General features: G+C 67.8%; 51 protein-coding genes and 2 rRNA genes (1 of these 53 running past the window's edge). 42 read left to right on the top strand and 11 right to left on the bottom strand.

Annotation, left to right across the window (positions count from 1 at the left end):
- On the top strand, positions 1-15498 hold the end of the coding sequence (locus RHCRD62_RS06445; RefSeq protein ID WP_050063891.1) for a non-ribosomal peptide synthase/polyketide synthase. 28113 nt of this gene lie to the left of the window's left edge; the window shows 15498 of its 43611 coding nt (coding positions 28114-43611); its start codon lies beyond the left edge, outside the window; its stop codon occupies positions 15496-15498.
- Between the two features lie 96 nt (positions 15499-15594).
- On the opposite strand, the gene RHCRD62_RS06440 is transcribed toward RHCRD62_RS06445, so the two are convergent.
- The 4 genes from RHCRD62_RS06440 to RHCRD62_RS06425 form a co-directional block, all read right to left on the bottom strand.
- Complete coding sequence (locus RHCRD62_RS06440) at positions 15595-16458, bottom strand: ABC transporter permease (protein ID WP_050063890.1); 864 nt, start codon at positions 16456-16458, stop codon at positions 15595-15597.
- Entirely contained in the window at positions 16455-17306 is an 852-nt protein-coding gene (locus RHCRD62_RS06435) for an ABC transporter permease (protein ID WP_050063889.1), read from the bottom strand. The genes RHCRD62_RS06440 and RHCRD62_RS06435 overlap by 4 nt, the downstream gene beginning before the upstream one ends.
- Positions 17303-18271, bottom strand: coding sequence for a daunorubicin/doxorubicin resistance ABC transporter ATP-binding protein DrrA (locus RHCRD62_RS06430; RefSeq protein ID WP_050063888.1), 969 nt, complete (start codon positions 18269-18271; stop codon positions 17303-17305). Before RHCRD62_RS06430 ends, RHCRD62_RS06435 begins: the two co-directional genes overlap by 4 nt.
- Before the next feature lie 269 nt (positions 18272-18540).
- The gene (locus RHCRD62_RS06425) at positions 18541-19020 is read right to left on the bottom strand and encodes a hotdog fold domain-containing protein (RefSeq protein WP_050063887.1); all 480 of its coding nucleotides are present in this window, start codon (positions 19018-19020) and stop codon (positions 18541-18543) included.
- A 597-nt stretch (positions 19021-19617) separates the two neighbouring features.
- Here RHCRD62_RS06425 and rpsJ point away from each other — a divergent pair.
- From rpsJ to map, 24 genes are all read left to right on the top strand, one after another.
- A complete protein-coding gene (rpsJ, locus tag RHCRD62_RS06415; RefSeq protein WP_003938093.1) occupies positions 19618-19923 on the top strand; it encodes a 30S ribosomal protein S10 in 306 nt (101 codons plus the stop codon).
- A 20-nt stretch (positions 19924-19943) separates the two neighbouring features.
- Positions 19944-20600, top strand: a complete 657-nt coding sequence (rplC, locus tag RHCRD62_RS06410; RefSeq protein WP_007531903.1) for a 50S ribosomal protein L3 — start codon at positions 19944-19946, stop codon at positions 20598-20600.
- Positions 20597-21268, top strand: a complete 672-nt coding sequence (rplD, locus tag RHCRD62_RS06405; RefSeq protein ID WP_050063885.1) for a 50S ribosomal protein L4 — start codon at positions 20597-20599, stop codon at positions 21266-21268. Before rplC ends, rplD begins: the two co-directional genes overlap by 4 nt.
- Positions 21265-21570, top strand: a complete 306-nt coding sequence (gene rplW, locus RHCRD62_RS06400) for a 50S ribosomal protein L23 (protein WP_007531907.1) — start codon at positions 21265-21267, stop codon at positions 21568-21570. Before rplD ends, rplW begins: the two co-directional genes overlap by 4 nt.
- A gap of 40 nt (positions 21571-21610) precedes the next feature.
- The gene (gene rplB / locus RHCRD62_RS06395; RefSeq protein ID WP_050063884.1) at positions 21611-22447 is read left to right on the top strand and encodes a 50S ribosomal protein L2; all 837 of its coding nucleotides are present in this window, start codon (positions 21611-21613) and stop codon (positions 22445-22447) included.
- A 13-nt stretch (positions 22448-22460) separates the two neighbouring features.
- Positions 22461-22742: a 30S ribosomal protein S19 gene (gene rpsS / locus RHCRD62_RS06390; RefSeq protein WP_005518370.1), complete on the top strand. Its 282-nt coding sequence runs from the start codon at positions 22461-22463 to the stop codon at positions 22740-22742.
- Complete coding sequence (rplV, locus tag RHCRD62_RS06385; protein ID WP_050063883.1) at positions 22739-23140, top strand: 50S ribosomal protein L22; 402 nt, start codon at positions 22739-22741, stop codon at positions 23138-23140. The genes rpsS and rplV overlap by 4 nt, the downstream gene beginning before the upstream one ends.
- Positions 23140-23937 (top strand): 30S ribosomal protein S3, encoded by a 798-nt coding sequence (gene rpsC, locus RHCRD62_RS06380; protein WP_050063882.1) that lies wholly within the window; start codon positions 23140-23142, stop codon positions 23935-23937. The genes rplV and rpsC overlap by 1 nt, the downstream gene beginning before the upstream one ends.
- A gap of 3 nt (positions 23938-23940) precedes the next feature.
- The gene (gene rplP, locus RHCRD62_RS06375; protein WP_003938085.1) at positions 23941-24357 is read left to right on the top strand and encodes a 50S ribosomal protein L16; all 417 of its coding nucleotides are present in this window, start codon (positions 23941-23943) and stop codon (positions 24355-24357) included.
- Positions 24357-24593: a 50S ribosomal protein L29 gene (rpmC, locus tag RHCRD62_RS06370; RefSeq protein ID WP_050063881.1), complete on the top strand. Its 237-nt coding sequence runs from the start codon at positions 24357-24359 to the stop codon at positions 24591-24593. Before rplP ends, rpmC begins: the two co-directional genes overlap by 1 nt.
- On the top strand, positions 24590-24871 hold the full coding sequence (gene rpsQ, locus RHCRD62_RS06365) for a 30S ribosomal protein S17 (protein WP_050063880.1): 282 nt from the start codon (positions 24590-24592) through the stop codon (positions 24869-24871). Before rpmC ends, rpsQ begins: the two co-directional genes overlap by 4 nt.
- Positions 24872-25103: 232 nt before the next feature.
- Positions 25104-25472: a 50S ribosomal protein L14 gene (gene rplN, locus RHCRD62_RS06360; RefSeq protein ID WP_007531925.1), complete on the top strand. Its 369-nt coding sequence runs from the start codon at positions 25104-25106 to the stop codon at positions 25470-25472.
- Positions 25472-25786, top strand: a complete 315-nt coding sequence (rplX, locus tag RHCRD62_RS06355) for a 50S ribosomal protein L24 (RefSeq protein ID WP_050063879.1) — start codon at positions 25472-25474, stop codon at positions 25784-25786. The genes rplN and rplX overlap by 1 nt, the downstream gene beginning before the upstream one ends.
- A gap of 1 nt (position 25787) precedes the next feature.
- The gene (rplE, locus tag RHCRD62_RS06350; RefSeq protein ID WP_050063878.1) at positions 25788-26354 is read left to right on the top strand and encodes a 50S ribosomal protein L5; all 567 of its coding nucleotides are present in this window, start codon (positions 25788-25790) and stop codon (positions 26352-26354) included.
- Between the two features lie 2 nt (positions 26355-26356).
- Positions 26357-26542, top strand: a complete 186-nt coding sequence (locus RHCRD62_RS06345) for a type Z 30S ribosomal protein S14 (protein ID WP_050063877.1) — start codon at positions 26357-26359, stop codon at positions 26540-26542.
- A gap of 295 nt (positions 26543-26837) precedes the next feature.
- Positions 26838-27236 carry a 30S ribosomal protein S8 gene (rpsH, locus tag RHCRD62_RS06340; protein WP_050063876.1) on the top strand — a complete coding sequence of 133 codons (399 nt, stop codon included), beginning with the start codon at positions 26838-26840 and terminating at the stop codon, positions 27234-27236.
- 12 nt (positions 27237-27248) lie between these two features.
- On the top strand, positions 27249-27788 hold the full coding sequence (rplF, locus tag RHCRD62_RS06335; protein ID WP_050063875.1) for a 50S ribosomal protein L6: 540 nt from the start codon (positions 27249-27251) through the stop codon (positions 27786-27788).
- Between the two features lies 1 nt (position 27789).
- The gene (gene rplR / locus RHCRD62_RS06330; RefSeq protein WP_050063874.1) at positions 27790-28197 is read left to right on the top strand and encodes a 50S ribosomal protein L18; all 408 of its coding nucleotides are present in this window, start codon (positions 27790-27792) and stop codon (positions 28195-28197) included.
- Positions 28198-28228: 31 nt separating this feature from the next.
- On the top strand, positions 28229-28867 hold the full coding sequence (rpsE, locus tag RHCRD62_RS06325; protein ID WP_050063873.1) for a 30S ribosomal protein S5: 639 nt from the start codon (positions 28229-28231) through the stop codon (positions 28865-28867).
- Positions 28867-29046, top strand: coding sequence for a 50S ribosomal protein L30 (gene rpmD / locus RHCRD62_RS06320; RefSeq protein ID WP_050063872.1), 180 nt, complete (start codon positions 28867-28869; stop codon positions 29044-29046). Before rpsE ends, rpmD begins: the two co-directional genes overlap by 1 nt.
- A gap of 2 nt (positions 29047-29048) precedes the next feature.
- A complete protein-coding gene (gene rplO / locus RHCRD62_RS06315) occupies positions 29049-29489 on the top strand; it encodes a 50S ribosomal protein L15 (protein ID WP_050063871.1) in 441 nt (146 codons plus the stop codon).
- Between the two features lie 217 nt (positions 29490-29706).
- Positions 29707-31020, top strand: coding sequence for a preprotein translocase subunit SecY (gene secY / locus RHCRD62_RS06310; protein ID WP_050063870.1), 1314 nt, complete (start codon positions 29707-29709; stop codon positions 31018-31020).
- Positions 31017-31562, top strand: coding sequence for an adenylate kinase (locus RHCRD62_RS06305; protein ID WP_050063869.1), 546 nt, complete (start codon positions 31017-31019; stop codon positions 31560-31562). Before secY ends, RHCRD62_RS06305 begins: the two co-directional genes overlap by 4 nt.
- Before the next feature lie 10 nt (positions 31563-31572).
- Entirely contained in the window at positions 31573-32367 is a 795-nt protein-coding gene (gene map, locus RHCRD62_RS06300) for a type I methionyl aminopeptidase (protein ID WP_050063868.1), read from the top strand.
- 78 nt (positions 32368-32445) lie between these two features.
- Here the strand turns inward: map and dtd are convergent, their stop codons facing one another.
- Complete coding sequence (dtd, locus tag RHCRD62_RS06295) at positions 32446-32877, bottom strand: D-aminoacyl-tRNA deacylase (protein ID WP_050063867.1); 432 nt, start codon at positions 32875-32877, stop codon at positions 32446-32448.
- Between the two features lie 226 nt (positions 32878-33103).
- Between dtd and infA the strand changes: the two genes are divergently transcribed.
- The 8 genes from infA to truA all read left to right on the top strand — a co-directional run bounded on the left by infA (position 33104) and on the right by truA (position 37853).
- Entirely contained in the window at positions 33104-33325 is a 222-nt protein-coding gene (gene infA / locus RHCRD62_RS06290) for a translation initiation factor IF-1 (RefSeq protein ID WP_003418601.1), read from the top strand.
- 78 nt (positions 33326-33403) lie between these two features.
- Positions 33404-33517, top strand: coding sequence for a 50S ribosomal protein L36 (gene rpmJ, locus RHCRD62_RS06285; protein WP_003938068.1), 114 nt, complete (start codon positions 33404-33406; stop codon positions 33515-33517).
- 237 nt (positions 33518-33754) lie between these two features.
- Positions 33755-34126, top strand: coding sequence for a 30S ribosomal protein S13 (gene rpsM, locus RHCRD62_RS06280; protein WP_050063866.1), 372 nt, complete (start codon positions 33755-33757; stop codon positions 34124-34126).
- A complete protein-coding gene (gene rpsK / locus RHCRD62_RS06275) occupies positions 34126-34539 on the top strand; it encodes a 30S ribosomal protein S11 (protein ID WP_005239680.1) in 414 nt (137 codons plus the stop codon). Before rpsM ends, rpsK begins: the two co-directional genes overlap by 1 nt.
- A gap of 20 nt (positions 34540-34559) precedes the next feature.
- Positions 34560-35165, top strand: coding sequence for a 30S ribosomal protein S4 (gene rpsD, locus RHCRD62_RS06270; protein WP_050063865.1), 606 nt, complete (start codon positions 34560-34562; stop codon positions 35163-35165).
- A 118-nt stretch (positions 35166-35283) separates the two neighbouring features.
- Entirely contained in the window at positions 35284-36348 is a 1065-nt protein-coding gene (locus tag RHCRD62_RS06265) for a DNA-directed RNA polymerase subunit alpha (RefSeq protein WP_050063864.1), read from the top strand.
- A 33-nt stretch (positions 36349-36381) separates the two neighbouring features.
- A complete protein-coding gene (gene rplQ / locus RHCRD62_RS06260) occupies positions 36382-36930 on the top strand; it encodes a 50S ribosomal protein L17 (RefSeq protein ID WP_050063863.1) in 549 nt (182 codons plus the stop codon).
- A 71-nt stretch (positions 36931-37001) separates the two neighbouring features.
- On the top strand, positions 37002-37853 hold the full coding sequence (truA, locus tag RHCRD62_RS06255) for a tRNA pseudouridine(38-40) synthase TruA (RefSeq protein WP_157050832.1): 852 nt from the start codon (positions 37002-37004) through the stop codon (positions 37851-37853).
- Positions 37854-37880: 27 nt separating this feature from the next.
- Here the strand turns inward: truA and RHCRD62_RS06250 are convergent, their stop codons facing one another.
- Together RHCRD62_RS06250 and RHCRD62_RS06245 are read right to left on the bottom strand one after the other, a co-directional pair.
- Positions 37881-38267 carry a PAS domain S-box protein gene (locus RHCRD62_RS06250; RefSeq protein WP_050063861.1) on the bottom strand — a complete coding sequence of 129 codons (387 nt, stop codon included), beginning with the start codon at positions 38265-38267 and terminating at the stop codon, positions 37881-37883.
- Positions 38268-38389: 122 nt separating this feature from the next.
- The gene (locus RHCRD62_RS06245) at positions 38390-39532 is read right to left on the bottom strand and encodes an acyl-CoA dehydrogenase family protein (RefSeq protein WP_050063860.1); all 1143 of its coding nucleotides are present in this window, start codon (positions 39530-39532) and stop codon (positions 38390-38392) included.
- 58 nt (positions 39533-39590) lie between these two features.
- Here RHCRD62_RS06245 and RHCRD62_RS06240 point away from each other — a divergent pair, with 58 nt between their 5' ends.
- Both RHCRD62_RS06240 and RHCRD62_RS06235 read left to right on the top strand, forming a co-directional pair.
- Positions 39591-40166: a TetR/AcrR family transcriptional regulator gene (locus RHCRD62_RS06240; RefSeq protein ID WP_050063859.1), complete on the top strand. Its 576-nt coding sequence runs from the start codon at positions 39591-39593 to the stop codon at positions 40164-40166.
- Positions 40167-40203: 37 nt separating this feature from the next.
- Positions 40204-40776: an NADPH-dependent FMN reductase gene (locus tag RHCRD62_RS06235; protein ID WP_253277222.1), complete on the top strand. Its 573-nt coding sequence runs from the start codon at positions 40204-40206 to the stop codon at positions 40774-40776.
- Positions 40777-40800: 24 nt separating this feature from the next.
- Here the strand turns inward: RHCRD62_RS06235 and eccE are convergent, their stop codons facing one another.
- Entirely contained in the window at positions 40801-42411 is a 1611-nt protein-coding gene (gene eccE, locus RHCRD62_RS06230) for a type VII secretion protein EccE (RefSeq protein WP_050063857.1), read from the bottom strand.
- 95 nt (positions 42412-42506) lie between these two features.
- Between eccE and eccB the strand changes: the two genes are divergently transcribed.
- Positions 42507-43955, top strand: coding sequence for a type VII secretion protein EccB (gene eccB, locus RHCRD62_RS06225; RefSeq protein WP_050063856.1), 1449 nt, complete (start codon positions 42507-42509; stop codon positions 43953-43955).
- On the opposite strand, the gene mycP is transcribed toward eccB, so the two are convergent.
- The gene (gene mycP / locus RHCRD62_RS06220; protein ID WP_084734119.1) at positions 43928-45355 is read right to left on the bottom strand and encodes a type VII secretion-associated serine protease mycosin; all 1428 of its coding nucleotides are present in this window, start codon (positions 45353-45355) and stop codon (positions 43928-43930) included. The genes eccB and mycP overlap by 28 nt on opposite strands.
- The gene (eccD, locus tag RHCRD62_RS06215) at positions 45355-46785 is read right to left on the bottom strand and encodes a type VII secretion integral membrane protein EccD (RefSeq protein WP_050063855.1); all 1431 of its coding nucleotides are present in this window, start codon (positions 46783-46785) and stop codon (positions 45355-45357) included. Before eccD ends, mycP begins: the two co-directional genes overlap by 1 nt.
- A gap of 221 nt (positions 46786-47006) precedes the next feature.
- Here eccD and eccCa point away from each other — a divergent pair, with 221 nt between their 5' ends.
- The 4 genes from eccCa to RHCRD62_RS06195 all read left to right on the top strand — a co-directional run bounded on the left by eccCa (position 47007) and on the right by RHCRD62_RS06195 (position 53222).
- Entirely contained in the window at positions 47007-50969 is a 3963-nt protein-coding gene (gene eccCa / locus RHCRD62_RS06210; RefSeq protein WP_050063854.1) for a type VII secretion protein EccCa, read from the top strand.
- Complete coding sequence (locus tag RHCRD62_RS06205; RefSeq protein WP_157050831.1) at positions 50966-52378, top strand: type VII secretion-associated protein; 1413 nt, start codon at positions 50966-50968, stop codon at positions 52376-52378. The genes eccCa and RHCRD62_RS06205 overlap by 4 nt, the downstream gene beginning before the upstream one ends.
- Before the next feature lie 169 nt (positions 52379-52547).
- Complete coding sequence (locus tag RHCRD62_RS06200; protein ID WP_050063852.1) at positions 52548-52862, top strand: WXG100 family type VII secretion target; 315 nt, start codon at positions 52548-52550, stop codon at positions 52860-52862.
- A 66-nt stretch (positions 52863-52928) separates the two neighbouring features.
- Entirely contained in the window at positions 52929-53222 is a 294-nt protein-coding gene (locus RHCRD62_RS06195) for a WXG100 family type VII secretion target (protein WP_050063851.1), read from the top strand.
- A gap of 75 nt (positions 53223-53297) precedes the next feature.
- Here RHCRD62_RS06195 and RHCRD62_RS06190 read toward each other — a convergent pair whose 3' ends face one another.
- A complete protein-coding gene (locus tag RHCRD62_RS06190) occupies positions 53298-54446 on the bottom strand; it encodes an alkaline phosphatase family protein (protein ID WP_050063850.1) in 1149 nt (382 codons plus the stop codon).
- 546 nt (positions 54447-54992) lie between these two features.
- Here RHCRD62_RS06190 and RHCRD62_RS06185 point away from each other — a divergent pair.
- Together RHCRD62_RS06185 and RHCRD62_RS06180 are read left to right on the top strand one after the other, a co-directional pair.
- Positions 54993-56511: ribosomal RNA gene (locus RHCRD62_RS06185) — 16S ribosomal RNA — on the top strand.
- Between the two features lie 328 nt (positions 56512-56839).
- Positions 56840-57671, top strand: a 23S ribosomal RNA gene (locus RHCRD62_RS06180); the annotation flags it as partial.

Here is a 57671-nt window from a genome sequence, read left to right as displayed (position 1 = left end):
CCCGAGGCCGACGTCACCGTCGACGGGGATGCGGTGCTGGCGTTCGTCGGCGAGTTCCTCGCCGCGTACATGGTGCCGTCGGCGTTGGTCGTGATGGACGAGTTCCCGCTCACCGCGAACGGCAAGCTCGATCGGCGCGCCCTCCCCGCGCCCGACTTCTCGGCGGCAGCGAACGAATTCGTTGCTCCCCGTGATGCTGTCGAGGAGGCGATCGCGGAGGTCTTCGCGACGGTGCTCGGCGCGGAGCGCGTCGGTGTGCACGACAGCTTCTTCGACCTGGGTGGCAACTCCCTGGTCGCGACCCGCGTGATCGCCCGCGTGAACTCCGCACTCGACGCCCGGATCGGCGTGCGCGACCTGTTCGAGGCACCCACGGTGGCCGAACTCGCCCAGCGGTTCGAGCACTCGGGCGCCGGGGCGAGCCGTCCCGAGCTCGTGGCTCAGCCGCGACCGGAGCGGATCCCGCTGTCGCTGGCGCAGCAGCGGATGTGGTTCCTCAGCCGCTTCGATCCGGAGTCGCCCGCCTACAACATCCCGATGGCCGTGCGGTTGTCCGGTGACCTCGACACCGACGCCCTCGCCCAGGCCGTGCGCGACGTCCTGTCCCGTCACGAGTCGCTGCGCACCGTGTACCCCGATTCCGTGGACGGCCCGCACCAGGTGGTCGTCCCGGCCGCCGAGGTCGAACTCGACCTCGCGCCCGTCGCGGTGACGCAGTCCGACCTGCCCGCCGCTCTCGGCGCGCTGCTCGGATCGGGCTTCGACGTCACCGCGGCCCCGCCGGTGCGGGCACGCCTGCTCGCGGTCGGGGACGCAGGAGTGGAGCCTGCGGAACGACCCGAAAGCGCGGGAGTGGAGCCTGCGGAACGACCCGGAAGTACCGAGCACGTTCTGGTGATGGTGGTCCACCACATCAGCGCCGACGGCATGTCGATGGCGCCTCTGGCGCGCGACGTGATGGTCGCCTACACCGCGCGGACCAACGGCGCCGCGCCGCAGTGGGCTCCGCTGCCGGTGCAGTACGCGGACTTCGCGATCTGGCAGCGTGCGCTGCTCGGGTCGGAGGACGATCCGCAGTCGCTCGCGGCCCAGCAGGTCGACTACTGGACCACCGCACTCGCCGGTCTGCCCGACGCCCTCGATCTGCCCACCGACCGGCCCCGCCCGGCCGAGCAGTCGATGCGCGGCGGCCGCCACCTGTTCACGATCGGCGAGGACATCCGCCGCGGCGTCCACGAGCTGGCGACCGCGCAGGGGGCAACGCCGTTCATGGTTCTGCACGCCGCGCTGGCCGTGCTGCTCTCCCGTCTGACCCGCGAGACGGACATTGCCGTCGGCACCCCGATCGGTGGTCGCGGCGAGGCCGCACTCGACGACCTCGTCGGCATGTTCGTCAACACGATCGTGCTGCGTGCCCGGGTCGACGGTGACGACTCGTTCGCCGACCTCCTCGGCCGTGTCCGGCACGACGACCTGGGTGCCTTCGGGCACACGGACATTCCGTTCGAGCGGCTCGTCGACGTGCTCAACCCGGCCCGGTCGACGGCGCACAATCCGTTGTTCCAGGTGTCGCTGTCGTTGCAGAACCAGCAGCGGGCCGAGTTCGAGTTGCCGGGCCTGACCGTCGGCGCCCTCGACGCAGGCACCGATGTCACCCAGTTCGACCTCGACCTCACCCTCGGTGACGCCGTCACCGAGGGCGGCGACCCCGACGGCATGTACGCGTACTTCGTCTACGCGACGGACCTGTTCGACCAATCGACGGTCGCGGGATTCGCCGAGCGTTTCGTCCGGATCCTGGGTGCCGTCGTCGCCGACCCCGCCGCCCGTGTCGGCGACGTCGAGATCCTCGCGCCCGCCGAACGCGCGATGGTGCTGCGCGACTGGAACGACACCGCCGTCGAGTTGGAGCCGGCGACGCTGGTCTCCCTGTTCGACGCCCAGGTCGCCCGCACCCCCGACGAGGTCGCGGTGCGGTACGAGGGGCGCAGTCTCACCTACCTCGAGTTCGACGGCGCCGCGAACCGGTTGGCGCGCATGCTGATCGAGTCCGGTGTCGGGCCCGAGGTCCGTGTCGGTCTCGCGATGCGCCGTTCCCTCGACCTGATGGTCGGCATGTACGCGATCGTCAAGGCCGGCGGCGCGTACGTGCCGCTCGACCCGGACCATCCGGCCGACCGCACCGCATACGTCCTGCAGTCCGCGGACCCTAGGCTCGTGCTGACCACCACCGCGGACGGCGTCGACCTGCCCGCCGATCGTCCGGTGCTGTACGTCGACACCCTCGACCTCGACGGCTACTCCGCCGACCCGGTCACGGACGCCGACCGGACCGCGCCGCTGCGGCCGGGCAACGCCGCGTACGTCATCTACACCTCCGGGTCCACCGGGCGACCGAAGGGCGTTGCGGTCTCGCACGACGCGATCGTCAACCAGACCCGCTGGATGCACACCTACTTCGGCATGACCGCCGCCGACCGGGTGATGCAGAAGGCGCCGATCACCTTCGACGTCTCCGTGTGGGAGTGCTTCGCCGCACTCCAGGTCGGTGGCGTGGTCGTCGTGCTGCGACCCGACGGGCACCGCGACCCCGAGTACCTGACCGAGGTGATGGCCGCCGAGGGCATCACGATCGCGGAGTTCGTGCCGTCGCTGCTCGAGATGCTGCTCGCCAGCCCCGACATGGGGCTGCCCGACTCGATGCGTCACATCATCGCGGGTGGCGAGGCGCTGACCCCGCAGACTGCGAGGAAGGTCGCCGAACTCGGTGCTGTCGTGGAGAACACGTACGGACCCACCGAGGCCGCAATCACCACGACCGCGTTCGACGCCGCCGAGGCGGGGGAGTGGATCGTCCCCATCGGCCGAGCTGTGTGGAACACCACGTCGTACGTCCTCGACGCCCGGTTGCGTCCGGTTCCGGCCGGTGTCGCGGGCGAGCTGTATCACGGCGGCGACCAGCTCGCGCGCGGCTACGTCGGCCGCGCCGACCTGACCTCCGACCGGTTCGTTGCGAACCCGTTCGAGGGCAACGGTTCCCGCATGTACCGCACCGGCGACCTCGTGCGCTGGAATGCAGAAGGACAGCTGGAGTTCCTGGGCCGCACCGACTTCCAGGTCAAGCTGCGCGGCCTGCGCATCGAGCTCGGTGAGATCGAGTCGGCGCTCCTGACGCATCCCGCGGTCGAGCAGGCCGTCGTCGTCCTGCACAGCGACCCGCACACCGGTGACCAGCTGGTCGCCTACGTCGTGGGCGGTGCCGATACGACCGGCACCGGCGTCGACCAGGGCGTCTTGAAGTCGCACCTCGCCGGCCGTCTGCCCGCCTACATGGTTCCGGCCGCCTTCGTCGTGCTGGACGAGATGCCGCTGAACGCCAGCGGAAAGCTGGATCGTCGCGCCCTGCCCGTTCCCCACATCGAGGTCGACGACGCCGCGTTCGTGGCGCCGCGCGGGCCGGTCGAAGAGATTGTCGCGTCCGTGTTCGCGGAGGTCGTCGGGCGGGGCCGCGTCGGTGCCACCGACAGCTTCTTCGACCTCGGCGGCAACTCGCTCGTCGCGACCCGGGTGATCGCCCGCGTCAATGCCGCGCTGGGCACCGCCCTCGGCGTTCGCGCGCTCTTCGACGCGCCGACCGTCGCCGGTCTCGCCCAGCAGGCCGAGCGCGCCGGGACCGGCCGGGCCGTGCCCGCTCTCACGGCGGGTCCGCGTCCCGAGCGGATTCCGCTGTCGCTGGCGCAGCAGCGGATGTGGTTCCTCAACCGCTTCGACCCGGACTCGGCCGCGTACAACATCCCGCTGGCGGTTCGGCTGTCCGGCGACCTCGACGCCGCGGCGATGGCCGCCGCGGTTCGTGACGTGATCGCCCGCCACGAGTCCATCCGCACGGTGTTCCCCGACTCCGCGGACGGACCGCACCAGGTGATCCTCGGGGTCGACGAGATCGACGCCGACCTGACGCCGATCGATGTCACCGCCGACGAGATCGCGTCGGTGGTGCGGGAATTCGCGCTCGCTCCGTTCGACGTGACCGCCGGTGCCCCAGTCCGGGTCGCGCTGTACCGGGTCGCCGCGGACGAGCACGTCCTTGCGTTCGTCGTCCACCACATCTCCGGCGACGGATCGTCGACGGCGCCGCTCGCCCGCGACGTGATGGTCGCGTACCTGGCCCGTACGGCGGGACTGGAGCCCGGTTGGGCCCCGCTCGCGGTGCAGTACGCGGACTACACGCTCTGGCAGCGGGACGTGCTCGGTGACGAATCCGATGCCGAGTCGCTCGCCGCCGAGCAGATCGCCTACTGGACCGAGACGCTCGCGGGTGTGCCCGAGGTGCTGGCGCTGCCGACCGACCGGCCACGTCCGGCCGAACGCGCCCAGCAGGGCGCGCGCGTCGACTTCGCGGTCTCGCCGCAGACCCACGCGCGGCTGCGGGAGGTCGCCAGGGACAGCGGCGCCACCGTGTTCATGGTGATGCACTCCGCGCTCGCCGTCCTGCTGGCACGTCTGTCGGGCACCTCCGACGTCGTCGTCGGCACCCCGATCGCCGGACGCGGCGACCGTGCCCTCGACGACCTCGTCGGCATGTTCGTCAACACCCTCGTTCTTCGCACCGAGGTGGACGGCGCTCGCGACTTCACGACCCTGCTCGGCCTGGCCCGCGAGGCCGACCTCGGTGCGTTCGCCCACGCGGACCTGCCGTTCGAGCGGCTCGTCGACGTCCTCGACCCCGCCCGGTCCACGTCGCACGCACCGCTGTTCCAGGTGGTGCTGTCCACCGAGGACGTCGGCGAGGAGCGGTTCGACCTGCCCGGACTGACCGTCAGCGGCATCGCCGAGGACACCCACGTCGAGAAGTTCGATCTGGAACTGTCCTACACGGAGCGCATCGACGACGACGGTGTCGCGGACGGCATGACCGCCCGATTCGGTTACGCCACGGACATTTTCGACGCCGAGACGGTGGAGCTGTTCGCGGCGCGCCTGTCCCGGATCCTGGATGCGATCGCCGCCGACCCGTCCACCCCGGTCGGCGACATCGACATCCTGGACGAGGTCGAACGCCGCGCCCTCACGACGGTTCGCGGCGTGGGCGAGACCGGAATCCGTACGTTGCCCGAGATCTTCTCCTCGGTCGCCGCGGCGGACCCGGCAGGCACCGCACTCGTGCTCGGTGACACGTCGGTCAGCTACCGGGAACTCGACGAGCGGTCCACGCGCCTCGCTCGCGTCCTGGTGGACCGCGGCGTCGGCCCCGAGAGTTTCGTCGCGCTCGGTCTGTCCCGGTCGATCGAATCGGTCACCGCGGTCTGGGCCGTCGCCAAGTCCGGTGCGGCGTTCCTGCCTGTCGACCCGAACTACCCGGCCGACCGGATCGCGCACATGCTCACCGACTCCGGTGCTCCGCTCGGCATCACGGTTCGGGCGCACCGCGATTCGTTCGACGACACCATCGACTGGCTGGTGCTCGACGACGCCGACTTCGCCGTCGAGTGGGCGCAGCAGTCGGCGGCGCCGGTCACCGACGCCGTTCGCGTGTCCGCGCTCGACGTCCGTCATGCGGCGTACCTGATCTACACGTCCGGGTCGACCGGACTGCCGAAGGGCGTCGCAGTCAGCCACCAGGGCGTGTACAACCTGGTGGAGGACGTCCGCCGCCGCTTCTCGCTGAGCTCCGCGTCGCGGGTGCTGCACGTGACCACCCCCAGCTTCGACGCGTCGATCATCGAGTTCCTGATGGCGTTCGGGTCCGGTGCCGCCCTCGTCATCGCACCGCCGAGCGTCTTCGGTGGCGCCGAGCTGACCCGTTTGCTCCGCGACGGCGAGGTCACCCACGCCTTCATCACGCCGGCAGCGTTGGCGTCCGTGGACGAGCGCGGACTCGATCGTCTCGTGATGATCGGCACCGGCGGCGACGCGTGTCCGCCCGAGCTCGCGGAGCGCTGGGCTCGTGGCCGGGCGATGTACAACATGTACGGACCGACGGAGGCGACGATCGCGGTCGCGATCGACGGCCCGATGGTCGCGGGTGAGCCGATCGCGATCGGCGGACCCACCCTCGGTGTCGAGGCGCTCGTGCTCGACTCCCGGCTGCGGCCGGTGCCCGTCGGGGTGCCCGGCGAGCTGTACCTCGCCGGTCCGGAACTGGCTCGGGGTTACCACGCCCGCGCAGGCCTGACGTCGGATCGCTTCGTGGCCAACCCCTTCGGGGGCGGAGCGACGGGCAACGGTGGCGGCGCCCGGATGTACCGCACGGGTGACGTGGTCCGCTGGACCACCGACGACACCCTGCCGCGCCTGCAGTACCTCGGCCGGTCCGACAGCCAGGTCAAGGTCCGTGGCTTCCGCATCGAGCTCGGCGAGATCAACGCCGCGCTCGCGGCGAACCCGGGCGTCGACTTCGCGCACACCGCCGGTCACGTCGTCGACTCCGGTGAGACCCACCTGGTCTCGTACGTTCTCGCGGCCCCCGGCGCCGACATCCGCGTCGCGGAGCTGACCGAGCGCATCGCCCGGACCCTGCCCGCCTACATGGTGCCGTCGGCGATCGTCGTCCTCGACGAACTGCCGACGACTCCTGCGGGCAAGCTCGACACCCGGGCACTGCCCGAGCCCGAGATCGTCACGGTCACCGGCGGGTACACCCCGCCGCGGACGGCGACCGAGGAGATCGTCGCCGGGATCTTCGCCGAGGTGCTCGGCGTCGCCCGCATCGGATCGACGGACAGCTTCTTCGACCTCGGCGGCAACTCGCTGTCGGCGACCCGGGTCACGGCCCGGATCGGCACCGTCCTCGGTGCGAGCATCGGTGTCCGGCAGGTGTTCGACGCCCCCACCGTCGCCGCACTCGCCGCTCATGTGGACTCCGTTCGCGCAGAGGGTGTGTCGCGTCCGGCTCTCACGGTCGTGCCGCGTCCGGACCGTGTCCCGCTCTCGCTCGCGCAGCGCCGGATGTGGTTCCTCAACCAGTTCGACACCGAGTCCGCCGCCTACAACATCCCGTTGGCGGTGCGACTGACCGGTGAGCTCGACGTCGCCGCGCTCGCTCAGGCCGTCGCGGACGTCGTCGACCGGCACGAAACGCTCCGCACGCTCTATCCGGCGGCCGGACGCGAACCGTTCCAGGTCGTGCTGCCCGCCGACGAGGTGGTCCCGGCACTGGCGCCGCGGAAGGTGTCCGACACCGACCTTCTCGGCGCAGTCGGCGCCTTCGCCACCGCCGGCTTCGACGTCACCGTCGCGCCGCCGCTGCGGATCGCGCTGTTCGAGACCTCGCCGACCGAGCGGGTCCTGGTCGTCGTCGTGCATCACATCGCCGGTGACGGCTCGTCGATGGCTCCGCTCGCGCGGGACGTCATGGTCGCGTACGGCTCGCGTGCCGCGGGCCTGGAACCGCAGTGGACCGAACTCCCGGTCCAGTACGCAGATTTCGCGATCTGGCAGCGTGAGGTGCTCGGAGACGAGCGCGATCCGCAGTCCGTCGCGGCACGCCAGATCGACTTCTGGCGTGAGGCGCTCGCGGATCTGCCGACGCAGCTGGAACTGCCCACCGACCGGCCCCGGCCGCCGGTGCAGTCACTGCACGGCGACTCGATCGACTTCACGATCGACACCGACACGCACCGTGCCCTCGTCGAGGTCGCGCGCAGCGGCGGCGCGAGCGTGTTCATGGTTGCGCACGCGGCACTGTCGGTGCTGCTCGCCGGGCTGTCCGGCACGACCGACATCGCCCTCGGCACCCCGTCGGCGGGCCGTGGAGACGCCGCTCTCGACGACCTCGTCGGCATGTTCGTCGGCACCCTGGTGCTGCGTGCCCAGGTCGACCCGGACGCCACCTTCGCCGAACTCGTTGCCTCGGTCCGCGAAAGCGACCTTGCGGCGTTCGGTCACACCGACATTCCGTTCGAGCGCCTCGTCGAGGTGCTCGAACCGGAACGCTCCACCGCACACTCGCCGCTGTTCCAGGTGATGCTGACGTTCCAGAACCTCGAACAGGCGAGCTTCGAACTGCCGGGACTCACCGTCGGCGCCGTCGACGCGGGCCCCGAGCCGGCCAAGTTCGACCTGACCTTCGGCCTGCAGGAGACCTACGGTCAGGACGGCACGGCCGCGTCGATCGCCGGATCGATCAGCTACGCCACCGACCTGTTCGACGGGTCCACCGTCCGCGGGTTCGCCGACCGGTTCGTGCGGATCCTCGAGCAGGTGTCGGCAAACCCGGCCCTGCGGATCGGTGACGTCGACCTGCTCGGGCCCGACGAGCGTGCACAGATCGACGCGTTCGGTCGCGGCGCCGTTCCCGCGATCGGAGCGGCCACGCTGGTCGGCCGGATGGCGGCGCAGGTCGACCGGACCCCGGACGCGCTTGCCGTCGTCGACGGTGGCACGTCCCTGACCTACCGCGAACTCGACGAGCGCGCGAACGCCCTTGCCGCGCAGTTGACCTCGGCGGGTGCCCGTCGCGACGACGTCGTGGCCCTGGCGCTCGCCAGGTCCGCGGAATGGATCGTCGGCATGCTCGCCGTCTGGAAGGTCGGCGCCGCATACGCGCCCGTCGACCCGTCTCATCCGGTGGACCGGATCGCGGCGCTGCTCACCGACACCCGCGCTCGTGCGCTGGTGTCGACGGCCGCGTGGATCACGACGGCCGAGGTCGACGGGACCGTCGGCGGTGCCGCGGTGCTCGCGGTCGACGGAATCGGTGGCCCGAACGAGGCAGTCGCAGTGGAGGTCACGGAGGACCCGTGGCGCGAGTCCGGTGCGGGAGAACGCCTCGGCTACGTCATCTCGACGTCCGGCTCCACCGGTCGTCCGAAGCCGACACTGGTGCCGATGGCAGGCATCGCCAACACGGTCGACTGGTACCGGCGTGAGCTGGACCTGACGACGGGCGACGGCGTGCTCGTCGCGTCGTCGCCGAGCTTCGACCTCACGCAGAAGAACGTGTGGGCCGCGCTCGTCTCCGGTGCGACCGTGCACCTCGCGGGCGACGGCTTCGATCCCGAGGTGATCCTCGGGATCGTCGCGAGCAACCCGATCGCCGTGGCCAACATGTCGCCGTCCGCGTTCGAAGCGGTCGTCGACGCGGACACCGACGGCACACTCGCGCGTCTGCGGATGCTGTTCCTCGGCGGTGAAGCCGTCAAGCTGACACCGCTGCGCACGCTGATCGACGGCGGACTCCGCGTGTTCAACAGCTACGGACCCACCGAGGCGTCGGACGTCGTGTCCTTCCACGAGGTCGGACGCGACGAGCAGGGCAGCGTGCCGATCGGCGCGCCGATCCCCGGTGTCGAGTTGTACGTCCTCGACGACCGGCTGCGTCCGACCCCGGTCGGCGTGGCAGGCGAGCTGTACGTCGGCGGCGTCGCCGTCGGCCGCGGCTACGGCGCCATGTTCGGGCAGACGTCGGAACGCTTCGTCGCCAACCCGTTCGGCGACACCGGGTCCCGGATGTACCGCACCGGCGACCGGGTGCGCTGGAACAGCTCCGGGGAGCTCGACTACTTCGGTCGCGCTGACTTCCAGGTCAAGCTGCGCGGCCTGCGCATCGAGCTCGGTGAGATCGAAGCCGTGCTGCACGAACAGGATTCGGTCGCACAGGCGGCGGTGCTGGTCCGGGAGGACACCCCCGGGCAGCAGCTCCTCGTCGGCTACGTCGTGCCCGCGCCGAACACCGCACTCGACGAGCAGGCCCTGACCGCCGCACTCGGCCGGAGCCTGCCCGAGTACATGGTTCCCGCGGTTTTCGTCACCCTGGACGCCTTCCCGCTCAACCGCAGCGGAAAGCTCGATCGCAAGGCCCTCCCCGCACCGGACCTGGCCGCCAGGGCCGGCGCGTCCCGGGCCCCGCGCACCGACACCGAGAAGGTGCTGTGCGAACTGTTCGCGCAGGTCCTCGGGCTCGAGTCCGTCGGCGTCGACGACTCGTTCTTCGCGCTCGGCGGCGACAGCATCCTGTCCATCCAGCTCGCCGCGCGAGCCAAGCACGCGGGCATCGTCCTGACGTCGCGGATGGTGTTCGAGCACCGGACCGTCGCGGCCCTCGCCGAGGTCGCGGGCGGGGTCGAACTCGAGGTTCTCGAGGAACTGCCCGGTGGCGGTGTCGGCGAGATGCCGCTGTCGCCGATCGCGCACTGGATGATCGAGCACGGACGCAGCTACCGCCGGTTCTCGCAGGCGGAAATCCTGACGCTGCCGCGCGACGTCGACCCGGCGCACCTCGTCGCAGCGGTCCAGGCGGTCATCGACCACCACGACATGCTGCGGGCGCGCCTCGTCGTCACGGACGGTGCGCCGATGCTCGAGGTCGTCGAGTTCGGCGCGATCGACGCCGGTGACCTCGTCCACACCGTCACCCACACGGGTGATTTCGTCGATGTCGCCGCAGGCGAACTCGACGCGGCCGCCGATCGCCTCGACCCGGCGGACGCCGTGATGCTGCAGGCGGTCTGGTTCGTCTCCGACGACACCGAGCAGCCGGGCCGGCTCATGCTGCTCGTGCACCACCTGGCCGTCGACGGTGTCTCCTGGCCGATCATCAGCGGCGACCTCGTCACCGCGTGGGGACAGATCTCACACGACCAGCCCGTCACCCTCGGCCCGGTCGGCACGTCGGCCCGGCGCTGGGCGCACGGACTCGTCGAGGAGGCCCGCTCCGACCGGCGCGTGGCCGAGCTGGACACCTGGCGGCGCATCCTGGACGGGCCGGACCCGGCTCTCGGCTCCCGTCCGCTCGACCCGGCTCGCGACGTCGTCGCGACGGTCGAGGACCTGCACGTCGAGGTCCCGTCCGCCATCGCGGACGCGGTCCTGACCGCCCTGCCGCAGCGGTTCCACGGCACCGCCAACGACGGGTTGCTCACCGCGCTCGCCATGGCGCTGGTCGTGTGGCGCGGAGAACGCGGAATCGACGAGCCGACCGCCCTGGTGAATCTCGAGGGCCACGGTCGCGAGGACCAGGTGCTGGCGGGTGCGGACCTCTCGCGCACCGTCGGCTGGTTCACCACCCAGGTTCCCGTCCGGCTCGACCTGTCCGACATCGACCTGGCCGCCGCCTTCGCAGGCGACGGCGACCTCGGTGCCGCGGTCAAGGCCGTCAAGGAGCAACTGCTCGCCGTCCCGGACCACGGCATCGGATACGGCCTGCTCAGCAGGCTCAACCCCGAGACCGCCGAGGAACTCGGTGCGTTCGCGGCCCCCCAGATCGGGTTCAACTACCTGGGACGCCGCGGGGCCGTGAACGACGACGCCGCCGACACGGGCAGCTCGGGCGAGCAGCCGGTCAACCTGGCCGGACGCCGCGACGACGACATGGTCGTGCCCGCGGTGCTCGACATCAACGCCGCTGCGATCGGCACCCCGACGGGCTCCAAGCTGATCGCCACCTGGTCGTACGCGAGCGGCATGCTCGCTCGCGCCGAGGTGCAGCGGTTCGCCGACCTGTGGGTGGCGGCGCTGACCGCCCTCGCGGAGTACGCGGTCCGCCCGGACACCGGAGGCTTCACGCCGTCGGACTTCGACCTGGTGACCGTCGACCAGCGGCAGATCGACCGGTGGGAGGAGCAGTACCCCGACCTCACCGACGTGATGTCGTTGTCGCCGCTGCAGGACGGACTGCTCTACCAGTCTCGACTTGCCGAGGGCGACACGGACTTCTACCAGGTCCAGATGATGCTCACCCTCACCGGCGCGGTCGACCCCGACCGCATCCGCACGGCAGGTCAGGCCCTGCTCGAGCGGTACCCGAACCTGCGGGTCGCATTCAGCCACGACGGCGGTGTCGGCGCGCAGATCGTTCAGTCGAACGTCGTCCTGCCGTGGCGGACCGTCGACCTGACCGGCGTGCCCGCCGACGAGCTGGACGCGGCGCTGACCGCGCTGCAGGACGCGGACCGGGCCAAGGGCTTCGACCTCGCGTCGGCGCCACTGATCCGCTTCACGCTCGTCGAGGTGGCCGACGGGGACTACCGCCTGATGCTGCTCCTGCACCATGCGCTCATCGACGGATGGTCCACACCGCTGCTGCTGCGTGAACTGTTCGCGCTGTACGCCACCCACGGCGACGCGACGCACCTGCCGCCCGCACGCAGGTACCGCGACTTCCTGACCTGGCTGTCGAAGCAGGATCGGGCCGAGTCGCTCGAGGCGTGGCGAGTCGCGTTCGACGGCAGCGACGAGCCGACCGTCGTCATCAGCGACGCCGGAAGCGATCCGGGTGAATCCCGGGAACTGTCGGTGGAACTCGACGCCGACGTCTCGGATGCGCTCGTCGCACTCGGCCGCGAACACGGCTTCACGATGAACACCGTCGTGCAGACCGCGTGGGCGCTGGTCGTCGCCACCCTCACCGGGCGCGACGACGTCACCTTCGGCGCCACCGTGTCGGGACGCCCGCCGCAGATCGCGGGCGTCGAGGACATGATCGGCCTGTTCATCAACACCCTGCCCGTGCGGGTGCGGGTGGACTCCGCCGAGACGGTCACCGACATGCTGTCCCGTGTTCAGGGCGAGCAGGCCGACCTCCTCGACCACCACTACGTCGGGGTGCCCGAGATCCAGTCCGTCACCGGCGCGGGCGCCACGTTCGACACCCTCGCGGTGTACGAGTCGTATCCCGACAGCGGCGCCGACGGCGGCGGCGACATCGACGGCATGGTGGTTGCGGGCATGTCGGGTTCCGACTCCGTCCACTACCCGCTCGCCCTCGTCGCCGAGTACAGCGGCACCCTCGGCCTGAGGCTGAAGTTCCTCGACGGTGTCGTCCCGCACGACCGTGCCCGCGACGTACTCGGCATGGTCACCCGGGCGGTGGAGACGTTCGCGCGCCATCCGCGGACTCGGCTGGCGTCGCTCGACCTCGTCGACGCGGCGCAGCGCGCGGAACTGGTGCCTGCCCGCGGGCCGCAGGGCCACGGCTTCCTGAGCCTGCCGGACCTGCTCACCGTCGCCGCCGCAGTCGATCCCGCCGCCCTCGCGCTCATCGAGGGCGACGAGAGCGTGACGTACCGCGACCTCGACGAACGGTCGAACCGGGTCGCTCGAATGCTCCTCGGCTCGGGCGTCGGAACCGAGAGTGTCGTCGCGATCGCCCTGCCGCGGTCCGTCGACTCGGTCACCGCGATCTGGGCGGCTGCCAAGGCCGGAGCGACGTTCCTGCCCATCGACCCGAGCTACCCGTCCGACCGGATCGAGCACATGCTCACCGACTCCGGTGCGGCGCTCGGGCTGACGGTCGGTGCGCACCGCGACGGCCCGCACGCCGGACTGCCGTGGATCGAACTCGACGACGCCACGGTCACCGCGCGCCTCGACGAGCTGTCCGGGGAACCCGTGACCGATGCCGACCGCACGAACCCCGTGCGTCCGGAGTCGGCGGCGTACATGATCTACACCTCTGGCTCCACCGGTCTGCCGAAGGGCGTCGTCGTCACCCATCGGGACGTCTTCAACACCGCGGAGGAGGCGCGCACGCGCTTCGACATCTCCGCAGGCGACCGGGTACTGCACGTCATCTCGCCGAGCTTCGACGCGTCGGTCCTCGAGTACCTGATGGCGTTCGGTGCGGCCGCGACGATGGTCATCGCGCCTGCCGGGGTGTTCGGCGGCATGGAGCTCGCCGACCTGCTCCGCAAGCAGCACGTCACCCACGCGTTCATCACGCCCGGGTCGCTCGCGTCCGTCGACCCCGACGGACTCGACGAGCTGCGGATGGTGTCCGTGGGTGGCGAGGCATGCCCCGCGGACCTGGTGGCGCGTTGGGCGCCGGGACGGTCGTTCATCAACGCGTACGGCCCCACCGAAGCGACGATCTGGGTCACCGCGACCGGCAGCCTCGTCGCGGGCGAACACGTCACGATCGGTGGCCTGCTCGCCGGAGTCGGCGCCGTGATCCTCGACCGTCATCTGCGGCCCGTGCCCGCGGGCGTCGCTGGTGAGCTGTACGTGTTCGGCAACGCGCTGGCCCGCGGCTACCACCGCAGGTCGGCGCTGACCGCGGACCGGTTCGTCGCCAACCCCTACGGTGAGCCGGGCGACCGGATGTACCGCACCGGCGACGTCGCCCGCTGGATCGCGCGCGACGGATCCGAGCAGTCGGCGTCCGGAACCGGGACCGACCGCTGGGTCGTCGACTACCTCGGGCGCTCCGACTTCCAGGTGAAGGTCCGTGGTTTCCGGATCGAGCTCGGTGAGATCGAGTCCGCGCTGGCCGCGCACCCGACGGTGGAGTTCGCGCACGTCATCGGCGTGCCCGGCCCGGGCGGCGCAACCGCACTGGCCGCGTACGTCCTGCCGGTCCACGGCTCCGAGGTCGATCCGGTCGAGCTCACCGCGTTCGTCGGTGAGGTGCTGCCGTCGTACATGGTTCCCGCGGCGATCGTGCCGATCAGCGAGATCCCGCTGACCGGTGCGGGCAAGATCGACCGCCGAGCGCTCCCCGAACCGCAGTTCGCGGAGCGGGCGCCGTACGTCGCGCCGAGCACGCCGACCGAACAGGTCGTCGTCACGGCCTTCGAGGAGGTCCTGGGCTCCGACGGCATCGGCATCGACGACGGGTTCTTCGACCTCGGTGGACACTCACTCCTCGCGACCCGCCTGGTCGCGCTGGTCGGGGAGCGGACCGACGTTCGGGTGCCGCTGCAGTGGATGTTCACGGACCCGACTCCGCGGCGCATCGCCGAACGCGTCGACGCCGCGCGCACCGGCGCGGTGGACGGTGAAGCAGCGCTGCAGGTCGTGCTTCCGCTGCGCAGCGCGGGCAGCCGGCCGCCGCTGTTCTGCATCCATCCGTTCGTCGGCCTGTCGTGGTCGTACGGCGGACTCGCGCAGCACCTGTCGGTCGATCGTCCGGTGTACGGAATCCAGTCGCCCGCGTTGTCGGGCGGGACGCTGCCGGACACGGTCGAGGACATTGCGGCGCTGTACGTCGACCACATCCGCAGGGTGCAGCCGGAAGGCCCGTACAACCTTCTCGGGTGGTCGCTCGGCGGTATCCTCGCCCACGCGATGGCCGTTCACCTTCGCGCAGCGGGGGAGCAGGTCGAGTCGCTCGTCATGCTCGACAGCGTCCTCGACCTCGTCGAGGTCGGATCGGCCGCAGCCGCCGACAACATGGGTGAGGTGCTGGCCGGAATCGGCTTCGGCATCGAGCTCGGGCCGGATCCCTCGGCGATCACCGCCGACGGTCTGCTCACGCTTCTGCGCGGGGTGCCGGGCTTCCCGGCGTCGCTCACCACGGCGGATCTCGAGCGCATCCTCACCAGTGCGGGTCGGGCCGGTGACCTCATCGAGGCGTACCGCCCGCAGCCGTTCGACGGGGACGTCGAGTACTTCGCGGCCCGGACAGGCCCCGGTGAGCCGGGCAGCGGCGCCGAGCAGTGGGTCGACGTGGTCGGCACGATCCGCACCCATGTCGTCGACTCCGACCACAACGGCATGACCACGCCGCAGGCACTGGCGCAGATCGGTCCGGTCCTCGACGGGATCCTGCGCGGTCACTGACAGAGGGACGAAGAAGGGCCCCGCCTGCAGGCGGGGCCCTTCTCGTATCGGGGTGTGCGGGGTGTCGTACGCCGGACCGGGGTGCCGGCGTGGACGTCAGGCCGGGGTGCCTGCCGCCTTGCGGTAGCCGCGGATCGCGGGCCAGGTGAACAGCGCGATCGCGCCAACCGACCACAGGACGGTCTTGATCAGCGGTTCGGCGACCGGGCCGCCGAGGCTCAGACCCTTCATCGCGTCGATGGCCGTGGACATCGGCTGATTCTCGACGAAGCCCTGCAGCCACGTCGGGTACGCAGCAGTCGGGACGAACCCCGAGTTGAAGAACATGAGCAGGGAACACGCCAGGGACAGCAACTCAACCAGCGGCGCCTTCGCGGCGTTCACCGACAGCGCGGTCACCATCGTCGCGAAACCCAGGCCCATGAGCAGTGGCACGCAGATCAGTGCGAGGCCGGCGAGCGGGCCCTGGTTGAACCGGAAGCCCAGCACCATGCCGACCATGAGGATCAGCACCGTCGTGAGCACGATTCGGACCGACTCGGCGAGCAGGCGGCTGATGAGGCCGGACGCCCGATGCACGGGCAGGATCCAGAACCGGCTCAGCAGGCCTCGATGCCACTCCATCTTCAGCTGCATACCGCTGGCGATGGACCCGAACATCGACCCGACCAGCGTGATCATCGGGGCGTACCCGTAGACGCTGTTGATCCCGGTCGCCCGGGTGACCGACGAGCCGAGCACCGCGTTGAACATGAGCAGCATGATCGACGGGTAGACGATGGCCTGCAGCATCGTGAACGGGTCGCGCATCCAGCGGGTCAGCAGACGTTGGGTCTGCAGCAGGCTGTGCGTGATCAGGGCCTGACGGGAGTCCTCCGGGTAGGCCTCGGTGGTCTCCTGGAACGTGATCCGGGTGAGGGCGCCCTCGTCGCGCCGCTCGTGGGTGGGCGCGGTGGTCACTGGCGCCTCACATTCGCCCAGATGGTGATCGGGGTGACGATCAGGAACAGCGCGGTACACCACAGCAGCGCGGGCATCATCAGATGCAGCGTCGCCGTGCCGTCCGCGATCGCGCGCAACGAGATCGAGAACTGCGAGATCGGCTGGTTGCGGACGAACCACTGCGACCAGGTCGGGAACTGCGCGACGGGCACGAAACCGGCCGAGAACATGCCGAGGATCAGCTGCGGAATGGTCAGCGCCTGGCTGGTCATCTCGGGACTGCGGCTGAGAGTGCCGATGAGGTCGCCGCCGAGTGACAGCGTCATCGCGATCGCGAGTGACATCGCGACGAACAGCACGGAGTTCGCGATGCCGCCGTTGAACCGGAACCCGATGATGTGGCCGTACACGAGCGCGGCGATCAGGGAGATCGAGCAGTGCACGAAGGACGCCGACATGCGGGAGGCCAGCGGGACCCCGGCGAACACGGGCATCGTCTGGAACCGGGCATTCATGCCGTTGACGGCCTCGAGCGCCGCCTTGCCCGCTGCCGAGATCGCGGTGAACGCCATCGCCTGCAGCACGATGATCGCCATGACGAACTGCGCGTAGTCGATGCCCTGGAACTTCATCACGAAACGCAGTGGCAGATAGAAGCCGATGGTGAAGATCGCGGGTGCGAGCACGGCGATGAAGAACTGGCCGCTCGTCCACATGCGACGGATGTTCCGACCGGTAAGCGCGAGCCACTGGCCGGTCGCTGAGAGTTCGGGCCTGCGGTGCCTGCCGACCCGTGCGACGGCGCGGGACTGGGGCTCGGGCGGGGTGTCCTCGGTCTTCGCGGTACTTGCCGCGATTGCTGTCACGACGCTTCGCTCTCTTCGGCGGCGGGTTGCCCTGTCAACGCGAGGAACACGTCGTCGAGCGACGGCCTCCGCAGCGCGATGTCGGCCAGCGGGACCCGGGAGATGTCAAGTCTGCGCAGGACCTCCGCGAGCGTCTGCGCACCGTACTGCGCCGGGATCGACAACCGGTCGTGGCCGGTGGCGGTGACGTACTCCGGCGGCACCAGGCTCGTCAGCACCGCGTGCACGCGAGGCAGGTCCGCGAGTCTGAGCGGAACCACCTCGCAGTAGCTGCCGCCGGTGCGGTCCTTGAGCTGATCGGCGGTGCCCTCCGCGATGACGGTCCCTTTGTCGATGACGACGATGTTGTCGCTGAGGACGTCCGCTTCCTCGAGGTACTGCGTGGTCAGCAGGATCGTGATCCCCTGATCCTTGAGCGTGGAGACGAGCGACCACACGCCCTGACGGCTGCGGGGGTCGAGACCGGTCGTCGGCTCGTCGAGGAAGACGACCTCGGGTCGGGTGACGAGGCCGCAGGCGATGTCGACGCGGCGACGCATACCACCGGAGTACCCGGCGACCTTGCGTTCGGCGGCGTACTCGAGGTCGAACTGCCTCAGCAGTTCCTCGGCGCGGGCCTTCGCGGACTGGCGGTTCAGGCCCATGAGCCGACCGAACAGGACGAGATTCTCGCGGGCCGTCAGTTGCTCGTCGAGCGCGGCGTACTGACCCGTCATCATGATCGAACGCCGCACCGCGGGGGCCTGCTCGACAACGTCGTGGCCGGCGACGACAGCGCGTCCCGAATCCGGGCGCAGCAGAGTCGACAGCACGTTGACCGTCGTGGTCTTGCCTGCGCCGTTGGGGCCGAGAACACCGAGAACAGTGCCGCGCGGCACCTCGAAGCTGACCCCCCTGAGCGCCTGAACTTCACCGAAGGACTTGCGGATGCCCTCGACCAGGACGGCAGAGTGGGGTGTAGGCATGCACGCGAGTATGTCATGCATCGCCGAGCCCCGAGGCTGACCTGCAAGGCAGATTTTCGCCCGTCCTTTCGATGTTCGCCAACCGGTAACGAGTGGGGCCTGCACGCCGATGGATCTGTCCCGGTCGGTGCCGGTGGGGGCGACGTCGAGGGCGTGCGGTGTCGAGGAGACGCGGACGCCGGTGAGCCTCGTCACGCGACGGAACCGGACGGTCGGCCCACCACGACGAGACGCCGGGCGTGGTCGGGACGTCGTCCGTGTCGGCGATCTCATGACGCCGGGGTGACCCAGATGGTGATGTCCGCGTGGACGACCTCGGTGCCGTCCCTGTCCCGAATCGAGACGGGCACGACGAGCTCGGTGCCCTCGGTGACGGCGGTGAAGTCGGGAACGGTCGGCAGGGTCGCGACCGCGTGGAGTGCTGTCGACGCCTTCGCCAGGTACTGCGTGTGCATCGCCTTTGGGATCCAGCGATGGGTGGGAGGGACCGTGGCCTCGGCGAGCATGCCCATCGCAGCTTCGGCGAGGTTGCACGCCGCGATCGCGTGGAAGGTGCCGAGGTGGTTGCGCACGCCCCACCATTTGGGTGCCCGGATCTCGCAACGACCGGGCTCGAGTGCGGTCACGCGGGGGAGGACGGTGGCGAAGTAGGGGACACGTACGCACATGCCGAGAGAGAACAGTGCGGAGCCCAGGGCGTTGTGCGGCAGACGCTGCCAGGCGCGGTAGGTCGGGGTGACGGTCGACATGGCCAGACCTTACTCGAAAGTAAGATACTTGCCGAGGTGTGACCCGTTCGGATTTGAAGTCCACGCCGAACTCCGGCATACTGGTCGGGTTGCCTGGACCGGGGACACGCACGCGTGCGGCCTACGTCCGGCTGAAGAGGTCGACGACCAGGCGTCGTCCCACCGAGATGGGGATTCCCGCTCGGAGGGAGCAGTCACCCGGTCCGGCCAAGTAGGACAGCGTCGACAAGTACGACAGTGTCGACAGGTAGGAAATGCAGTATCCATTCGCGCTCCATCCGGAGCGCGGGCTCGGTACACATTCCGCTGGCCGATTCGTGTGTGAACACGAATCGGGGAATGAGCGGGAGGGCGACACGCCCGACCGCGTGGACCGGGGACAGTTCCATGACAGATGAACAGCGGCAGCGGATCGGATTTCCCGATCGGCATCGGATCAGGTCCTTCGACCTTTGGCGCCGATCGCCAACGTTCTTCTTCGCCCGGTAGTGGGTGGAACTGTGCACAGGGTGGTCTCCGAGTGGGACCACAGCAGACAAGCGTTCCCCGAGGGGAGCGCAAGGCCTAATCACATCGGGCAAGGAAGAGGACACAAGCGTGGCGGGACAGAAGATCCGCATCAGGCTCAAGGCCTACGACCATGAGGCGATCGACGCGTCCGCGCGCAAGATCGTCGAGACGGTGACCCGTACCGGGGCCCGCGTGGTCGGACCGGTGCCGTTGCCGACCGAAAAGAACGTGTACTGCGTCATCCGCTCGCCGCACAAGTACAAGGACTCGCGCGAGCACTTCGAGATGCGTACCCACAAGCGGCTCATTGACATCCTCGACCCGACGCCCAAGACGGTCGACGCGCTCATGCGCATCGACCTGCCGGCGAGCGTCGATGTCAACATCCAGTGAGCGCGGCGGAGACAACAACAATGACTGAGAACAAGATCACGGGAATCCTGGGCACCAAGCTCGGAATGACCCAGGTCTTCGACGAGAACAACCGGGTCGTTCCGGTCACCGTCGTCAAGGCCGGACCGAACGTCGTCACCCAGATCCGCACCGAGGAGCGCGACGGCTACAGCGCCGTCCAGCTCGCGTACGGCGCGATCGACCCCCGCAAGGTGAACAAGCCGACCTCCGGCCAGTTCGCCAAGGCCGGTGTGACCCCCCGTCGCCACATCGTCGAGCTGCGCGTCGCCGACGCCGGCGAGTACGAGGTCGGCCAGGAGCTCACCGCGGCTGTGTTCGAGGACGGCGCCTACGTCGACGTCACCGGCACCTCCAAGGGCAAGGGCTTCGCGGGCACCATGAAGCGCCACGGCTTCGCAGGCCAGGGTGCGTCGCACGGTGCGCAGGCTGTGCACCGTCGTCCCGGCTCGATCGGTGGCTGCGCCACCCCCGGCCGCGTGTTCAAGGGCATGCGCATGTCGGGCCGCATGGGTAACGACCGTGTGACCACGCAGAACCTCACCGTCCACAAGGTGGACGCCGAGGCCGGTCTGCTTCTGATCAAGGGTGCGATCCCCGGCCGCAAGGGCGGCCTCGTGATCGTCAAGACCGCAGTGAAGGGTGGTGCGTCCGCATGACCGAGACCGCAACCAAGCTCACCCTCGACGTTCGCAACGCTGACGGCGGCACCAACGGCACCGTCGCGCTGCCCGCCGAGATCTTCGACGCACAGGCCAACATCGCGCTGATGCACCAGGTCGTCGTTGCTCAGCTGGCCGCGGCACGTCAGGGCACGCACTCCACCAAGACCCGCGGCGAGGTCCGCGGCGGTGGCAAGAAGCCGTACCGCCAGAAGGGCACCGGCCGGGCTCGTCAGGGCTCGACCCGCGCGCCGCAGTTCGCCGGCGGTGGCACCGTCCACGGCCCGAAGCCGCGTGACTACAGCCAGCGCACCCCGAAGAAGATGAAGGCCGCCGCTCTCCGTGGTGCCCTCTCCGACCGGGCGCGCAACGAGCGCATCCACGTGATCACCGAACTGGTTGCCGGGCAGACCCCGTCCACCAAGAACGCGAAGAAGTTCCTCGGTGAGATCTCGGACCGCAAGAAGCTTCTGCTCGTCGTCGGTCGCGAGGACATCGCGGCATGGAAGAGCGTGCAGAACCTGGAAGGCGTGCACCCCATCGCACCCGACCAGCTGAACACCTACGACGTGCTCAACAGCGACGATGTCGTGTTCAGCGTCGAGGCGCTCAACGCGTTCATCCACGGCCCGGCCGAGGCTGCGCAGAAGGAGGAGAGCAAGTGAGCACCATCGCCGATCCCCGCGACATCCTGCTCGCCCCGGTCATCTCCGAGAAGTCCTACGGACTGATCGAGGAAGGCACCTACACCTTCCTGGTGCACCCGGACTCGAACAAGACGCAGATCAAGATTGCCGTCGAGAAGGTCTTCGGCGTGACTGTGACCAGCGTCAACACCGCCAACCGTCAGGGCAAGCGCAAGCGGACCCGGTTCGGCTACGGCAAGCGCAAGGACACCAAGCGCGCGCTCGTGACGATCTCGGCCGACAGCAAGCCCATCGAGATCTTCGGAGGCCCGGTCGCGTAAGCGGGCGGGACTTGACGAGATATAGAGGACGAGAAGACTCATGGCAATCCGTAAGTACAAGCCGACTACCCCGGGCCGTCGCGGCTCGAGCGTCTCGGACTTCGCCGAGATCACTCGGTCGACGCCCGAGAAGTCGCTCATCCGCCCGCTGCACGGGCGCGGTGGTCGTAACGCACACGGTCGCATCACCACCCGGCACAAGGGTGGCGGACACAAGCGCGCCTACCGACTGATCGATTTCCGTCGCAACGACAAGGACGGCGTGCCGGCCAAGGTCGCGCACATCGAGTACGACCCCAACCGCACCGCGAACATCGCGCTGCTGCACTACGCCGACGGTGAGAAGCGCTACATCATTGCGCCGAAGGACCTCAAGCAGGGTGCACGGGTCGAGTCCGGCGTCGGCGCCGACATCAAGCCCGGCAACAACCTGCCGCTGCGCAACATCCCGACGGGTACCACCATCCACGCGGTGGAACTCCGCCCGGGCGGCGGCGCCAAGATGGCTCGCTCCGCAGGCGCCAGCATCCAGCTCCTCGGCAAGGAGGGTCCGTACGCGACCCTGCGTATGCCGTCGGGTGAGATCCGTCGCGTCGACGTGCGTTGCCGCGCGTCGGTCGGCGAGGTCGGCAACGCCGAGCAGTCGAACATCAACTGGGGCAAGGCCGGCCGTATGCGCTGGAAGGGCAAGCGCCCGACCGTCCGTGGTGTCGTGATGAACCCGGTCGACCACCCGCACGGTGGTGGCGAGGGCAAGACCTCCGGTGGTCGCCACCCGGTCAGCCCGTGGGGCAAGCCGGAAGGCCGCACCCGCAAGCCCAACAAGCCGAGCGACAAGCTCATCGTCCGCCGCCGGCGTACCGGCAAGAAGCGCTAGGAGGGAGTGAAGAATGCCCCGCAGTCTTAAGAAGGGTCCGTTCGTCGACGACCACCTCCTCGCGAAGGTGGACGTGCAGAACGAAAAGGGCACCAAGCAGGTCATCAAGACCTGGTCCCGTCGTTCGACCATCATCCCGGACTTCATCGGTCACACGTTCGCGGTCCACGACGGCCGCAAGCACGTGCCGGTGTTCGTGTCCGATTCGATGGTCGGTCACAAGCTCGGCGAGTTCGCACCGACCCGCACGTTCAAGGGTCACATCAAGGACGACCGGAAGAGCAAGCGTCGATGAGCACTGAAACTCAGAACCCCACCGCCAAGGCGGTTGCGCGCCACGTGCGCGTGACGCCCATGAAGGCGCGTCGTGTCGTGGACCTGGTTCGTGGACGTTCCGTCGAGGACGCCCTGAACATCCTGAAGTTCGCGCCGCAGGCCGCCAGCGAGCCGGTCGCGAAGGTCGTTGCCAGCGCAGCGGCCAACGCCGAGAACAACCTCGGCCTCGACCCCAGCACGCTGGTCGTCGCCACCGCGTACGTGGACGAGGGTGCCACCCTCAAGCGTTTCCAGCCGCGTGCCCAGGGCCGTGCGTTCCGCATCCGCAAGCGCACCAGCCACATCACGGTCATCGTGGAGAGCCTGCCCAAGGCCGGCACCTCGAACCGCAATCGCCGGAAGGGAAGTGCTCAGTAGTGGGCCAGAAGATCAACCCGCACGGCTTCCGCCTGGGTATCACCACCGACTGGAAGTCCCGCTGGTACGCAGACAAGCAGTACGCGGAGTACGTCAAGGAAGACGTCGCGATCCGTAAGCTCCTCGCCACGGGCATGGAGCGGGCCGGTATCGCGAAGGTCGAGATCGAGCGCACCCGTGACCGGGTTCGCGTCGACATCCACACCGCGCGTCCGGGCATCGTCATCGGTCGCCGCGGCGCCGAGGCCGATCGCATCCGCGCCGAGCTCGAGAAGCTGACCGGCAAGCAGGTCCAGCTGAACATCCTCGAGGTCAAGAACGCCGAGGCCGAGGCCCAGCTCGTCGCACAGGGTGTGGCCGAGCAGCTCAGCAACCGTGTCGCTTTCCGTCGCGCCATGCGCAAGGCCATCCAGTCGGCCATGCGTCAGCCGAACGTGAAGGGCATCCGCGTGCAGTGCTCCGGTCGTCTCGGCGGTGCCGAGATGTCCCGCTCGGAGTTCTACCGCGAGGGTCGGGTTCCGCTGCACACGCTGCGTGCGGACATCGACTACGGCCTGTACGAGGCGAAGACCACCTTCGGTCGTATCGGCGTGAAGGTCTGGATCTACAAGGGCGACATCGTCGGCGGCAAGCGTGAGCTGACCGCTGCTGCGGCTCCGGCCGATCGCCCGCGCCGTGAGCGTCCGAGCCGCCCGCGTCGTTCCGGTGCCTCGGGCACCACCGCGACCAGCACCGAGGCCGGTCGCGCCGCCACCGCCGAGGCTCCCGCCTCGACCGAATCGAATCAGGAGGGCTGACGCATGTTGATCCCACGTCGGGTCAAGCACCGCAAGCAGCACCACCCGAGCCGTTCGGGTGCGGCCAAGGGTGGCACCCAGGTCACGTTCGGTGACTACGGCATCCAGGCTCTCGAGCCGGCCTACATCACCAACCGTCAGATCGAGTCCGCTCGTATCGCCATGACGCGCCACATCAAGCGTGGCGGCAAGATCTGGATCAACATCTTCCCGGATCGCCCGCTCACCAAGAAGCCGGCCGAGACCCGCATGGGTTCCGGTAAGGGTTCGCCGGAGTGGTGGGTCGCGAACATCAAGCCCGGTCGGGTCATGTTCGAGATGAGCTACCCCAACGAGGAGATCGCTCGTGAGGCCCTGCGCCGCGCGATGCACAAGCTCCCCTGCAAGTGCCGGATCGTCACGAGGGAGGAGCAGTTCTGATGGCTACTGGAACCCCCGCCACCGAACTCCGCGAGCTCACCGAGGAGGAGCTGGTCACCAAGCTCCGCGAGTCGAAGGAAGAGCTGTTCAACCTTCGCTTCCAGATGGCTACCGGTCAGCTGGACAACAACCGTCGGCTGCGCACCGTCCGTCACGAGATCGCGCGCGTCTACACCGTTATGCGCGAGCGTGAGCTCGGCCTCGCCGCCGGCCCGGATGCGGGTGACGCGGCATGAGTGAGAAGGACACCGCAGTGACCGAAGAGCGTGGGACCCGCAAGGTCCGCATCGGCTACGTCGTCTCCGACAAGATGGAGAAGACGATCGTCGTCGAGCTCGAGGACCGTGTGAAGCACCCGCTGTACGGCAAGATCATCCGCCGTACGAGCAAGGTGAAGGCGCACGACGAGAACGGCGTCGCCGGCATCGGCGACCGCGTCCAGCTGATGGAGACCCGACCGCTGTCGGCGACCAAGCGCTGGCGTCTGGTCGAGGTGCTCGAAAAGGCCAAGTAGGCCTTTCGACCCGAGTACGAGATTCGACGAACGGCCCGTCCCGAGCACGTGGGGCGGGCTGTTCGCCGTTGGAGGGCCTTCACCAGGAACGATTTGGTTTCCTTCGGTGACTTCCCTACACTAGAGCGGTTGCCTGTGCCTGAAGCATGTCCGCATTCGGCAGGCCGGCGGCAGACCGCGCGTATCGGGTCGGTATCCGCTACGTACGAAAATCCAGGTCTAGGAGACATCAGTGATTCAGCAGGAGTCGCGACTGCGTGTCGCCGACAACACGGGTGCCAAGGAGATTCTCTGCATCCGCGTTCTCGGTGGTTCGTCTCGTCGCTACGCCGGGATCGGTGACATCATCGTCGCCACCGTCAAGGACGCCATCCCGGGTGGAAACATCAAGAAGGGCGAGGTCGTCAAGGCCGTCGTCGTGCGCACCACCAAGGAGCGCCGCCGTCCGGACGGCTCGTACATCAAGTTCGACGAGAACGCCGCCGTCCTCATCAAGCCGGACCACGATCCCCGTGGCACCCGCATCTTCGGACCCGTCGGCCGCGAGCTGCGCGACAAGAAGTTCATGAAGATCGTTTCGCTCGCCCCGGAGGTGCTGTGATGAAGGTGCACAAGGGTGACACCGTTCTGGTCATCGCAGGCAAGGACAAGGGCGCCAAGGGCAAGGTCATTCAGGCCTACCCGGCGACCGAGAAGGTCCTCGTCGAAGGTGTGAACCGGATCAAGAAGCACACCGCGGTTTCCGCGAACCAGCGTGGCGCCTCCTCGGGCGGCATCGTGACGCAGGAAGCCCCGATTCACGTGTCGAACGTCGCGGTCATCGACTCGGACGGCAACCCCACCCGCGTGGGCTACCGCACCGACGAGAACGGCAAGCGCGTTCGGATCTCCCGTAAGAACGGGAAGGACATCTGAGATGACGAGCACTGAGAACAAGATCCAGCCGCGCCTGAAGCTGCGCTACCGCGCCGAGATCAAGGACGCGCTGAACGCAGAGTTCAAGTACGACAACGTCATGCAGATCCCCGGCGTGGTCAAGGTCGTCGTCAACATGGGTGTCGGCGACGCCGCCCGCGACGCGAAGCTGATCAACGGTGCGGTCGCGGACCTCGAGCTGATCACCGGTCAGAAGCCGGAGATCCGCAAGGCCCGCAAGTCCATCGCGCAGTTCAAGCTCCGTGAAGGCATGCCGATCGGTGCCCGCGTCACGCTGCGTGGCGACCGCATGTGGGAGTTCCTCGACCGTCTCGTGTCGATCGCCCTTCCGCGAATCAGGGACTTCCGTGGCCTGTCCGGCAAGCAGTTCGACGGCAACGGCAACTACACCTTCGGTCTGAACGAGCAGTCGATGTTCCACGAGATCGACGTCGACAAGATCGACCGCCCGCGCGGTATGGACATCACCGTCGTGACCACCGCCACCAACAACGACGAAGGCCGTGCCCTGCTCAAGCACCTCGGCTTCCCGTTCAAGGAGAACTGAGCATGGCGAAGAAGGCACTGGTCAACAAGGCCAACAAGAAGCCCAAGTTCGCGGTTCGCGCGTACACCCGCTGCCAGAAGTGCGGTCGGCCGCACGCGGTCTACCGCAAGTTCGGTCTGTGCCGCGTCTGCCTGCGCGAAATGGCGCACGCGGGCGAGCTGCCGGGTGTTCACAAGAGCTCTTGGTGACACACCGACGCTGACACGACAGGGCGCGCACTCCACTCGGAGTGCGCGCCCTGTCGCTGTCGTGGGGTGATGTTCGTCTCGGATGTGATCCGGACGATTTGTCCTGCGTAGCGGATTTCCCTACACTAGTGGGGTTGCCTGTGCAACGTCGGTGCTCTGCGTGCCTGCGTTGCCGAGTGCACGAACTCATTCCGGTCGGCGACTGTCGCCCGGACCAGCCGAATTGTTGTAGGCCCACGACCGGTCAGCCGGTGTTGCATGGGAACCGCAGCGAGAAAGGTGTCGAGGTCGAACCATGACCATGACCGATCCCATCGCAGACTTCTTGACGCGTCTGCGCAACGCCAACTCGGCGTACCACGACGAGGTGAAGTTGCCGCACTCGAAGATCAAGGCGAACATCGCCGAGATCCTCAAGCGCGAGGGCTACATCTCCGATTTCCGCACCGAGGATGCCGAGGTGGGCAAGACCCTCATCGTCGACCTCAAGTACGGACCCAGCCGTGAGCGCAGCCTCGCCGGCGTCCGTCGTGTCTCCAAGCCCGGTCTCCGGGTGTACGCGAAGTCCACCAACCTGCCCAAGGTTCTCGGCGGCCTCGGCGTGGCGATCATCTCCACGTCTTCCGGCCTGCTCACGGATCGTCAGGCGGCCAAGCAGGGCGTGGGCGGCGAAGTCCTCGCCTACGTCTGGTAAGGGAGGACCACCATGTCGCGTATTGGAAAGATTCCGGTCACCGTGCCTTCGGGTGTCGAGGTGACCATAGACGGCCAGGACGTCGCGGTGAAGGGCCCCAAGGGTCAGTTGTCGCTGACGCTCGCCGAGCCGATCGCCGTTGCCAAGGGTGAGGACGGTGCCCTGCTGGTCACCCGTCCCGACGACGAGCGTCGCAGCCGTGCGCTGCACGGTCTGTCTCGCACCCTCGTCGCGAACCTCATCACCGGTGTGACCCAGGGTTACACCACCAAGATGGAGATTCACGGCGTCGGTTACCGCGTCGCGCTCAAGGGTCAGGACCTCGAGTTCTCGCTCGGCTACAGCCACCCGGTTCCGATCGAGGCGCCCGAGGGCATCTCGTTCGCAGTCGAGTCGCCGACGAAGTTCTCGGTCTCTGGCATCGACAAGCAGAAGGTCGGCCAGATTGCGGCCAACATCCGCCGCCTGCGCAAGTCCGACCCGTACAAGGGCAAGGGCATTCGCTACGAAGGCGAACAGGTCCGCCGCAAGGTCGGAAAGACGGGTAAGTGATATGAGCCAGACTGCAAACCAGAAGGCCAAGCGGATTCCGCTCGGCAAGGACGTGTCCACCACGCGTCGTCTCTCGAAGACGCGTCGTCACTTCCGTCTGCGCAAGAAGATCTCCGGCACCCCCGAGCGTCCGCGCCTCGTCGTGAACCGCTCGTCCCGGCACATCCACGTCCAGCTCGTGGACGACCTCGCAGGCCGCACCCTGGCCGCGGCGTCGACCACCGAGGCGGATCTGCGTGCCGCGGAGGGCGACAAGAAGGCCCTGAGCGCGAAGGTCGGTCAGCTGATCGCCGAGCGCGCCAAGGCAGCCGGTGTGGAGGCCGTGGTCTTCGATCACGGTGGCCACGGCTACCACGGTCGCATCGCCGCTCTGGCGGATGCCGCTCGCGAAAGCGGGTTGAAGTTCTGATGACGAAGATTTCTAACGGAAGGACAGTCTGATGCCGGGACGTCAGAGGCGTGACGGCGGCAGCGGACCCGCCGGACAGAACGGACCTGCGAACGAGGGTCGGGGCGGTCGCGACCGTCGCGACAACCGTCGGGACAACGCAGCGGAGAAGTCGAACCACATCGAGCGTGTGGTCGCGATCAACCGCGTGTCCAAGGTCGTGAAGGGTGGTCGTCGCTTCAGCTTCACCGCCCTCGTGATCGTGGGCGACGGCAACGGACTCGTTGGCGTCGGCTACGGCAAGGCCAAGGAAGTTCCCGCGGCCATCCAGAAGGGTGTCGAGGAGGCTCGCAAGGGCTTCTTCCGCGTGCCTCTCATCGGCAGCACCATCACCCACCCGGTTCAGGGTGAGGCAGCCGCAGGCGTCGTCATGCTCCGTCCGGCAAGCCCCGGTACCGGTGTCATCGCCGGTGGCGCGGTGCGTGCCGTGCTCGAGTGCGCGGGCGTTCACGACATCCTTGCCAAGTCGCTCGGTAGCGACAATGCGATCAACGTCGTGCACGCGACCGTTGCCGCGCTCAAGGGCCTCCAGCGTCCCGAGGAGGTGGCCGCTCGTCGCGGTCTGCCGATCGAGGACGTCGCCCCGGCAGGCATGCTCCGTGCACGCGCACAGGCTGGGAGCGTGAAGTAATGGCCGATCTGAAGGTCACCCAGGTCAAGAGCACCATCGGGACCAAGCAGAACCAGAAGGACTCGCTGCGCACGCTGGGTCTCAAGGGCATCCGTCAGACCGTTGTCCGTGAGGACAACGCGCAGAACCGCGGTCTGATCAACGTGGTGCGCCACCTCGTCACAGTTGAGGAGGTCTAACCATGACCATCAAGCTGCACCACCTCCGGCCTGCGCCGGGCGCCAAGACCGACAAGACCCGTGTCGGCCGTGGTGAAGGTTCCAAGGGTAAGACCGCTGGTCGCGGTACCAAGGGCACCAAGGCACGCAAGAACGTGCCGGTCGCCTTCGAGGGCGGGCAGATGCCGCTGCACATGCGGCTGCCCAAGCTCAAGGGCTTCACCAACCCGAACCGCGTCGAGTACCAGGTCGTCAATGTCGCTGATCTCGCTCGGGTTTTCCCCGAGGGCGGTCAGATCGGCATCGAGGAACTCGTCGCCAAGGGCTTGGTTCGCAAGAACCAGCTCGTGAAGATCCTCGGTGACGGAGAGCTCACGGTTGCCGTTCAGGTGACCGCGAACAAGTTCACCGGCTCCGCCAAGGAGAAGATCGCCGCTGCCGGTGGGACCACCACCGAGCTGTGATCGTTCGATAGCTGGACCGTGACGGCCGCAGCACCGCCCGAAAGGGCAGTGCTGCGGCCGTTTCCGTCGGTTGTCCCAGTCCGTGACCGCAATTGTGGGATTGCCGGGCGGACGCCCGGGGGGCCACTGATAGAGTTTCAGAGTTCAACGTGACCATCGGGCTCTTCGGCCCAATGCCCCAGCCCGCCCCCCATCATCGTCGTGCCCAGGAGGATTCTTGCTTTCCGCCTTCGTCTCGGCCTTCAGGACTCCAGACCTGAGGCGGAAGATCCTCATCGCACTCGGATTGATCGCGTTGTACCGGTTCGGTGCGACGCTGCCGTCTCCGGGTGTCGACTACGGCAACGTCAAGGCCTGTATCGACCAGATCTCGGGTAGTGACCAGGCGGGTATCTACTCGCTGATCAACCTGTTCTCCGGCGGTGCACTGCTGCAACTGTCGGTGTTCGCGATCGGCATCATGCCGTACATCACGGCGAGCATCATCGTGCAGTTGCTGACCGTCGTCATCCCGCGGTTCGAGGAACTCCGCAAGGAGGGCCAGTCCGGCCAGGCGAAGATGACGCAGTACACGCGCTACCTGTCGATCGCCCTCGCGGTCCTGCAGTCGACGGGCATCGTCGCGCTCGCAGCTCGCGGTCAGCTACTCCAGGGCTGTTCGGAACCGATCCTGGCCGACGACTCGGTCTTCGCGATGGTCACGATCGTCCTCGTGATGACCGCGGGCGCCGCCCTCGTCATGTGGATGGGCGAGCTGATCACCGAGCGCGGCGTCGGCAACGGCATGTCGCTGCTGATCTTCTCGGGCATCGCGTCGCGCCTTCCGGCCGAGGGCGGGGCGATCCTCGACTCCCGCGGCGGCCTGATCTTCGCGGCCGTCTGTGTGGCCGCACTGGCGCTGATCGCGGGTGTGGTGTTCGTCGAGCAGGGCCAGCGCCGGATCCCGGTGCAGTACGCAAAGCGGATGGTCGGCCGGAAGATGTACGGCGGGTCGTCGACCTACCTGCCGCTGAAGGTGAACCAGGCCGGCGTCATCCCGGTCATCTTCGCGTCGTCGCTGCTGTACCTCCCGAACCTGATCGCACAGCTCACCGGTGCCGCCTCGGCGACCGATCCCAGCTGGTGGCAGCGGTTCATCAACGAGTACCTGGTGAATCCGTCGAACCCGGTCTACATCCTGATCTACTTCCTGCTCATCGTCTTCTTCACCTACTTCTACGTCGCGATCACCTTCAATCCGGAGGAGCGCGCCGACGAGATGAAGAAGTTCGGTGGCTTCATCCCGGGCATCCGCCCGGGTCGTCCCACCGCGGACTACCTCCAGTACGTGCTCAGCCGCATCACGCTGCCGGGCGCCATCTATCTCGGTTTGATCGCCGTGCTGCCCAACTTCTTCCTGGCGCAGGGGAGTGCGGGAAGCAGCATCTTCGGTGGTGCGGCGGTGCTGATTCTCGTCAGCGTCGGCCTCGACACCGTCAAGCAGATCGAGAGTCAACTCATGCAGCGCAACTACGAAGGGTTCCTCAAGTGAGACTCGTCCTCCTTGGTCCTCCCGGTGCCGGCAAGGGCACCCAGGCCGCGATTCTGTCCGAGAAGCTCGGCATCCCGCACATCTCGACGGGCGACCTGTTCCGCGCGAACATCGGGCAGCAGACCGCGCTCGGACTCGAGGCCAAGAAGTACCTCGACGCCGGCGACCTGGTTCCCAGCGAGATCACGAACAACATGGTGAAGGCCCGTGTCGCCGAGCCGGACGCCGCGAACGGGTTCCTCCTCGACGGATTCCCCCGCACGGTCGACCAGGCCCAGGCGCTCGAGGGGATCCTGGCCGGGCTCGGCGCCAAGCTCGACGGCGTCCTCGCGTTCGACGTGGACGACGAGGTCGTGGTCGAGCGCATGCTCTCCCGTGGCCGCGCGGACGACACCGAGGACGTCATCCGTAACCGGATGCGGGTGTACCGCGAGGAGACCGCACCGCTCCTCGATCACTACAAGGGCAGCATCGTCACCGTCGACGCCGTCGGCGAGATCGACGATGTCAACGCCCGCGCGCTGGCCGCGCTGGGTAAGTAAGAGGGCTGTCATGGGGTTTCGTCGCAAGAAGGTCGTTCCGTTCCGCACCGCCGGTGAGCTCGACGCGATGGCAGCGGCCGGTGCGATCGTCGGCGCGACCCTCGTGGCCGTGCGGGCCGCGGCGAAGCCCGGTGTCAGCACTCTCGATCTCGATCGGATCGCCGAGCAGACCATCCGGGATGCCGGCGCAGTTCCGTCGTTCCTCGGCTACCACGGATTCCCGGGGTCGATCTGCTCGTCCGTGAACGATCGTGTCGTGCACGGGATTCCGTCGGCAGACGACGTGCTCGCCGAGGGCGACCTCGTCTCCATCGACTGCGGCGCCATTCTCGACGGTTGGCACGGCGACTCGGCGTGGACGTTCGGCGTGGGGGAGATGTCCGCAGCAGACCAGGATCTCAGCGAGGCCACCCGGTTGTCGATGGACGCGGGTATCGCGGCGATGCTACCGGGGAACCGGCTCACCGACGTCTCGCATGCGATCGAGCAGGGCACGCTCGCTGCCGAGAAGGCGCACGGCCGCGGGTACGGCATCGTCGACGGGTACGGTGGCCACGGCATCGGCCGTGAGATGCACATGGACCCGTTCCTCGCGAACGAGGGTGCACCCGGCAAGGGCCCGCAGCTGGTGGTCGGGTCGGTGCTCGCGATCGAGCCGATGCTGACGCTGGGCACGACGGAGACGAAGATCCTCGCCGACGACTGGACGGTGGTGACCGTGGACGGCTCGCGTGCTGCGCACTGGGAGCACACGGTAGCGGTCACGGAGGACGGCCCGAGGATCCTGACGGTCCGCCCCGAGTGACTCGAAGGCAACATGAGAACGGCCCCCGCGGTGTGCGGGGGCCGTTCTCGTTTTCCGGGGCGCTGCGCGGTCTCGAGATCACATGTCCATCAGTACGGTTATCGGCCCGTCGTTGACCGACGACACCCGCATGTGTGCCCCGAAGTGGCCGGTCGCGACCTCGGCGCCGAGGTCGCGCAGTGCATCTGCGAACGCGTCGACCAGGGGTTCGGCAACCGGTCGCGGCGCGGCGGCGGACCAGGACGGGCGCCTGCTCTTGCGGGCGTCGCCGAGCAGGGTGAACTGGCTGACCACCAGGAGCGGTGCCCCGACGTCGGAGGCGGAGCGTTCGCCGTCGAGAATGCGCATTCGCCAGATCTTCGCGGCCAGTGTCGCGGCGAGGGCCGCGTCGTCCTCGTGACCGATGCCGAGGAGGATCAGCAGCCCCTGCGTGGCGGGGGAGATGCGGGCGACGACCCGGCCGTCCACCTCCACCGCGGCTTCGGTCACTCGCTGTACGACCGCGCGCACGGCCCACGTCCCTTCGTGTCGGAGGAGGAGACACGCCGCGTTTGGCCTGGTGGAGGAACTCCGGTAGCATGGACCAATGGTGCGTCCTGCGTGCCGGTCGTCTGCTGTTTCGGTCCCGCTTCCCGCGTCGTTCTCGGGAGCAATTCGACTCAGTGCACGGGCGGTTCTCGATCGCGTCTGCACCACCGTAACGGAGAACGATGCCCACCAACGGATCGCGGAGGATATGGCTAAGAAAGACGGGGCCATCGAGGTCGAGGGACGAGTTGTCGAGCCGCTGCCCAATGCAATGTTTCGCATTGAGCTGGAAAACGGCCACAAGGTCCTCGCACACATCAGCGGCAAGATGCGGCAGCACTACATCCGCATCCTGCCAGAGGACCGGGTCGTCGTAGAGCTCTCGCCCTACGATCTGTCGCGCGGTCGCATCGTCTACCGGTACAAGTAGAAACTTCCCGGGCCACTCCTGGTCTGGGAAAAGTATGTCCACCGACCGGTGGGCGACACATCAGGAGATTAGACAGACGTGAAGGTTCAGCCGAGCGTCAAGAAGATCTGCGAGAAGTGCAAGGTGATCCGCCGTAACGGGCGGGTCATGGTGATCTGCGAGAACCTGCGCCACAAGCAGCGTCAGGGCTGATCACTCCTCTCGAGGATCTGCTTGGCAACAAGCACAGATGACCTTCCAGCACCAGCCGGTGTCCACGGCCCACCCGACCCTCGGGTCGACGGGCAGACACCGGTGCACCCCCGGCACGGAGGCCGGGGCCCCACTGAGTTAGTTGAAAGACGTATTGCACGTGTCGGGTGACCGATGCCGCGATGACACAGGGGACGGACTGGGAGCAGACCTCCGCACACCGAAAAGGAATGCCACATGGCACGACTCATGGGTGTCGATCTTCCCCGCGAAAAGCGGATGGAGATCGCACTGACCTACATCTACGGCGTTGGCCGTACCCGCTCGAAGGAAATCCTCGCGGCAACCGGCGTCAGCCCGGACCTGCGCAGCAAGGACCTGAGCGACGACGACCTGAGCACGCTGCGCGAGTACATCGAGCGTTCGGAACTCAAGGTCGAGGGTGACCTGCGCCGCGAGGTGCAGGCCGACATCCGGCGCAAGATCGAGATCGGCTGCTACCAGGGCCTGCGCCACCGTCGTGGTCTGCCCGTGCGTGGACAGCGCACCAAGACCAACGCGCGCACCCGTAAGGGCCCGAAGCGCACCGTCGCAGGGAAGAAGAAGTAATGCCTCCGAAGTCACGTAGCACCGGTCCGAAGAAGACCCAGAAGGCGCGTCGCAGGGACAAGAAGAACGTCCCGCACGGTGCCGCTCACATCAAGAGCACCTTCAACAACACGATCGTGTCCATCACGGACCCGGCCGGCAACGTCATCTCGTGGGCGTCCTCGGGCCACGTGGGCTTCAAGGGCTCGCGTAAGTCCACCCCGTTCGCCGCGCAGCTCGCTGCGGAGAACGCTGCCCGCAAGGCGCAGGAGCACGGCGTGAAGAAGGTCGACGTCTTCGTCAAGGGCCCCGGCTCCGGACGCGAGACGGCGATCCGTTCGCTGCAGGCTGCAGGCCTCGAGGTCGGCACCATCTCCGATGTCACTCCTCAGCCGCACAACGGCTGCCGGCCGCCCAAGCGGCGTCGGGTCTAGCGGGAAGGAAGGTTTAGAAAATGGCACGTTATACCGGACCCATCACCCGCAAGTCGCGTCGTCTGCGCGTCGACCTCGTTGGAGGCGACCAGGCGTTCGAGCGTCGTCCGTACCCGCCGGGCCAGCACGGCCGCGCGCGGATCAAGGAGAGCGAGTACCTGCTCCAGCTGCAGGAGAAGCAGAAGGCTCGCTTCACCTACGGCGTCATGGAGAAGCAGTTCGTCCGCTACTACAAGGAAGCGGTGCGTCGCCCGGGTAAGACCGGCGAGAACCTGCTCCGCATCCTCGAGACCCGCCTCGACAACGTCGTGTACCGCGCCGGCCTGGCCCGTACCCGTCGTCAGGCTCGTCAGCTCGTGACCCACGGTCACCTTCTCGTGAACAACAAGAAGGTCGACATCCCGAGCTACCGCGTCTCCCAGTACGACATCATCGATGTCAAGGAGAAGTCGCTGAGCACGCTGCCGTTCCAGGTTGCGCGTGAGACGGTCGGCGATCGCCCGGTTCCCGGGTGGCTGCAGGTCGTCCCCGGTCGCCTTCGTGTCCTGGTCCACCAGGAGCCCGAGCGCGCGCAGATCGACGTCCCGCTGCAGGAGCAGCTGATCGTCGAGCTGTACTCGAAGTAAAGCCTTTCCGGTTCGTGCGCGGTTTGCGTGTCGTCAGACCCGCAGGCCGCGCACGAGCGCCGGAGGCGCCATCCAACTGGGCGTCAAATAGCGGACGTCCGCACAGGAGGAAAACCACATGCTCATTTCGCAGCGACCCACACTGACCGAAGAGGTCATCGCTGACAACCGCTCGAAGTTCACCATCGAGCCCCTTGAGCCCGGCTTCGGGTACACCCTCGGCAACTCGCTTCGCCGCACCCTGCTGTCGTCGATCCCCGGCGCTGCTGTCACCAGCATCCGCATCGATGGCGTCCTGCACGAGTTCACCACCGTCCCCGGCGTGAAGGAAGATGTCACCGACATCATCCTGAACCTCAAGGGCCTCGTCGTGAGCTCCGAAGAGGACGAGCCGGTCACCATGTACGTCCGCAAGCAGGGCCCCGGTGCCGTGACTGCAGGCGACATCGTGCCTCCGGCCGGCGTCACGGTGAACAACCCGGATCTGCACATCGCCACCCTGAACGACAAGGGCAAGCTGGAGATCGAGCTCGTCGTCGAGCGCGGTCGCGGCTACGTCCCCGCCGTCCAGAACAAGGCGTCCGGAGCCGAGATCGGCCGTATCCCGGTCGACTCGATCTACTCGCCGGTCCTCAAGGTCACCTACAAGGTGGAGGCGACCCGTGTCGAGCAGCGCACCGACTTCGACAAGCTGATCCTCGACGTGGAGACCAAGAACTCCATCACCGCGCGGGACGCGCTCGCCTCAGCGGGCAAGACCCTGGTTGAGCTCTTCGGCCTTGCCCGTGAGCTGAACGTCGAAGCAGAAGGCATCGAGATCGGACCCTCGCCCGCCGAGGCCGATCACATCGCTTCCTTCGGTCTGCCGATCGAGGACCTGGACCTGACGGTCCGGTCCTACAACTGCCTCAAGCGCGAGGGTGTGCACACCGTCGGCGAGCTGGTTGGTCGCACCGAGTCCGATCTGCTCGACATCCGCAACTTCGGTCAGAAGTCCATCGACGAGGTCAAGGTCAAGCTGCACTCGCTCGGCCTGTCCCTCAAGGACAGCCCGGCGTCGTTCGATCCGTCCACGGTTGCCGGCTACGACGCCGCCACCGGGACCTGGAGCGACACCGACGCCGGTGCCTTCAACGAGGGCGATGGCAACGACCAGGACTACGCCGAGACCGAGCAGCTGTAACCAGCTCACTGGGTCCTTACTAGGAGATTCATCATGCCCAAGCCCAAGAAGGGTGCCCGCTTCGGCGGGTCGGCTTCGCACCAGAAGGCGATCTTCGCCAACCTGGCCACCGCGCTCTTCGAGCACGGTCGCATCACCACCACGGAGGCCAAGGCCAAGGCCCTGCGTCCGTACGCCGAGAAGCTCGTGACCAAGGCAAAGGGTGGCACCCTTTCCGACCGTCGCGAGGTTCTCAAGGTCATCCGCAACAAGGATGTCGTGCACACCCTGTTCGCGGAGATCGGTCCGTTCTACGCGGAGCGTGACGGCGGCTACACCCGCATCACGAAGACCGTCCCCCGCAAGGGTGACAACGCTCCGATGGCGATCATCGAGCTCGTCAAGGAGCAGACGGTCACCTCCGAGGCCGACCGCGCACGTCGCGTGAAGGCATCGAAGGCCGCTCCGGCCGAGGAGAACGTGGTGGAGGCCGTCGAGGCCGAGGCCACCGAGGCCGAGGTCGAGAACGCTGACGCTGTCGTGGAGGCCGTCGAGAACGAGACCGCCACCGCTGCAGACGCTGCCGAGGCCAAGAAGGACTAACGCTGAACGCGTCAGAACCTGCGAACGAACCCGTCGCTCCCGTCAGGGAGGGCGGGTTCGTTCGCTTTCGACTGGACATCACCTACGACGGGACCGATTTCTCCGGGTGGGCCCGCCAACCGGGACTGCGCACGGTGTGCGGTGTTCTCGAAGAGGCGATCTCGACGATCCTGCGACAGCCGGTGCAGTTGACCGTCGCCGGTCGCACCGACGCCGGGGTGCACGCGAGCGGCCAGGTCGCCCACTGCGACATCGGGTCGCGCCGCGACGGCGACCTGCCCGAGGGGCTCGAGGAGCCGAACCGTCTGGTGCGCAGGCTCGCCCGGTTCCTGCCGCCGGACGTGCGGGTGAAGGCGATCACCGAGGTGCCGGCCGAGTTCGACGCCCGGTTCTCGGCGATCCGGCGGCACTACGAGTACCGGATCACGACGGCGCGGTACGGGGCGGAGCCACTGCGGGCCCGTGACACGGTGTCGGTCCCGAAGCAGCTGGATCTGGATGCGATGCGCGCGGCGTCGCATTCTCTGCTCGGCCTGCACGATTTCGCCGCGTTCTGTCGTCGACGGGAGGGCGCGACGACGGTCCGCGACCTGCAGCGCTTCGACTGGATGCGTTCCGACGAGCGGTCCGCGGGCTCCGCACCGGGCGACGGCGACATCCTCACCGCATTCGTCAGTGCGGACGCATTCTGCTGGTCGATGGTGCGCAGCCTCGTCGGAGCGATCCTTGCGGTCGGGGAGGGACGACGCACGGTCGACTGGACTGCAGCGCTGCTACGGGAACGGGAGCGGTCGAGTTCAGTACTGGTTGCGCCTGCGCACGGGCTGAGCCTGGTTCGGGTCGACTATCCCGCGGACGAGGATCTGGCGTCGCGCAACGCCGCTACTCGTGAGGTGCGGTCGCTGCCGGGTGGCTGCTGCTGAGTCGTCGGTCGTGGACCGGATTCCGGGTCAGTGCCCGGTGCCCGTGATCACCGTCATGAGGACGGTTTCCGCGTTGTGCCGCGCGACGGATTTCTTGACACGCACTCGGACCACGTCGCCGTTCTTGCGGACGAGGTCGTAGTCGGCTGCCAGATCGAGTTTCTCGCCGCCGGCGAGCTGTGCCTGGGCGCGGTGGTAGTCGTCGAGCAGGTGGGGATGCACGAACTCCCGGGGCCCGAGTAGTCGGGCCTCCGGGAGCGTGTAGCCGAGGAAGTCGGCGAAGGCGCGGTTCACGTCGACGACCTGATCTTCGTCGGTGTGCAGAATCACCGGTAGGTCGAGATTGTGGATCAGCGAGCGATAGTGGGCGCCACTGATCCCGCTGGTGTATCTGGGACCGATGTGTCTCGACATGGCGTGACTCGTTTTCATCGCGACCTCCCGATTGGGCCTGCGTGTTCCTGAGTGTGCCTCTATGTGACAGTTTTATAACGCTTCGCGCAATGTGAGACCGGACACATCCAGCTGATTCGGGATCAGCCGGCCAGTGACCGCGCGATCACGAGTCGCTGAATCTGGTTGGTGCCCTCGAAGATCTGGGTGATCTTCGCTTCGCGCATGTAGCGCTCGACCGGGAAGTCCTGTGTGTAGCCGTACCCGCCGAAAACCTGGACCGCGTCGGTCGTCACCTTCATTGCGGCATCGGTGGCGACGAGCTTCGCGACCGAGGCGTGCCGGGAGTAGTCGAGGCCGGCATCGCGGCGTCGGGCGGCGTCGAGGTAGGTGGCGCGCGCCGAGTCGACGGCCGCGGCCATGTCGGCGAGGACGAAACCCAGGCCCTGGTGGTCGATGATCCGCTTGCCGAACGCCTTGCGTTCCTTGGCGTAGGCGACGGCGTCGTCGAGCGCGCCCTGGGCCAGGCCGACGGCGACGGCGGCGATGCCGAGGCGGCCGGAGTCGAGGGCGCTGAAGGCGATCGGCAGACCCTGTCCCGGCCTTCCGATCATGCGCTCGGTGGGGACGAAGGCGTTGTCGTAGTGCGCGGAGGTGGTCGGTACGGCGCGCAGGCCCATCTTCTCCTCGGGCTTCCCGAAGGACAGTCCCTCGGTCTCGGAGTCGACGAAGAAGCACGAGACGCCCCGCGAACCACTCTCGCCGGTCCGTGCGAAGAGGGTGTAGAAGTCAGCGCGTCCGCCGTTGGTGATCCAGGCCTTCGATCCGTTGATCCGGTAGCCACCCTCGGTTTCGGTTGCCTTGCAGGACAGTGCCGCGGCATCGGACCCGGCCTGGGCTTCGGAGAGACTGTAGGCGCCGATCATGTTGCCTCCCAGCATGTCCGGGAGCCACTTGGCCTTCTGTTCGTCGGTGCCGTGTGTTGCCATCGCGAAGCAGGACAGGCTGTGGACGCTGGTCGCGACGGCGACTGCGGCCCACCGCGCCCCGAGCTCCTCGAGTACCTGCAGGTACACCTCGTACGGCTGGTTCCCGCCGCCGAACTCCTCGGGGTAGGGCAGGCTGAGCAGTCCGGCCGCGCCGAGTGCGGGGAACACACCTTCGGGGAAGGTCTCGGTCTTCTCGCACTCGGCAACCTGAGGTGCGAGCACCTTGTCGGCGACGTCGCGGGTCAACTCGATCAGGTCGTGCGCTTCCTGGGTCGGGAGCAGGCGTTCGACGGGCACGGGGGTCTCCTTCGCGGTTAATCGATACTGTCAAGAATACTCCAGTACAGTTTTTAGTATGGCAACCCAGGTTCGTGGCGCCGCGCGGCGCGCTCAACTCCTCGACCAGCTCGTCGACCTTCTGCTGGCCGAGGGCTTCGCGCACCTCACCCTCGACCAGATTGCCGGGCGGCTCCGGTGCTCGAAGTCGACGCTCTACTCGCTCGCGGCCAGTAAGGAACAACTCGTGCGGGCGGCCACCGTGCACTTCTTCAGGGCCGCCACGGAGCGGGTCGAGCAAGCTGTGGTCGAAGCGACGGGGTCGCATGCGCGGATCCAGTCGTACCTCGAGGCGGTCGGGGAGCAGTTGCGCCCGGCGTCGCTGCAGTTCATGACGGACCTCGCGGCCAGCGACTCCGCACGACCGGTGTACGAGCGGAACACGGCCATTGCAGCGACGCGGGTCCGGGAACTCATCACCGAGGGTGTCGCCGCCGGCGAGTTCCGGGATGTGCACGCGGCGTTCGTCGCGGACGTCACCACGTCGACGATGGTGCGAATCCAGCGCAGGCAGGTGACCGAGGCGACGGGCCTGGGCGACGCCGAGGCCTACCGTGAACTCGCCGCGCTCGTGACCACCGGGCTGGCGACGTGAGAGCGGGACCACTGGTCGTGTCGCCACCTGCGGCATGATGGGTCGCGTGCCTGCAGATCGGATTCGCCTCGAGGTCGTCGTCGGAAGTGTGCGCGCGGTCCGGTTCGGACCGGTAGTGGCCGACTGGTTCGTTCGGCGGGCCCGGCAGGACACGCGGTTCGAGATATCGGTCCTCGACCTTGCGGACGCCGACCTCCCCGCAGATCACACCGACAGTCCACAGGCGCAACGCTTTCGGGCCAGGGTCGACGCTGCGGACGCGTTCGTGTTCGTGACTCCCGAGTACAACCACGGCTACCCCGCTGCGCTGAAGAATGCCGTCGACACCGCGAAAGAGGAGTGGCGCGGCAAGCCGGTCGGATTCGTGTCCTACGGCGGACTGTCGGGCGGTCTCCGCGCCACCGAGCAGCTCAGGCAGGTTGTTGCGGAGGTCCACATGGTGTCCGTACGTCAGACCGTCAGCTTCCATCAGGCGCGCAAGCGCTTCGACGCGGCGGGCGAGACCGACGACGGTGCGGCGATCGACAGCCACGGCAGACTGCTCGATCAGCTGTCGTGGTGGGCGGACGCGGTGCGTGGTGCGCACGCGACCCGCCCTTACCCGGGGTAGCACCCGCTCTGTTCGGGGTGACGGTCACCCGGCGCGAACGGGTACCGGAGCGGTGCGCGGCCGGCCCAGGAACGTCGCCTCGGCCGCGGTGCTCACCATCGTGAGGTCGTGGCGGGACCCCGCCGCCCACAGCACGATCCGGTTGCCGTGGCCACCGGGCTGCAGCAGTGCGACGGTGACACTCTCGGGCGTGGGTGTGTCGCCGACGTGGATTGCGGTGACGCCTGCCGGGATCGGGAACGGCGGGGTGCCGTCGAAGACCACGGCGGTCGCCCCGGCGGGCGCACCGTCCGCACCGACGAGGGACAGGCGCGCGGCGTCGCCAACCGATCCGACGAAGTCGCGCCACACCTGCGGGCGGTTGCTGTGCACGGCGATCCGGGCACCGGTGGCGACTGCCCGGAGCAGCACCTGCTGAGCCAGGTACGGTTCGCCGATCAGGTCCACCCGTCCGATGTCGGGGCCGACGACGCGAATCGTCACGCCGCGACCGTCGGCGTCGGATCCGACGAGCTGGCCGCAGCCGCCACGCGAGAGCGTCACCGATTCCAGGTCCGAGACCTCGACGTCCGTGAACGTCGTGAGCGAGTCGAGGGCGGATGCGCACCCCGGTTGGTGGGAAGCCAATGCGGACGCGTCCCTCCCGGTCGTGGGCGCAACGCCGGAAATCGGCGGACGTTCGGGAAGTGCCGCCGCGGTGAACCGGCACGACGCTGCGAGCCGAGCCGCAGCGGCGCCGCCGGGACGGATGCGGACGGTGACCGTGGTCGCCTCGGTTCGGACGGCCCAGACATCGGTGAGGACACCGCAGGTCAGTAGGCGTGGGTCGAGGGAGTAGCCGGTGTTCACGCCCTCCGGCAGCGTGAGGTGCCCCCACGAGCGGGGCGCCGACAACGGTTCCACTCCGGCAGTGATCAGGTCTCGGGCAGAACGGATTTCGGTCGCGGACAGGACTCGGGTCGCGGTGCCGAGATGCGACAGCGTGCGGGTGATGCGCTGGGTCGCCACCGACAGCGCACGCGTGGCGCCGTCGGCGCCTCCGCCGCGCAGCGCGACCGATCGGGCCTGCTCCGCCGCGTCGAATCGCACCACGAGCCAGACGGAACGGGTTGCGATCGCGGGCAGGGGCCCGACGAGTTCGTTGTAGACGCGAGCGGACGGTGAACGAGTATCGACGCGGCGTCCGTGCGCGACGACGTCGATGCCTGCCAGCGAGATATCGTGCTGAGTGAGAGATTCCGCGAGAGCCGACAGAGGAAGCGGATGGTCGTCGACGATCTCGTCGCGGCTTAGCCGCGTTACTCCGCCCCGCGGTGGAAGCACCTCGATCACCGAACTGACGGTCCCGCCGTCCCACACCATGCCGGTCACGCTGCCGTCGGCCGAAGCGGAGTCGGTGACGACGGTCGCGGCGGCGCGTCCGGTGCGATACCGGGCGGCGGTCACCACCCAGTCCAGCACCGATCGGCGGCGCACGGGAACCAGGCACACGACGGCCGGGACGGAGGCGACGAGGAGGGCCTGCCACCAGATCATCCCGGCGCAGGTCACGATCACCGCGACCGCGAGCGCAACGAATTGCGCTGTGAGCAGTGCAGGTATCGCGGGAACAAGGTGGCTGCGCCAACGCGTCACGTTCGTCCCCCTCGTAGACCCGGACGCCCCCACGGCCCGGTTTCCGCGGACTGTACTCTGTGCCCCCGTAGTGCGGGCCAAGCGGGGGAGGCAAGGTGGCAGCACAGCCGACTACACGGTGGCAGGTGAGCGGATACCGCTTCCTGGTACGCCGGATGGAACACGCACTGGTGCGCCGGGACGTGCGAATGCTGCACGACCCCATGCGCAGCCAGTCGCGTGCGCTCGCGGTCGGTGCGCTGCTGTCGCTGCTGGTGGTGGCGGGATGCGGCGCGTTGGCCCTGATCCGGCCGCAGGGCAGCATCGGCAGTGCCCGAATCGTGGTGGGTAAGGATTCCGGCGCGATGTTCGTCGTCGTCGACGAAACCCTGCATCCCGTACTCAATCTCGCATCGGCTCGGCTGATCGTGGGAAGTGCCGATCGGCCTGTGATCGTGAAGGAATCCGAGTTGGGGACTCGTCCGCGCGGTGCCCTGCTCGGCATCCCCGGTGCGCCGTCAGCACTTCCGCACCAGGACCCGGGCGCGTGGACCCTGTGCGATTCGATCGCACCCGGCGGGGCCCGTGCCGTGAGCACGACGATCGTCGTCGGTGGCCCCCGACTCGGGGACGGCGCCGACGAGCTCGACTCCGGCGAGGCACTTCTCGTTCAGAGTCTGGACGGAACGTGGCTGGTGCACAACGGGACCCGCAGCCGCATCGACCTCGGCGACCACGCGGTATCCCTCGCATTCGAGCTGGAAGGAATCGCGCCCCGGCCGATGAGCGAGGGCCTCCTCGCGGCGATCCCCGAGGCGCCGGCGCTGGTTCCGCCGGCGATCCGGGACGCAGGCCAGGAACCGGCGTATCCGATGGGCGGCAAGCCGATCGGGTCGGTGGTACAGGTCCAGGACGCGAAGGAGACCCGCTACTACGTGGTCCTCTCCGACGGCCTGCAGCGGGTCGGGCGGGCGACCGCAGACCTGATCAGGTTCTCGGATTCGCACGGTGTCACGGAAATGGACGCCGTGGCGCCCGATGTCGTGGCCCGCCCGCCTCAGTCGTCTGCGCTTCCGGTCGGGACGTTCCCCGAGACCCCGCCGCGAATCGTCGACGACCAGAGCGAGCCGGTCGGCTGCCTGACATGGCGGCCCGTACCCGGCGACGGTGGCATCCGGGCGACCATTGCCGTCGTCGCGGGAAACACCCTTCCCCTGCCTGCCGGGGCGAAGCCGGTGACACTCGCGCAGAGCGACGGTCCGGGGAGCATGGCCGATCAGTTCTACGCCGGTCCGGGCAGCGGTGCCCTGGTCCACTCGACCGGGATTACTCCGTCCAGCGAACGCCACGGTGCACTCTTCTTCGTCGCCGACACCGGCGTGCGCTACGGCATCGAGAATCGTGACAACGCAACATTGCTCGGCTTCCCAGAGGAGTCGATCCCGGCGCCGTGGCCGATCCTCGGTCTGCTGGCGCCGGGGCCGCGCCTCGGAAGGGAAGAAGCCCTCCTCGCACACGACGGTGTGGCTCCCGACGATCAGCCGATGGACGTCCCGGCCCCCTGAGTGCTTGGACCGCTGTGCCGCTGAGTGCTTGTATGGCCGCGCCGCTGAGTGCTCGTACGGCTGTGCCGCAGTGGAACCGAGGCGAGCAGGCCGATCATCAGCAGTGTGACCATCACTGCCGCACCGATCAGGGCCACCGTGCGGGGTCGGTTGTCCGGCGGCGGGGCCTGCTCGGGTACCGGCAGCGCCACCGACTGCGGCTCGGTCGGCACCGCGGGTCCGGTCGCGGTGACCGCGGCGAGTGGGTCGACGACACCGTGCCCGACGAACGGATCCCAGCCGCCGGCAGGTGCATGGGCGGTCTCCTCGATCCTTGCTATCACCTGCGCCGCGGACAGTTCCGGGTGACGTGCCCGGATCAGCGCGGCGGTCCCCGACACGTAGGGCGCCGCGAAGCTGGTCCCCTCGATCCTGCCGCCGTTGACGGAGTCCGTGAGCCCGGCGTCGTGCAGGCGTCGCGGATCCAGGGAGGTCACGGCGACGCCGGGTGCGGCCACGTCCACCCACGGTCCGGGGACGGTGAAGGCGCTCGGTGCTCCGTCGAGATCGACCGACCCGACCGTGAGCACCTGGTCGTCGTACCAGGCGGGGGTCGCGACGGTGACCACGTCGTCCCACGGGTTCGAGTGCGGCCGCGCCGGGTCGAGCGGTGGATTCGGCTCCTTGCAGAGATCCCCGAGATTCCCTGCGGCGGCGACGATCACCGCGTCCTTGACGCGAGCCGCGTAGTCGATCGCGGCGCCGAGCGCACGGTGGTCGCCTGCGGACGGCGACACGCATGCGACTTCGGAGATGTTGATGACGCGCGCACCTCGATCGGCGGCGAAGCGGATGGCGGATGCCAGTGTGGTCAGGGTGCCGACGCCGCGTGCGTTCTGTTCGTCGGGGTCGCGGTTGGCGCCGACCCTGCGAAAGACGGCGCTGGACTGCCGGATCGTCAGGATCCGGGCGTCGGGTGCAACGCCCGCGAATCCGCTGGAGTCGGATCGGCGAGCGGCGATGATCCCTGCGACGAGCGTGCCGTGTGCGTCGCAGTCGGACGTGCCGTCGCCGGGGGAGACGAAGTCGGCGCCTGCTTCGAGGCCGGGGAGGCGCGGGTGCGGTTCGACGCCGGTGTCGATCACGGCAACGAGCTGGCCGGCGCCGGTGGACAGGGGCCAGACCGCATCCAGGTCCAGTGCCCGCTGCGGTGTCGGAGTCGGCCGCGGATCCGCCACTTCGGATGTCTGGTTACACGGGTCGCGAAGTTCGGTGGGCGGTGGGGGAATGTTCGCGGGGGGAAGCGCGCCCGGATCGATCGTGGGCGGCGCGACGGCGACGGTGGTGGCCGGGAACGTCGTCGTCAGCGTGGCCGCCAGGATGCCGGTCGCCAGAACGCGTGCGATCTGCCCGGCGTCCATCACAGTCCACGCATCGCCGCGAACAGTCCCGCGACCCAGCAGGTCAGGGGTAGCACGGAGGCGATGGCGGCGTAGTCGATCAGCTCGGAGGCGCGCCGCTGGACGGGCGAGAACTCGTGGCGCGGAGCAACGACGCCGAGCGTGAGCGCCACCCCGACTCCGAGGGTCGCGAGTACGAGAATGGCAGGCGCCCAACCTGGTTCGGTGACCGCGACGCTGGCCAGGAGGAGGATGAGGATCAGTGATCCGGATCCGATGAGCGGTGCCGCCTGCGACAGGCTGGCGTACGTTCGGCCGCGGAACGTCAACACGAGGGCCGCGACCGCCGCGAGCGCGAACCCGGGCCAGTCGACGGCGCGGAAGGCGTCGGCCGCGATCAGCGCGCCTGCGGCGGTGGTGACCGCCGTGGAACACACCAGTCCTGTCAGGTGGCCACGGGCTCGCCCGGCCTTCTCCTCGAGACCCGCGAACGAAGGCAGTGGCGCGTCGCCTTCTTCGGCCGCCTCCTCGGTGTCCAGGGGTGAGCCCGGAGACGGAACCGGTGGCAGAGGCAGCTTGGCGAGCAGCATCGCGATCCGCGGTGCACACGCGAGCAGCACCAGCGCCGTCGCGGTCACGATCGCGCCGATCGCCTGGTCCGGCAGGTCCGTCAGCACGGAGATTCCTGCTGCGCCTGCCGCCACGACCGCCGTCGTCGAGACCGCAACGGCGACACCGATACCGACGCCACTCATGCGTGCTGCGAGCACCGCGAATGCACCGCAGGTGACGGTGCCGAGCAGCAGTGCAGGCGCGCCCGGTTCGCCGGGAACGACCAAAGCGCCCGCCGCGAACGCCGGGGCGAGAGCGGCGGCCCACAGCGTCAGCGCCGAGGCCCGGTCGTGATAGACCCGGGCGACGACGATGCCCGCGGCGACCAGCAGAACCGCGACCACGAGGGCGGCGATCATGCCGGTGGGCCCGGAGTCCTGGCGCCTCGCGAGCAGCACGGCCAGTGCCCCGACGAGCATCAGGGCGCCCGCGGCCGCCGATCCCGCGATTCGCGCGGAAGCCGGTGTCCATCGACGGAACGTGTCGGCTTCGACGGCAGCGACGTTGTGCATCAGGTCGTCGAACAGCGGGGCGGGAGCCGAGCGGTCGGCCGCCTGCAGCAGGAGCAACTCACCGTCCCGGACTCGGTGGTCGGACAGTGACCCCGTCGGATCGAGCGCGGACCTGCCGAGTCTGCCGAGCGTCCACTCGGTCGGTCCCGCTGCACGACTCCGCACGGTGGACGGGTCGCCGTGCGCGTCGAGGACGGACACCACCTCGGGGATCAGCAGCGCCAACGGCGCGCTCGCGGGCAACGCCAGATCGACCTGCACGTGATCGGCGAGAATCGTCACTCTGCACAGGTCGGTGCGCTCTCCAGAATCGACGCCGATCGCCACGAATTCCCCCTCGAACTCGACTTCACTTCGGCACTGCCCCAGCCGTGCCGCCCCCACTGCGAAACTGCGCGAACTCTACGGCAGGGGTGGGGTCGGGGTGGGTCGCGGGTTGACCGGGACATGCGTTACTGTCCAACGCTCGGACGACTGCCGGGGGATGGCGTGGCGTCCACCGCATCTCGGCCGGCGGGGGCGGAGCGGGACCAGGGGGTGAGCGCTTCATGGCCACAGTGCGTTTCGTGCGCAAGGCGCGCGGGGAAGTGCCGCGCACGCCCGGCGGCGAGGTGAGCCTGCAGCCGCCTCCGGACATCCCGAAGGTCGTCCCGGGGAATCTCGTGCAGAAGTTGCTGCCGGTGGTGATGGTCGTGGCGATGGTCGGCATGGTCGCGTTGATGTTCACCTCGGGCATGTCGTCGAACCCGATGTCGCTCATGTTCCCCGTGATGATGGTCGTCTCGATGCTCGGAATGCTCGCGGGTGGACGGGGCAACGGTTCGCGGGGAGCGGAGATCAACGAGGACCGCAAGGACTACCTGCGCTACCTGGACCAGTTGCGCCGCGACGTCTACGACACGGTGGACAAGCAGCGGGCGGCGTTGGACTGGAGTCATCCGGATCCCGCACACCTGTGGACGCTCGCAGGCACCGCGCGAATGTGGGAACGCCGCGTCGGCGATCAGGACCACCTGCACGTCCGGGTCGGCCGCGGCAGTCAGCGGCTGGCAACGAGACTCGTGACGCCCGAGACCGGACCGGTCGAGGACCTCGAGCCGGTTGCGGCGGTGTCGCTGCGTCGGTTCGTCCGCACGCACTCGGTCGTCCCGAGCCTGCCGACCGCGGTGGCGATGCGCGGGTTCGCGGCGATCGGATTCGAGGGGGACAGGTCTGCATCACGCGACCTGGTCCGCGCGATGCTGGTGCAGCTGTGCACCTTTCACGGTCCCGATGTCGTGCAGGTCGTCGTCGTGTGTGGCCCCGACACCACCGCCGAGTGGGAATGGGTGAAGTGGCTGCCACACGCCCAGCACCCGGATCGTGTCGACGGGGTGGGCAGCGGGCGCATGGTCTACGGCTCCCTGGCCGAACTTGACGAGGTCCTCGGCCCCTACCTGGCGATGCGCGCGCGGTACTCGCGGACGGCCCCGGCAACCGCGGGCGTCCCGCAGGTTCTGGTGGTGTTGGACGGCGGAATCACTTCCGGCCCCGGCATCCTCGACGACGGCCTGGACTCGGTGACGGTGCTCGACCTGGGCGGCTACCGACCGACGTTGTCGGCAACCCGCGGGATCCAGTTGGTGCTCTCCGGCACGGGGATCGGGGCCCGCAGCGCGTCGGGTGTCGAGACTTTCGCTGTACCCGACGGGCTCAGCATGCACCAGGCCGAGACGGCAGCTCGTCGCCTCGCGCCGTTCCGCGTCGCCACCGGGGCGGTCACCGACGCCGGTGACGGCGCCGACGACACCGACACCGACTGGCGGCGCCTGCTCGGGCTCCCTGACCTCATCGCCCTGGACGTGGCGACGGCGTGGGCGCCGCGGAGCCCGCGGGACCGGTTGCGGGTCCCGATCGGCGTCGGGATGGACGGCTCGCCGGTCGAGATCGACCTGAAGGAGTCCGCGGAGAACGGGATGGGCCCGCACGGGCTGTGCATCGGCGCGACCGGCTCGGGCAAGTCCGAGTTCCTGCGGACCCTCGTCCTCGGACTCGCCGCCACGCATTCCCCGGACGCGCTCAATCTCGTGCTCGTCGACTTCAAGGGTGGTGCGACGTTCCTCGGTCTCGAGGGGTTGCCTCATGTCGCGGCCGTCATCACGAACCTCGCCGAGGAGTTGGCGATGGTGGACCGGATGAGGGACGCGCTGGCAGGCGAGATGAACCGCAGGCAGGAGTTGCTGCGCGCGGCAGGAAACTTCGCCAACGTGACCGAGTACGAGCGGGCCAGGGTTGGGGGCGCTGCTCTCGCTCCGTTGCCCGCCATGTTCATCGTCGTCGACGAGTTCTCCGAACTGCTCAGCCAACAGCCGGAGTTCGCGGACCTGTTCGTCGCGATCGGACGTCTGGGACGCTCGCTACACATCCATCTGCTGCTGGCGAGTCAGCGCCTCGACGAAGGCAAGATGCGTGGACTCGACAGCCACCTCTCGTACCGGATCGGCCTGAAGACATTCTCCGCCAACGAATCGCGCACTGTCCTCGGCGTCCCCGACGCCTACCACCTGCCTGCGCAACCCGGCGCCGGCTACCTCAAGTGCGACTCGGCCGAGATCGTCCGTTTCGCCGCGGCGTACGTGTCGGGTCCGTACCTGCGGCGCACGTCCGGGGGCGTCCTCGCGGCGTCCGCCGCGGCGGTGGACCTGCGTCCGCGGTCGTTCACCGCGGCGGCGGTCGCGTTGCCCGCCGCGCCCGAACCGGAACGGGCGGAGGAGCCGGACGTCGTCACGGACACGGGACGCACGGTGCTCGACACCGTGGTCGACCGGCTGCGTGGACGAGGGTCGGCCGCGCACGAGGTGTGGCTGCCGCCGCTCGACGTGTCACCCGCACTCGGCGATCTGGTTGCCTCGCCCGCACCCACCGACAGCGAACCGGTCGCGTTGCGCGCGCCGATCGGCATCGTCGACCGCCCCTACGACCAGCGCCGAGACCTGCTGGTCGTCGACCTCGCGGGTTCGCGCGGCAACGTCGCCGTTGTCGGTGGCACCCAGTCCGGCAAGTCGACAGCGCTGCGGACGATGATCCTGGCGATGGCCCTGACACACACGCCCCGTCAGGTGCAGTTCTACTGCCTGGACTTCGGCGGCGGCACCCTCTCGGGGCTGGCAGGTCTGCCGCACGTCGGGTCGGTTGCGAACCGCCTCGACGTCGACCGGGTAAGGCGCACCGTCGCCGAGATGAACACGCTCGTACGCGACCGGGAGCGCAGGTTTCGCGAACTCGGGATCGACTCGATGACGGAGTTCCGCCGCCGCCGCGCCGCGGGCGATCCGAACGTCGCGGGTGACCCCTACGGCGACGTGTTCCTGATGGTGGACGGATGGCCCGGAGTCCGGCAGGACTTCGAGTCGCTGGAGATGCAGATCAATGCTCTGGCCAGTCAGGGCTTGTCGTTCGGCGTGCACGTCGTGGTCACCGCTTCCCGGTGGGCGGAGATCCGCCCGGCACTCAAGGACCAGCTGGCGACGCGAATCGAACTGCGCCTCGGAGATCCGGCGGACTCGGACTTCGGGCGGGTCAAGGCGAGCCGTGTGCCGCAGGGCAGACCGGGCCGTGGCATGACTTCCGAGGGACTGCACATGCTCGTGGCACTGCCGCGGGTCGACGGTGGGGAGACCACCGACGACCTCGGCGCAGGCGTCGCGGACGCGGTCGCGCGGATCGGCGCCGGTTCCACCGGAGACCGGGCGCCCGCTGTCCGGATGCTGCCGGAACGCTGCGATCGGACCGACGTCGTGGCCCGATCGGCCGGGTGGCCGCCCGCCGACGAATCCGCGTGCCTGCGGGTGCCCATCGGGCTGGATGAGGCCGACCTCGCGCCCGTGTACGTGGATTTCAACGTCCACCAGCACATGCTGGCCTTCGCAGACGGAGGCGCGGGCAAGACCACGCTTCTGCGCGGAATCTGCGCGGGACTGATGGAATCGAACACCCCGAAACAGGCCAAGATCATCCTCGCCGACTACCGCCGAACCATGCTCGGCGCCGTCGAGGGTCCGCATCTCGCCGGCTACGCGCCGAACGCCCAGACCCTGACGACGATGATGAACGAACTCGCGGGCCTGCTGACCGCGCGGATGCCTGGGGCGGATCTGACTCCGCAGCAGATCCGTGACCGATCGTGGTGGACCGGACCGGAGATCTACGTGGTCGTCGACGACTACGACCTGGTCGTCACGTCGAGTGGCAACCCGCTGCTTCCGATCCTCGACCACCTCGCGCACGGCAGGGACGTCGGATTCCACCTGATCGTGGCCCGCAGGTCCGGCGGTGCTGGCCGCGCGCTCTACGAGCCGATCATCGCGCGACTCCGCGACCTCGTACCGACCGGATTCGTGATGAGCGGAAGCCGAGACGAGGGCAACCTGATCGGAACTGCGCGCCCCACCGAGATGCCGCCCGGCCGAGCGGCATTGGTCACCCGCTCCGGGAACACCCAGATCCAGATCGCGTGGATGCCGCCGCTGTGACCGGACGATCGGTGGTCGCGGTGCACCTGACCGAGTCCGCAACGTGGGCTCGCCAGGGTGGCCGGACCATCGAGCGTCCGTCGGGTGTGATCGTCGCCGCGGGCGGACTCGTCGTCGGTGTGGACCGCGCGATGGCCGCGTCCGACGAGGTCTTCGAACCCGCACCGATCCGGTTCGTGGACGACGACGTGCTCCTCCTCGGGACCGACGCGGTCGATGTCGTCGAGGTTCTGGCGGAAGTTCTCGCCGACGCGGTCGTCGCTGCCGGAGCGGTGACGCCCGTCGACCACCTCGTCGTCACCTGCCCGACGGGATGGCTCACGCGTCGCCGCCGGGTCCTGGCCGCGGCGGGTCGTCGTCTCGCTCGTGAGGTCCGTGTGGTGACGATCGCGGACATCGCAGCGGCGGTGATGGATCCCGACGGCGCCAACCGGTCCGGTGTGGTCCTCGAGGTCGGAGTACTGGCGTCGGAGGCCACCGCGACGATCGGCGGTGGCAGGGTCGGTGTCGACTCGATCGGCGCGATGGATCTGTCGGTTCGCCCGGAAGCCGTGGCAGAGCTCGCCGAGGTGGTTCACACCGCGCACGCGGACGTCCCCGAATGGATTGCCGTCGTCGGCACACTGCCGACCGGGGTCGCCGGCGGACTGGCGGACGCACTTCGCCGCCGATGGGGCCTCGACGTCCCGGTGTGCGAGATCCCCCCGCGCACCCTCGTCGGGGCCGCATTCGAGTGGGGTCTGGGTCAGGCGGGTCAGCTGCCGCGCGTCTCGGGTCCCGGCGACGACTCCGAGCCCGTTCCCGCAAGGACGTCACGCCGATGGGGCGTGGTACTCGCGGCGGTCGTCACGGTGGTCGTGGGGGCGGCACTGATCGTGGTGCACGGTTCGGTGGACGACACCCCGACCACCGGGAACGCGTCGACAGACGCGCCGGTCGTCTCGGACACGGTGATCCCCGCTCCCGCACCGACGTCGATCGCGGCTCCGGCTTGGGTCTCGACGGGCCGGGCGGCGCTGGAAGTGCCTCCGGGCTGGCACCGGCGAGGCTCCGAGGGCGGGGCGGATCGTGTGGAACTGGTCCGAGACGACGGAAGGCCCGCACGAATCCTGCTGGTACAGAAGGAACTTCTCCCCGGCGCCGACCTCGACGCGGTCGCGGTGACGCTCGGCGACCAGATCGAGGCCCGCTCGGACACGTTCGGGGAACTCTCGCGCATCGAGTTCGACGCGCGGCCCGCCCTGGCGTACGTGGAGGTACCCGACCACGATTCACGGGTCGTGTGGCGGGTGTTCGTATCCGATGAACTGCAGGTCAGTATCGGTTGCCAGGCGCTCAGGGGGGAGCCCGACAGCGTGGCGCAGGCCTGTGACGCCGTCGCCGGTTCGGTCATGATCTCGGCCCGGTGACCGATCCGAGGCGTACGGCTTTGTTCCCGTACTCGCCCATCTGGGGGAATCTCTCCGGAACCCGATGGAACCGAATGGGGCGCTGGCTGCGTCCAACCGTGTGTAGGCGAGTCCAGGTCGGCCCATCCAGGGGTCGAACATCGCGGACGCGGGACACCAGGAGGGGTGCATGAACGAGGAGTTCAAGGCCGAAACCGGGACCATGGAGAGCGCGGCGGCGCACGTGAAGGAGGTCAGCGACGGCATCGACGGACTGCAGCGGGGTCTGCAGCAGCGGCTGACGGCCGTGGAGGGCGCGTGGGGCGGCACGGCGAGGAAGACGTTCGACGGACTCATCGCCAGCTGGGACGACAGTGCTCGGCGTTTGAACCAGGCGCTCGTCGCGATCAGCGAGAACATCCGCACGAACGGCAACACCTTCACGGAGGCTCAGGACGCCCACGTCGCGGCGCTCAACAACGCGGGTGCCAGCCTCGACATCTGACCGCCCTCGGTCGGAGTCAAATACGAACGAATCACACGACCTGAACGAATCATCAAGGGGGACAACATGGGCGGCGACGAGATCCGCTACAACTTCGGTGTCATCGAAGGTGCCCGCGCGGACATCGCGAGCACCACCGCGGCCATCGAGGATCAGCTCTTCCAACTCAAGAAGTTCATCGAGCCGCTGGCCGCGACCTGGGGCGGCACCGCCGCCGCGGCCTACCAGCGTGAGCAGGGCAACTGGGACCGCTCGGCTGCCGATCTGAAGGCCGTGCTCGACGCGATCGGCCGCGCGGTTGGCTCGGGTAACGAGGAGATGCAGGAAACGAACAACCGGGCGGCTGCCAGCTGGGGCTGATCCGCGCGCGTTCACAGGCTGAGGACGTTCCCGGTGGAGGAGAGCCATCGGGAACGTCCTCTCGCGCTGTCCGGGTCAGGGACGGAAGACGAGAAGCGGGACGTGTAGTTCTGCCGAGGTCAGCGAACCGTGGTGCCCCACGAGGATCGACTGCAGTGGTTCCGCGGATCGGCGGATCAGTGCGCCGTCACCGGTCGCGACCGCGATGACGTCGCCGATGCGCTCCTGAGCGAGGGTGTTCACGGTCGGGCCGAACCATCCGCGCTCGATCACCTCCGCGCGCGAGAGGACCGCGAAGTCGCCGCCCAGGCGGGACCGCCAGCGCTCGAGGACGGACTCGGCCTCGCCGCGCTCGGTGTAGACGTGACGCGCGCGGGGCTCACCGCCGATCTGCCGCACACCTTCGTTCAGCTCGGGTTCCTGATCGACGTCGAGAGGTGACCGGACCTGAACCATCCCGTGGTCCGCGGTCACGATCAGGGCACCGTCCGACGGCAGACGCGACGCGATCTGGCGGGCCAGCAGATCGACCTGCGCGAGCTCGAGGGCCCACGCGGCCGATTCGGGTCCCCGCGCATGCCCCGTCAGGTCGAGCTCACCGTGGTACGCGTAGACGAGGGAACGCTCGCCCTCCCGCAGCGACGTCACGGCCGCATCCACCAGGTCGCCCATGGAGAACGTCGGCTTGAACTCGCCACCGCGCAGCGCGGCCCGGGTCAGGCCGGAACCGCCCTGATAAGCGGGTGCCACCCTCGACACGGTGACGCCTGCCGCCGCCGCGCGCTCGAACGCTGTCGGTGCCGGCTGGAACTGCTCGGGGACGAGCTCACGAAGCAGGTCGACACGCGGACCTTCCCCGTGCAGGCGCCACTTCAGGGGATTCATCAGCCGGTCCTCTCCGGGCACCGACATCAGATAGCCGACGACGCCGTGCTCACCGGAGGGCATTCCCGTCCCGAGTGACGCCAGGCTGGCCGCGGTGGTCGTGGGGAAGCCGGCGGTGAGCCGGGGGCCGGGCACAGCGGACGTGAGGAACGGGGCCTCGTCCGGGTGCGCGGCCAACAGTTCCGAACCGAGACCGTCCACCAGGAGGATGCACACCCGATTGACGCCGGTGAGGTCGAGTCCGATGCGATCGGACTCGCCGTTCACGCCGAGTTGGGCAAGGACAGAGGGAACGAGGTCCGACAGCGAATCCCGTCCGTACTGCGGAGCAAGCAACATGCGTTCAGGCTAGGACGTGGCCCTCCAACCATGGCTACATCGCGGTTTTCGGGCCTGTGACCAGCTGATTTGCGGAGGGCAGGTCGGTCGCGTAACTTTTGTCGAGTCAGAGCGACACGGACACCGACTCCGCCCCCGGGTGAGAGACACGAGGTTGTACGAAGGCGCCTGGCCAATCCAGAGGTTAGCGACAGTAGTAATACTGTTGCGCTTCGANTGCCTTTACTGATTGTGACCGACACGGTTTTGACCGAGTCGCTGCGATGAGTTAGGCTGGAACAGTTGCCCCGGAGCGGCCGAGAACGAGTTTCTNGGTGGTGATGGTGTGTGCGTGTTCTTTGAGAACTCAACAGTGTGCCGATGAATGTCAGTGCCAATNTTTTGGTACTCCACTCCATCATTTGTATGGGGTGGGTATTGCTGGCTCCGGTCCTTCTTCCGTCGGATTCGGGGTCAGTGTTTGAATGCTAGTTTGAGTTTTTGAATGCTAGTGATTTGACTCGATGTCTATGACTGATTAGCGGCTTGCCGCGAAATCTAGAGTCTTCAACGGAGAGTTTGATCCTGGCTCAGGACGAACGCTGGCGGCGTGCTTAACACATGCAAGTCGAGCGGTAAGGCCCCTTCGGGGGTACACGAGCGGCGAACGGGTGAGTAACACGTGGGTGATCTGCCCTGCACTTCGGGATAAGCCTGGGAAACTGGGTCTAATACCGGATATGACCAAAGGCTGCATGGCTTTTGGTGGAAAGGTTTACTGGTGCAGGATGGGCCCGCGGCCTATCAGCTTGTTGGTGGGGTAATGGCCTACCAAGGCGACGACGGGTAGCCGACCTGAGAGGGTGACCGGCCACACTGGGACTGAGACACGGCCCAGACTCCTACGGGAGGCAGCAGTGGGGAATATTGCACAATGGGCGAAAGCCTGATGCAGCGACGCCGCGTGAGGGATGACGGCCTTCGGGTTGTAAACCTCTTTCAGCAGGGACGAAGCGAAAGTGACGGTACCTGCAGAAGAAGCACCGGCCAACTACGTGCCAGCAGCCGCGGTAATACGTAGGGTGCGAGCGTTGTCCGGAATTACTGGGCGTAAAGAGCTCGTAGGCGGTTTGTCGCGTCGTCTGTGAAAACCAGCAGCTCAACTGCTGGCTTGCAGGCGATACGGGCAGACTTGAGTACTGCAGGGGAGACTGGAATTCCTGGTGTAGCGGTGAAATGCGCAGATATCAGGAGGAACACCGGTGGCGAAGGCGGGTCTCTGGGCAGTAACTGACGCTGAGGAGCGAAAGCGTGGGTAGCGAACAGGATTAGATACCCTGGTAGTCCACGCCGTAAACGGTGGGCGCTAGGTGTGGGTTTCCTTCCACGGGATCCGTGCCGTAGCTAACGCATTAAGCGCCCCGCCTGGGGAGTACGGCCGCAAGGCTAAAACTCAAAGGAATTGACGGGGGCCCGCACAAGCGGCGGAGCATGTGGATTAATTCGATGCAACGCGAAGAACCTTACCTGGGTTTGACATATACCGGAAAGCCGTAGAGATACGGCCCCCCTTGTGGTCGGTATACAGGTGGTGCATGGCTGTCGTCAGCTCGTGTCGTGAGATGTTGGGTTAAGTCCCGCAACGAGCGCAACCCTTGTCCTGTGTTGCCAGCGCGTAATGGCGGGGACTCGCAGGAGACTGCCGGGGTCAACTCGGAGGAAGGTGGGGACGACGTCAAGTCATCATGCCCCTTATGTCCAGGGCTTCACACATGCTACAATGGCCGGTACAGAGGGCTGCGATACCGTGAGGTGGAGCGAATCCCTTAAAGCCGGTCTCAGTTCGGATCGGGGTCTGCAACTCGACCCCGTGAAGTCGGAGTCGCTAGTAATCGCAGATCAGCAACGCTGCGGTGAATACGTTCCCGGGCCTTGTACACACCGCCCGTCACGTCATGAAAGTCGGTAACACCCGAAGCCGGTGGCCTAACCCTTGTGGAGGGAGCCGTCGAAGGTGGGATCGGCGATTGGGACGAAGTCGTAACAAGGTAGCCGTACCGGAAGGTGCGGCTGGATCACCTCCTTTCTAAGGAGCATTCTCCAGCAGACGAGGTCGAACAGTCGATTTCGTGTCTGGCAGAGCCCGTTTCGTTCCCACACGTGGAACGGCGGGAGCTCATGGGTGGACGCTGACAAGCTTTTCCGCGTATCGGTTGGTCCCTTGTGGCCGGCCGGCGGTGAATATATCGACATACTGTTGGGTCCTGAGAGAACACGCGAGTGTTTGTCTCTAGGGTAAACGACGAGCGATCGTGGTTGTCACATCGGCCTGGTTTTCCGGGTGCTGGTGACAGCGATTTTCACGGTTGTTTGTGTGTTGTTTGAGAACTGCACAGTGGACGCGAGCATCTTTGTTGTAAGTAATGAAGAGCGTACGGTGGATGCCTTGGCACCAGGAGCCGATGAAGGACGTAGGAGGCTGCGATAAGCCTCGGGGAGCTGTCAACCGAGCTGAGATCCGAGGATTTCCGAATGGGGAAACCCAGCACGAGTGATGTCGTGTTACCCGCACCTGAATATATAGGGTGTGTGGAGGGAACGTGGGGAAGTGAAACATCTCAGTACCCACAGGAAGAGAAAACAACCGTGATTCCGTGAGTAGTGGCGAGCGAAAGCGGAAGAGGCCAAACCATGTACATGTGATACCCGGCAGGGGTTGTGTGCGTGGGGTTGTGGGGTCATCTTTGTCAATTCTGCCGGATTGGCCGACAGTAAGAAATCATCGTGTTAGTCGAAGTGGTCTGGAACGGCCTGTCGTAGAGGGTGAGAGTCCCGTAGACGAAAACATGGTGACTGTCGTAGGTGATGCCCAAGTAGCAGCGGGCCCGTGAAATCTGCTGTGAATCTGTCGGGACCACCCGATAAGCCTGAATACTCCCTGGTGACCGATAGCGGACTAGTACCGTGAGGGAAAGGTGAAAAGTACCCCGGGAGGGGAGTGAAATAGTACCTGAAACCGTGCGCTTACAATCCGTCAGAGCCTTCGAGCAGCTTGCTGCTGGGGGTGATGGCGTGCCTTTTGAAGAATGAGCCTGCGAGTTAGTGGCATGTCGCGAGGTTAACCCGTGTGGGGTAGCCGTAGCGAAAGCGAGTCCGAATAGGGCGTTTTAGTGGCATGTTCTAGACCCGAAGCGGAGTGATCTACCCATGGCCAGGGTGAAGCGACGGTAAGACGTCGTGGAGGCC

It is taken from the genome of Rhodococcus sp. RD6.2, assembly GCF_001040705.1.
Taxonomy (GTDB): Bacteria; Actinomycetota; Actinomycetes; order Mycobacteriales; family Mycobacteriaceae; genus Rhodococcus_G.
Note: the sequence above shows the minus strand (reverse complement) of the source record. Positions and strands in the feature narration are given on the sequence as shown.

Coding starts and splice junctions, on each gene's coding strand:
- rpsM (WP_050063866.1), top strand. CDS start 33,755: ATGGCACGACTCATGGGTGTCGATCTTCCCCGCGAAAAGCGGATGGAG.
- rpmC (WP_050063881.1), top strand. CDS start 24,357: ATGGCTACTGGAACCCCCGCCACCGAACTCCGCGAGCTCACCGAGGAG.
- RHCRD62_RS06425 (WP_050063887.1), bottom strand. CDS start 19,020: ATGTCGACCGTCACCCCGACCTACCGCGCCTGGCAGCGTCTGCCGCAC.
- mycP (WP_084734119.1), bottom strand. CDS start 45,355: ATGGACGCCGGGCAGATCGCACGCGTTCTGGCGACCGGCATCCTGGCG.
- RHCRD62_RS06235 (WP_253277222.1), top strand. CDS start 40,204: ATGGGTCGCGTGCCTGCAGATCGGATTCGCCTCGAGGTCGTCGTCGGA.
- rplV (WP_050063883.1), top strand. CDS start 22,739: ATGAGCACTGAAACTCAGAACCCCACCGCCAAGGCGGTTGCGCGCCAC.
- rpsH (WP_050063876.1), top strand. CDS start 26,838: ATGACCATGACCGATCCCATCGCAGACTTCTTGACGCGTCTGCGCAAC.
- RHCRD62_RS06345 (WP_050063877.1), top strand. CDS start 26,357: ATGGCGAAGAAGGCACTGGTCAACAAGGCCAACAAGAAGCCCAAGTTC.
- RHCRD62_RS06250 (WP_050063861.1), bottom strand. CDS start 38,267: ATGTCGAGACACATCGGTCCCAGATACACCAGCGGGATCAGTGGCGCC.
- rpsE (WP_050063873.1), top strand. CDS start 28,229: ATGCCGGGACGTCAGAGGCGTGACGGCGGCAGCGGACCCGCCGGACAG.
- rpsQ (WP_050063880.1), top strand. CDS start 24,590: ATGAGTGAGAAGGACACCGCAGTGACCGAAGAGCGTGGGACCCGCAAG.
- RHCRD62_RS06200 (WP_050063852.1), top strand. CDS start 52,548: ATGAACGAGGAGTTCAAGGCCGAAACCGGGACCATGGAGAGCGCGGCG.
- rplB (WP_050063884.1), top strand. CDS start 21,611: ATGGCAATCCGTAAGTACAAGCCGACTACCCCGGGCCGTCGCGGCTCG.
- rpsD (WP_050063865.1), top strand. CDS start 34,560: ATGGCACGTTATACCGGACCCATCACCCGCAAGTCGCGTCGTCTGCGC.
- RHCRD62_RS06265 (WP_050063864.1), top strand. CDS start 35,284: ATGCTCATTTCGCAGCGACCCACACTGACCGAAGAGGTCATCGCTGAC.
- eccCa (WP_050063854.1), top strand. CDS start 47,007: ATGGCCACAGTGCGTTTCGTGCGCAAGGCGCGCGGGGAAGTGCCGCGC.
- RHCRD62_RS06190 (WP_050063850.1), bottom strand. CDS start 54,446: ATGTTGCTTGCTCCGCAGTACGGACGGGATTCGCTGTCGGACCTCGTT.
- rpmD (WP_050063872.1), top strand. CDS start 28,867: ATGGCCGATCTGAAGGTCACCCAGGTCAAGAGCACCATCGGGACCAAG.
- rplD (WP_050063885.1), top strand. CDS start 20,597: ATGACCGAGACCGCAACCAAGCTCACCCTCGACGTTCGCAACGCTGAC.
- rplE (WP_050063878.1), top strand. CDS start 25,788: ATGACGAGCACTGAGAACAAGATCCAGCCGCGCCTGAAGCTGCGCTAC.
- rpsK (WP_005239680.1), top strand. CDS start 34,126: ATGCCTCCGAAGTCACGTAGCACCGGTCCGAAGAAGACCCAGAAGGCG.
- RHCRD62_RS06195 (WP_050063851.1), top strand. CDS start 52,929: ATGGGCGGCGACGAGATCCGCTACAACTTCGGTGTCATCGAAGGTGCC.
- rplC (WP_007531903.1), top strand. CDS start 19,944: ATGACTGAGAACAAGATCACGGGAATCCTGGGCACCAAGCTCGGAATG.
- rplF (WP_050063875.1), top strand. CDS start 27,249: ATGTCGCGTATTGGAAAGATTCCGGTCACCGTGCCTTCGGGTGTCGAG.
- infA (WP_003418601.1), top strand. CDS start 33,104: ATGGCTAAGAAAGACGGGGCCATCGAGGTCGAGGGACGAGTTGTCGAG.
- rplX (WP_050063879.1), top strand. CDS start 25,472: ATGAAGGTGCACAAGGGTGACACCGTTCTGGTCATCGCAGGCAAGGAC.
- rpsS (WP_005518370.1), top strand. CDS start 22,461: ATGCCCCGCAGTCTTAAGAAGGGTCCGTTCGTCGACGACCACCTCCTC.
- RHCRD62_RS06430 (WP_050063888.1), bottom strand. CDS start 18,271: ATGCCTACACCCCACTCTGCCGTCCTGGTCGAGGGCATCCGCAAGTCC.
- map (WP_050063868.1), top strand. CDS start 31,573: ATGGGGTTTCGTCGCAAGAAGGTCGTTCCGTTCCGCACCGCCGGTGAG.
- rplR (WP_050063874.1), top strand. CDS start 27,790: ATGAGCCAGACTGCAAACCAGAAGGCCAAGCGGATTCCGCTCGGCAAG.
- RHCRD62_RS06240 (WP_050063859.1), top strand. CDS start 39,591: ATGGCAACCCAGGTTCGTGGCGCCGCGCGGCGCGCTCAACTCCTCGAC.
- rplQ (WP_050063863.1), top strand. CDS start 36,382: ATGCCCAAGCCCAAGAAGGGTGCCCGCTTCGGCGGGTCGGCTTCGCAC.
- rplO (WP_050063871.1), top strand. CDS start 29,049: ATGACCATCAAGCTGCACCACCTCCGGCCTGCGCCGGGCGCCAAGACC.
- rplP (WP_003938085.1), top strand. CDS start 23,941: ATGTTGATCCCACGTCGGGTCAAGCACCGCAAGCAGCACCACCCGAGC.